This window comes from Rhizobium sp. NPDC090275 (genome assembly GCF_044772225.1).
Taxonomy (GTDB): domain Bacteria; phylum Pseudomonadota; class Alphaproteobacteria; order Rhizobiales; family Rhizobiaceae; genus Rhizobium.
Window position 1 is genome coordinate 171,517 of the sequence record NZ_JBIVYL010000011.1, and the last position, 55,226, is coordinate 226,742.

At 56.2% G+C, this 55,226-nt stretch carries 54 protein-coding genes and 8 pseudogenes (2 of these 62 only partly in view); 38 read left to right on the forward strand and 24 right to left on the reverse strand.

From position 1 onward, the window contains the following. The 3 genes in view from ACIQUB_RS25035 to ACIQUB_RS25045 are tightly spaced (at most 14 nt apart) and all read right to left on the reverse strand, a layout consistent with a single transcriptional unit that may run on beyond the window. A protein-coding gene (locus ACIQUB_RS25035; protein WP_402933323.1) for a hypothetical protein crosses the window boundary here: on the reverse strand, positions 1 to 58 show its beginning. Its footprint begins 515 nt before the window's first position; the window shows 58 of its 573 coding nt (coding positions 1-58); its start codon is at positions 56 to 58; its stop codon lies beyond the left edge, outside the window. Then, positions 48 to 593 (reverse strand): hypothetical protein, encoded by a 546-nt coding sequence (locus ACIQUB_RS25040; RefSeq protein WP_402933326.1) that lies wholly within the window; start codon positions 591 to 593, stop codon positions 48 to 50. The genes ACIQUB_RS25035 and ACIQUB_RS25040 overlap by 11 nt, the downstream gene beginning before the upstream one ends. Positions 594 to 607: 14 nt before the next feature. Beyond that, positions 608 to 1,210, reverse strand: coding sequence for a hypothetical protein (locus ACIQUB_RS25045; protein WP_402933329.1), 603 nt, complete (start codon positions 1,208 to 1,210; stop codon positions 608 to 610). A gap of 903 nt (positions 1,211 to 2,113) precedes the next feature. Here ACIQUB_RS25045 and ACIQUB_RS25050 point away from each other — a divergent pair. Beyond that, positions 2,114 to 2,341, forward strand: a complete 228-nt coding sequence (locus tag ACIQUB_RS25050) for a hypothetical protein (protein WP_113238821.1) — start codon at positions 2,114 to 2,116, stop codon at positions 2,339 to 2,341. A 571-nt stretch (positions 2,342 to 2,912) separates the two neighbouring features. On the opposite strand, the gene ACIQUB_RS25055 is transcribed toward ACIQUB_RS25050, so the two are convergent. Beyond that, positions 2,913 to 3,359: an alcohol dehydrogenase catalytic domain-containing protein gene (locus ACIQUB_RS25055; RefSeq protein WP_402933332.1), complete on the reverse strand. Its 447-nt coding sequence runs from the start codon at positions 3,357 to 3,359 to the stop codon at positions 2,913 to 2,915. A gap of 438 nt (positions 3,360 to 3,797) precedes the next feature. Here ACIQUB_RS25055 and ACIQUB_RS25060 point away from each other — a divergent pair. The 4 genes and pseudogenes from ACIQUB_RS25060 to ACIQUB_RS25075 form a co-directional block, all read left to right on the forward strand. Further along, positions 3,798 to 4,054 (forward strand): annotated as a pseudogene (locus tag ACIQUB_RS25060) (GlsB/YeaQ/YmgE family stress response membrane protein); the annotation flags it as partial. 422 nt (positions 4,055 to 4,476) lie between these two features. Next, positions 4,477 to 4,923: a pyridoxamine 5'-phosphate oxidase family protein gene (locus ACIQUB_RS25065; RefSeq protein ID WP_402933476.1), complete on the forward strand. Its 447-nt coding sequence runs from the start codon at positions 4,477 to 4,479 to the stop codon at positions 4,921 to 4,923. 370 nt (positions 4,924 to 5,293) lie between these two features. Beyond that, a complete protein-coding gene (locus tag ACIQUB_RS25070) occupies positions 5,294 to 5,605 on the forward strand; it encodes a PepSY domain-containing protein (protein WP_402933335.1) in 312 nt (103 codons plus the stop codon). A gap of 22 nt (positions 5,606 to 5,627) precedes the next feature. After that, on the forward strand, positions 5,628 to 6,230 hold the full coding sequence (locus ACIQUB_RS25075; protein ID WP_113238819.1) for a general stress protein: 603 nt from the start codon (positions 5,628 to 5,630) through the stop codon (positions 6,228 to 6,230). Positions 6,231 to 6,659: 429 nt separating this feature from the next. On the opposite strand, the gene ACIQUB_RS25080 is transcribed toward ACIQUB_RS25075, so the two are convergent. Beyond that, a complete protein-coding gene (locus ACIQUB_RS25080) occupies positions 6,660 to 7,037 on the reverse strand; it encodes a response regulator (protein ID WP_402933339.1) in 378 nt (125 codons plus the stop codon). 756 nt (positions 7,038 to 7,793) lie between these two features. On the opposite strand from ACIQUB_RS25080, the gene istA reads away from it, so the two are divergent. From istA to ACIQUB_RS25125, 9 genes and pseudogenes are all read left to right on the forward strand, one after another. After that, positions 7,794 to 9,269: an IS21 family transposase gene (gene istA / locus ACIQUB_RS25085; protein WP_402933342.1), complete on the forward strand. Its 1,476-nt coding sequence runs from the start codon at positions 7,794 to 7,796 to the stop codon at positions 9,267 to 9,269. Further along, a complete protein-coding gene (gene istB, locus ACIQUB_RS25090) occupies positions 9,266 to 10,159 on the forward strand; it encodes an IS21-like element ISRel5 family helper ATPase IstB (RefSeq protein WP_402933344.1) in 894 nt (297 codons plus the stop codon). The genes istA and istB overlap by 4 nt, the downstream gene beginning before the upstream one ends. A 229-nt stretch (positions 10,160 to 10,388) precedes the next feature. Continuing rightward, positions 10,389 to 11,186 (forward strand): exodeoxyribonuclease III, encoded by a 798-nt coding sequence (gene xth, locus ACIQUB_RS25095; protein ID WP_402933347.1) that lies wholly within the window; start codon positions 10,389 to 10,391, stop codon positions 11,184 to 11,186. Between the two features lie 479 nt (positions 11,187 to 11,665). Continuing rightward, positions 11,666 to 11,896, forward strand: coding sequence for a hypothetical protein (locus tag ACIQUB_RS25100; protein ID WP_402933349.1), 231 nt, complete (start codon positions 11,666 to 11,668; stop codon positions 11,894 to 11,896). Between the two features lie 545 nt (positions 11,897 to 12,441). Continuing rightward, positions 12,442 to 12,975, forward strand: coding sequence for a DUF4142 domain-containing protein (locus tag ACIQUB_RS25105; RefSeq protein ID WP_402933352.1), 534 nt, complete (start codon positions 12,442 to 12,444; stop codon positions 12,973 to 12,975). Positions 12,976 to 13,247: 272 nt separating this feature from the next. Further along, the gene (locus ACIQUB_RS25110) at positions 13,248 to 13,796 is read left to right on the forward strand and encodes a response regulator (protein WP_402933355.1); all 549 of its coding nucleotides are present in this window, start codon (positions 13,248 to 13,250) and stop codon (positions 13,794 to 13,796) included. Positions 13,797 to 14,070: 274 nt separating this feature from the next. Next, entirely contained in the window at positions 14,071 to 16,215 is a 2,145-nt protein-coding gene (gene catE, locus ACIQUB_RS25115) for a catalase C (RefSeq protein WP_402933358.1), read from the forward strand. A 157-nt stretch (positions 16,216 to 16,372) separates the two neighbouring features. Continuing rightward, positions 16,373 to 16,744 (forward strand): annotated as a pseudogene (locus tag ACIQUB_RS25120) (transposase); the annotation flags it as partial. A 181-nt stretch (positions 16,745 to 16,925) separates the two neighbouring features. After that, complete coding sequence (locus ACIQUB_RS25125) at positions 16,926 to 17,834, forward strand: hypothetical protein (protein ID WP_402933360.1); 909 nt, start codon at positions 16,926 to 16,928, stop codon at positions 17,832 to 17,834. A gap of 190 nt (positions 17,835 to 18,024) precedes the next feature. Here the strand turns inward: ACIQUB_RS25125 and ACIQUB_RS25130 are convergent, their stop codons facing one another. Continuing rightward, positions 18,025 to 19,098 carry an alpha/beta hydrolase gene (locus ACIQUB_RS25130; protein WP_402933363.1) on the reverse strand — a complete coding sequence of 358 codons (1,074 nt, stop codon included), beginning with the start codon at positions 19,096 to 19,098 and terminating at the stop codon, positions 18,025 to 18,027. An 87-nt stretch (positions 19,099 to 19,185) separates the two neighbouring features. Here ACIQUB_RS25130 and ACIQUB_RS25135 point away from each other — a divergent pair, with 87 nt between their 5' ends. From ACIQUB_RS25135 to ACIQUB_RS25145, 3 genes and pseudogenes are all read left to right on the forward strand, one after another. Beyond that, positions 19,186 to 19,332, forward strand: a complete 147-nt coding sequence (locus ACIQUB_RS25135) for a DJ-1/PfpI family protein (RefSeq protein ID WP_402933479.1) — start codon at positions 19,186 to 19,188, stop codon at positions 19,330 to 19,332. 167 nt (positions 19,333 to 19,499) lie between these two features. After that, on the forward strand, positions 19,500 to 19,979 hold the full coding sequence (locus ACIQUB_RS25140; protein ID WP_402933366.1) for a pyridoxamine 5'-phosphate oxidase family protein: 480 nt from the start codon (positions 19,500 to 19,502) through the stop codon (positions 19,977 to 19,979). 267 nt (positions 19,980 to 20,246) lie between these two features. After that, a pseudogene (locus tag ACIQUB_RS25145) lies at positions 20,247 to 20,402 on the forward strand (transposase); the annotation flags it as partial. A 122-nt stretch (positions 20,403 to 20,524) separates the two neighbouring features. Here ACIQUB_RS25145 and ACIQUB_RS25150 read toward each other — a convergent pair. The 3 genes from ACIQUB_RS25150 to ACIQUB_RS25160 are packed head-to-tail and all read right to left on the reverse strand — an operon-like array spanning position 20,525 to position 21,939. Beyond that, positions 20,525 to 20,935, reverse strand: coding sequence for a hypothetical protein (locus ACIQUB_RS25150; RefSeq protein ID WP_402933368.1), 411 nt, complete (start codon positions 20,933 to 20,935; stop codon positions 20,525 to 20,527). A gap of 12 nt (positions 20,936 to 20,947) precedes the next feature. Next, the gene (locus ACIQUB_RS25155; RefSeq protein WP_402933371.1) at positions 20,948 to 21,817 is read right to left on the reverse strand and encodes a TIGR02587 family membrane protein; all 870 of its coding nucleotides are present in this window, start codon (positions 21,815 to 21,817) and stop codon (positions 20,948 to 20,950) included. After that, complete coding sequence (locus tag ACIQUB_RS25160; RefSeq protein WP_402933374.1) at positions 21,814 to 21,939, reverse strand: hypothetical protein; 126 nt, start codon at positions 21,937 to 21,939, stop codon at positions 21,814 to 21,816. Before ACIQUB_RS25160 ends, ACIQUB_RS25155 begins: the two co-directional genes overlap by 4 nt. Before the next feature lie 863 nt (positions 21,940 to 22,802). On the opposite strand from ACIQUB_RS25160, the gene ACIQUB_RS25165 reads away from it, so the two are divergent. Beyond that, on the forward strand, positions 22,803 to 22,982 hold the full coding sequence (locus tag ACIQUB_RS25165; protein WP_018902708.1) for a DUF3309 family protein: 180 nt from the start codon (positions 22,803 to 22,805) through the stop codon (positions 22,980 to 22,982). A gap of 620 nt (positions 22,983 to 23,602) precedes the next feature. Further along, positions 23,603 to 24,340 carry a Crp/Fnr family transcriptional regulator gene (locus tag ACIQUB_RS25170; RefSeq protein WP_402933377.1) on the forward strand — a complete coding sequence of 246 codons (738 nt, stop codon included), beginning with the start codon at positions 23,603 to 23,605 and terminating at the stop codon, positions 24,338 to 24,340. On the opposite strand, the gene ACIQUB_RS25175 is transcribed toward ACIQUB_RS25170, so the two are convergent. The 3 genes from ACIQUB_RS25175 to ACIQUB_RS25185 form a co-directional block, all read right to left on the reverse strand. Continuing rightward, positions 24,324 to 24,581: a DUF6894 family protein gene (locus tag ACIQUB_RS25175; protein ID WP_402933380.1), complete on the reverse strand. Its 258-nt coding sequence runs from the start codon at positions 24,579 to 24,581 to the stop codon at positions 24,324 to 24,326. The genes ACIQUB_RS25170 and ACIQUB_RS25175 overlap by 17 nt on opposite strands. A 21-nt stretch (positions 24,582 to 24,602) precedes the next feature. Further along, complete coding sequence (locus ACIQUB_RS25180) at positions 24,603 to 25,334, reverse strand: Crp/Fnr family transcriptional regulator (RefSeq protein WP_402933382.1); 732 nt, start codon at positions 25,332 to 25,334, stop codon at positions 24,603 to 24,605. Between the two features lie 436 nt (positions 25,335 to 25,770). After that, on the reverse strand, positions 25,771 to 26,130 hold the full coding sequence (locus ACIQUB_RS25185; protein ID WP_402933385.1) for a hypothetical protein: 360 nt from the start codon (positions 26,128 to 26,130) through the stop codon (positions 25,771 to 25,773). Positions 26,131 to 26,631: 501 nt separating this feature from the next. Here ACIQUB_RS25185 and ACIQUB_RS25190 point away from each other — a divergent pair. Next, positions 26,632 to 27,351, forward strand: coding sequence for a Crp/Fnr family transcriptional regulator (locus tag ACIQUB_RS25190; RefSeq protein ID WP_402933388.1), 720 nt, complete (start codon positions 26,632 to 26,634; stop codon positions 27,349 to 27,351). A 79-nt stretch (positions 27,352 to 27,430) separates the two neighbouring features. Then, positions 27,431 to 27,664, forward strand: a complete 234-nt coding sequence (locus tag ACIQUB_RS25195; protein WP_113238804.1) for a DUF6894 family protein — start codon at positions 27,431 to 27,433, stop codon at positions 27,662 to 27,664. Positions 27,665 to 27,928: 264 nt separating this feature from the next. Here ACIQUB_RS25195 and ACIQUB_RS25200 read toward each other — a convergent pair whose 3' ends face one another. Further along, positions 27,929 to 28,642, reverse strand: a complete 714-nt coding sequence (locus tag ACIQUB_RS25200) for a Crp/Fnr family transcriptional regulator (protein WP_402933392.1) — start codon at positions 28,640 to 28,642, stop codon at positions 27,929 to 27,931. A 352-nt stretch (positions 28,643 to 28,994) separates the two neighbouring features. Here ACIQUB_RS25200 and ACIQUB_RS25205 point away from each other — a divergent pair, with 352 nt between their 5' ends. The 3 genes and pseudogenes from ACIQUB_RS25205 to ACIQUB_RS25215 all read left to right on the forward strand — a co-directional run. Continuing rightward, positions 28,995 to 29,474: a hypothetical protein gene (locus tag ACIQUB_RS25205; protein WP_402933395.1), complete on the forward strand. Its 480-nt coding sequence runs from the start codon at positions 28,995 to 28,997 to the stop codon at positions 29,472 to 29,474. Between the two features lie 111 nt (positions 29,475 to 29,585). After that, on the forward strand, positions 29,586 to 29,759 hold the full coding sequence (locus ACIQUB_RS25210; RefSeq protein WP_402933398.1) for a hypothetical protein: 174 nt from the start codon (positions 29,586 to 29,588) through the stop codon (positions 29,757 to 29,759). Positions 29,760 to 29,974: 215 nt separating this feature from the next. Continuing rightward, positions 29,975 to 30,161 (forward strand): annotated as a pseudogene (locus tag ACIQUB_RS25215) (SDR family oxidoreductase); the annotation flags it as partial. A 56-nt stretch (positions 30,162 to 30,217) separates the two neighbouring features. Here ACIQUB_RS25215 and ACIQUB_RS25220 read toward each other — a convergent pair. Then, the gene (locus ACIQUB_RS25220; RefSeq protein ID WP_402933401.1) at positions 30,218 to 31,453 is read right to left on the reverse strand and encodes a DUF763 domain-containing protein; all 1,236 of its coding nucleotides are present in this window, start codon (positions 31,451 to 31,453) and stop codon (positions 30,218 to 30,220) included. Positions 31,454 to 31,581: 128 nt separating this feature from the next. Between ACIQUB_RS25220 and ACIQUB_RS25225 the strand changes: the two genes are divergently transcribed. Next, the gene (locus tag ACIQUB_RS25225) at positions 31,582 to 31,812 is read left to right on the forward strand and encodes a hypothetical protein (protein ID WP_402933403.1); all 231 of its coding nucleotides are present in this window, start codon (positions 31,582 to 31,584) and stop codon (positions 31,810 to 31,812) included. Here ACIQUB_RS25225 and ACIQUB_RS25230 read toward each other — a convergent pair. From ACIQUB_RS25230 to ACIQUB_RS25240, 3 genes and pseudogenes are all read right to left on the reverse strand, one after another. Beyond that, positions 31,805 to 32,038 carry a DUF2171 domain-containing protein gene (locus ACIQUB_RS25230; protein WP_026283766.1) on the reverse strand — a complete coding sequence of 78 codons (234 nt, stop codon included), beginning with the start codon at positions 32,036 to 32,038 and terminating at the stop codon, positions 31,805 to 31,807. The genes ACIQUB_RS25225 and ACIQUB_RS25230 overlap by 8 nt on opposite strands. Before the next feature lie 17 nt (positions 32,039 to 32,055). Beyond that, a pseudogene (locus tag ACIQUB_RS25235) lies at positions 32,056 to 33,264 on the reverse strand (type IV secretory system conjugative DNA transfer family protein); the annotation flags it as partial. Positions 33,265 to 33,272: 8 nt separating this feature from the next. Next, positions 33,273 to 33,491 (reverse strand): annotated as a pseudogene (locus tag ACIQUB_RS25240) (TraC family protein); the annotation flags it as partial. A 252-nt stretch (positions 33,492 to 33,743) separates the two neighbouring features. Here ACIQUB_RS25240 and traA point away from each other — a divergent pair. Next, complete coding sequence (gene traA, locus ACIQUB_RS25245) at positions 33,744 to 37,325, forward strand: Ti-type conjugative transfer relaxase TraA (protein WP_402933406.1); 3,582 nt, start codon at positions 33,744 to 33,746, stop codon at positions 37,323 to 37,325. Positions 37,326 to 37,504: 179 nt separating this feature from the next. On the opposite strand, the gene ACIQUB_RS25250 is transcribed toward traA, so the two are convergent. Together ACIQUB_RS25250 and ACIQUB_RS25255 are read right to left on the reverse strand one after the other, a co-directional pair. Further along, positions 37,505 to 37,897, reverse strand: coding sequence for a hypothetical protein (locus ACIQUB_RS25250; RefSeq protein ID WP_402933409.1), 393 nt, complete (start codon positions 37,895 to 37,897; stop codon positions 37,505 to 37,507). A 680-nt stretch (positions 37,898 to 38,577) separates the two neighbouring features. Further along, the gene (locus tag ACIQUB_RS25255) at positions 38,578 to 38,886 is read right to left on the reverse strand and encodes a DUF736 domain-containing protein (RefSeq protein ID WP_402933412.1); all 309 of its coding nucleotides are present in this window, start codon (positions 38,884 to 38,886) and stop codon (positions 38,578 to 38,580) included. 441 nt (positions 38,887 to 39,327) lie between these two features. Here ACIQUB_RS25255 and ACIQUB_RS25260 point away from each other — a divergent pair, with 441 nt between their 5' ends. The 9 genes from ACIQUB_RS25260 to ACIQUB_RS25300 all read left to right on the forward strand — a co-directional run bounded on the left by ACIQUB_RS25260 (position 39,328) and on the right by ACIQUB_RS25300 (position 48,255). Beyond that, positions 39,328 to 40,371 (forward strand): ABC transporter substrate-binding protein, encoded by a 1,044-nt coding sequence (locus ACIQUB_RS25260; protein WP_402933482.1) that lies wholly within the window; start codon positions 39,328 to 39,330, stop codon positions 40,369 to 40,371. A gap of 9 nt (positions 40,372 to 40,380) precedes the next feature. Then, complete coding sequence (locus tag ACIQUB_RS25265; protein WP_402933415.1) at positions 40,381 to 41,274, forward strand: ABC transporter permease; 894 nt, start codon at positions 40,381 to 40,383, stop codon at positions 41,272 to 41,274. Between the two features lies 1 nt (position 41,275). Next, complete coding sequence (locus ACIQUB_RS25270; protein WP_402933418.1) at positions 41,276 to 42,079, forward strand: ABC transporter permease; 804 nt, start codon at positions 41,276 to 41,278, stop codon at positions 42,077 to 42,079. Beyond that, entirely contained in the window at positions 42,076 to 43,164 is a 1,089-nt protein-coding gene (locus ACIQUB_RS25275; RefSeq protein ID WP_402933421.1) for an ABC transporter ATP-binding protein, read from the forward strand. The genes ACIQUB_RS25270 and ACIQUB_RS25275 overlap by 4 nt, the downstream gene beginning before the upstream one ends. A gap of 118 nt (positions 43,165 to 43,282) precedes the next feature. After that, positions 43,283 to 44,149, forward strand: coding sequence for a TauD/TfdA family dioxygenase (locus ACIQUB_RS25280; RefSeq protein ID WP_113239622.1), 867 nt, complete (start codon positions 43,283 to 43,285; stop codon positions 44,147 to 44,149). Between the two features lie 28 nt (positions 44,150 to 44,177). Beyond that, a complete protein-coding gene (locus ACIQUB_RS25285; RefSeq protein WP_402933425.1) occupies positions 44,178 to 44,861 on the forward strand; it encodes an RraA family protein in 684 nt (227 codons plus the stop codon). Beyond that, positions 44,824 to 45,678, forward strand: a complete 855-nt coding sequence (locus tag ACIQUB_RS25290; RefSeq protein WP_402933428.1) for a carbon-nitrogen hydrolase family protein — start codon at positions 44,824 to 44,826, stop codon at positions 45,676 to 45,678. The genes ACIQUB_RS25285 and ACIQUB_RS25290 overlap by 38 nt, the downstream gene beginning before the upstream one ends. 84 nt (positions 45,679 to 45,762) lie before the next feature. Further along, positions 45,763 to 46,836, forward strand: a complete 1,074-nt coding sequence (locus ACIQUB_RS25295) for an ornithine cyclodeaminase (RefSeq protein WP_402933431.1) — start codon at positions 45,763 to 45,765, stop codon at positions 46,834 to 46,836. Between the two features lie 6 nt (positions 46,837 to 46,842). Next, positions 46,843 to 48,255 carry an MmgE/PrpD family protein gene (locus ACIQUB_RS25300; protein ID WP_113239618.1) on the forward strand — a complete coding sequence of 471 codons (1,413 nt, stop codon included), beginning with the start codon at positions 46,843 to 46,845 and terminating at the stop codon, positions 48,253 to 48,255. A 113-nt stretch (positions 48,256 to 48,368) separates the two neighbouring features. Here ACIQUB_RS25300 and ACIQUB_RS25305 read toward each other — a convergent pair whose 3' ends face one another. Beyond that, complete coding sequence (locus tag ACIQUB_RS25305) at positions 48,369 to 48,788, reverse strand: BA14K family protein (protein WP_402933434.1); 420 nt, start codon at positions 48,786 to 48,788, stop codon at positions 48,369 to 48,371. 293 nt (positions 48,789 to 49,081) lie between these two features. Here ACIQUB_RS25305 and ACIQUB_RS25310 point away from each other — a divergent pair, with 293 nt between their 5' ends. Next, positions 49,082 to 49,729: a hypothetical protein gene (locus ACIQUB_RS25310; RefSeq protein ID WP_402933437.1), complete on the forward strand. Its 648-nt coding sequence runs from the start codon at positions 49,082 to 49,084 to the stop codon at positions 49,727 to 49,729. A gap of 467 nt (positions 49,730 to 50,196) precedes the next feature. On the opposite strand, the pseudogene ACIQUB_RS25315 reads toward ACIQUB_RS25310, so the two are convergent. The 3 genes and pseudogenes from ACIQUB_RS25315 to ACIQUB_RS25325 form a co-directional block, all read right to left on the reverse strand. Beyond that, positions 50,197 to 50,622 (reverse strand): annotated as a pseudogene (locus ACIQUB_RS25315) (ABC transporter permease subunit); the annotation flags it as partial. 18 nt (positions 50,623 to 50,640) lie between these two features. Continuing rightward, positions 50,641 to 51,588: pseudogene (gene tnpC, locus ACIQUB_RS25320) on the reverse strand (IS66 family transposase); the annotation flags it as partial. 81 nt (positions 51,589 to 51,669) lie between these two features. Further along, on the reverse strand, positions 51,670 to 52,488 hold the full coding sequence (locus ACIQUB_RS25325) for a nitroreductase (protein WP_402933440.1): 819 nt from the start codon (positions 52,486 to 52,488) through the stop codon (positions 51,670 to 51,672). Between the two features lie 14 nt (positions 52,489 to 52,502). On the opposite strand from ACIQUB_RS25325, the gene ACIQUB_RS25330 reads away from it, so the two are divergent. Together ACIQUB_RS25330 and ACIQUB_RS25335 are read left to right on the forward strand one after the other, a co-directional pair. After that, positions 52,503 to 53,417, forward strand: a complete 915-nt coding sequence (locus ACIQUB_RS25330; RefSeq protein WP_402933443.1) for a LysR family transcriptional regulator — start codon at positions 52,503 to 52,505, stop codon at positions 53,415 to 53,417. Between the two features lie 357 nt (positions 53,418 to 53,774). After that, complete coding sequence (locus ACIQUB_RS25335) at positions 53,775 to 54,809, forward strand: Ldh family oxidoreductase (RefSeq protein ID WP_402933446.1); 1,035 nt, start codon at positions 53,775 to 53,777, stop codon at positions 54,807 to 54,809. A 130-nt stretch (positions 54,810 to 54,939) separates the two neighbouring features. On the opposite strand, the gene mnhG is transcribed toward ACIQUB_RS25335, so the two are convergent. After that, positions 54,940 to 55,226: the 3' portion of a monovalent cation/H(+) antiporter subunit G gene (mnhG, locus tag ACIQUB_RS25340; RefSeq protein WP_402933449.1), read on the reverse strand. It continues 85 nt past the right edge of the window; 287 of the gene's 372 nt are visible here — the last part of the coding sequence; its start codon lies beyond the right edge, outside the window; it ends in the stop codon at positions 54,940 to 54,942.

A 55,226-nucleotide genomic window follows, 5' to 3' on the forward strand; every position in this document is an offset into this window, starting at 1 on the left:
GAAACGGCAGGCTTGCCAGCGACAGCCACCATGTCCATCTGGTGCGATCAGACACCATCTTTGCGGATCTCCAATCTTGCTTGCGGGGCCGTGTCATCAGGTTGGAGCAACACGCTGATCTCGTCCTTAAGCTGCGGATCGTATTGTTCGGACAGGACCAGTTTCATGTTAGATATCTCATCTTCGGGAAGCTCGAAAACGAACAAGCCGTTCGTCGGCAGACCAGGTTGAGCGATTTTTGCCGAAAGAATGTTCGGTGCATCCCCCGCACGTCGAGACTGACGGTACATTCGACCGGATGCGCCAACCAGGGTTGCAGCGCGCACCGGCATGGTTTTCTGGAACGCCTGCAACTCGGCGGAGATAACGACCCAAACGCCGGAACTCCCTAGAGAGGCGGCCCGTCCGAACTGTTCGTAGCCAATGTTCTTCGCCTTCAGAACGCGATTGACCTTCACGCTGAACGTATTGCTCGAGACCGTCTCGCTCTGGCGACCCACGGTGCCAATTGGCCCGGTCAATGTGGCATAGGGTGGCGTCGTTGCCTGCAGTGAAGCAAGCAGAATCGCTGCCGCTAGAACAACCGGGATCATGAGTACCGCACGCCTCAAGGTTCTGTCTCCGGCATTTTACCATCCAGCGGCAATGCTATTTCTGCAATGGTCCCCGACGAGAACCAGCCAGGTGCGCTGTAGAGATTGTCCCTTGGCTTGAAGAACTCGCCCTCAATCTGCAGCCTTAGAACAGCGGGCAACGCGGCATTCTCCGGAACCTCCCATACCGCAGTCACCGCCTCGGGCATCCGCGGTTGGAGGTCCCACAGTATCGCCCGGTCACGCGTCAGATAATATTGCGGCTTTGGTATATTGGGTAGATTGGTAAGCTTAATCAAGCTTCCATAAAGATTGGAGCTCTGCGCTGACAGGTTTTCCAGCATCATGCTGACAATGATGGCTTTTCTGCCCGAAGACACTTTGGCTCCATTGGGCATCTGCGGCCCTAAAGCGCTTGCATTGACAATCACCTTCCAACGTCCCGCATCCACCGGCGTTTGCACTTCCACCTTAGGGACGATATCGGCCTGCCTGCGCTCATACAGCGAGTATCCAAGTGAAACCGTAGCGGCCAATAGCCCGCCAGCGCCGGCGAGCAGCTTGGTCAGCCACCCCTTACTCCTTTTCGAAGCCCTTGATCCCTTTGATTCAACCATTTTCGACATCTACTGCAGATAGTGCTTTTCAGCTAGTTCTAGAAGCGAGGGATATTTTATGTTTCTAGCCTTTGTTGCAAATTGGCGAGGGCCCTCCCCAGATTAGGGAGCGCGGCGCGGACGGCCCGATCAGATGAGCTCATGGGGCTTTGACAGTGCCCCTCTTGACGAACACGAGCCGTCACATGGCAAGTCTTCGTAATATCCACCGTAATCACACATCAGCGGCCTCGGCGGGCGGCGATTTGTCGGCCGCGCCAAACTGTTGTCGTCTGAACGGTTCTCGATCCTCACTCCTAAGCACGCTATGCAGCTGCGCTGAAAAGCCTGCGAACGATCAGGGTGAAGCTTCCAACGATAGCCCTCGAGGTCTCGCCTCATAGGTCGGCATTTTCGCTTCCGTCTCCTCGCATTTTGCACATTTGATGCCATTGTTATTCGCGCTCCAATCGAGATTTTGTCACTCGTGCGGCCAGCGTGTCCATCGGCAACCGATAAAGACCGCCTATCGCGGGCCACGCGTGGACGCGGGAATTTTGCGGCTGGCCGGCCTTGACACACTATTCATGGATGCTCCTCGCATTTCCGATCCTTGATTGTCTTTCGAGGAAGAACCGTTCTGCCTGGAAAAGGCGTTCTATGGCTTGTTGACCCGACTTCACGTGCTGCTCGTTGGATCTATCAGCCGTTTGCCGATGATGTACCTAACCAAGGCTAGGAAGGAGTTTTCATCGACGAAACATGGGTTTACCTTAAAGAATAATCTTGATCAACGTGCCGCTGCCTGACTGGATGTTATAACCCCACGTCTTGGTGGCCGATGGTACGGTATTCGACAAAATCCAACCGTGGCGTTTCATAATAATTCTGGTATCTTCATCGCTTCTGTGAGGAGTGAGCGTGATGACGAGATTGATCCCGGATGCGTTCTATTGGGCGCGATCGCAAAAGCACACGAAGGGAAGCGCGACCGTTGTGCAAGTGTCCACAATCTTTGGCGCGGATCCCGATTACTGGACGCTGGCGGTACCCGGGTCCGACCAGCACCACATGATCGACGAATTCGATATCATCGCCCCGATCGAATTCTTTGACGCGATTGCGGCGGAACTCAGGGTCGCTGCGGAATAACCCTTCGGCACTCGGTAGAGCCATTCCCTCCAACGGAGGGCCCCAAGGAGACTATCCGTTTGGTCGAATAGCAACTTTTACGCAGCCATCCTTCTATCGCGGAAAGTTTTGTAGAGCTCTGGCCCCTCATCCAACCCGATCCTATGGGTGATGAGGAAAGGTGGATTGATCTTCCCCTCGACAATCAGGTCCATTAGCGGTCGCACGCACCGCTGCACATGGTCTGCCCCTTCTTTGGCCTGAGGGCTTTTCCGACGAAAGCATCGAGCGGAGCCGCGACGGTCGACCCAACGAAAACGCCAGGAAGTAAGACGATACCGCCTGGGCGGTATGCAAGGATGGCTTGCTGCAAAGGATAAGGACGCTCGGCGCTGGTAAACGTCGATTCCATTGCTTCTACCGGTCCCCCGGCCCCATTCTTTCTATGCTTATAGCCTTAATCACGGCGTCGGACCCCTTCCTACAGTCATGTCGATAATACGCTTCTGTGGATCCTGGTCAGTGTAATCGAGCGTATCGGCGCCCTACTGCTGCGCCAACGCCAGCTGCTCGGGAAAGGTGTCGATCGCGATCACGCGCTCGGCACCGAGAAGGAACGCGGATTGATAGCGAACGGGCCCATCGGGCCACAGCCAAGGAACGGCGCTGGTCTACCCTTATTGTATGTCGCAGTTTCCCGCAGCCATGTATCTTGTTGGGAAGATATCAGAGAGGAACAGAACTTGCTCGGCGCCCAATCGTCAAGAACCTTGATCGGACCAACATCAGCATAAGGCATGCGCAGATACTGCGCCTGCCCTCCGGGAAATCGCCCGTTGAGTTCCCAATAGCCGAAAAGACCCGCGGCGAGATACCCGATCTGCTCGGCTTCCTTCGCACAGTTTGGGTTGGACAGCTCGCGGAGTGAATGATGACCCCGTTCACACTGCCGCCATCCGCCGCAGGAAATGGTAAATGGAACGACAACGCAATCGCCGACCTTGAGCTTCGAATTGCGGCGGCCGACCTCGTTAGACAAAGCCGCCGTTCTTTCGCATGCAAAGAGGCCCCGACGCTGAGAGTATAAGGCCAAGGACGGCTTTGCGTTGGACTGGACTTAAAGATCAACAGACACCAATCCGCTGTGATAGCCTTGTCGAACGCGGTTCCCACCGGGTTCCGCATCAAGCTCGTTTTGTGTCTTCGCATCCAGCCGGTGCTAACCGCGATCAGCTCCTCGTGCGATGAAGCCCCCGCGAATTTTCGCGAGGGCCTTTCCCGATCATAAGATCGAGCGAACATCCGGGTAGCACAGGATGCCGAGTACCGAACAAGGGGCAATTAGATTGGTTCCCCTCACTCGTTTCACTTTTGCCGGTCAGTTGGGAGGAAAACAGTCTCTCGGCCGCCTGGAATTGGTGGAGCGCCAGTGAAATCTTGTTGGATTGAAGACGGCGCGAAAGACATTAACTCACAAATGGAACAGGCAGGCATTGGCGGGATAGCGGCAATAATAATCGGTTGGATCGCTGGTTGGCTCGCCGAGAAGTTCATGAGATCCGACATGGGCGCATGGGCGTGATCATGAACATCGTTATAGGTATCGTCGGCGCACTTGTCGCGAATGCCATCCTTTCCGTCTTCGGTGTGGCGCTTAGAGGTTGGCTGGGTTACCTCATTGCAGGCTTCATTGGCGCTTGTATACTTATCGCGATCGCGCGAGTGTTTCGACGTGAAGTAAATAAAGGCAGCAGGGACAGGACAGTCTCCGTGAAACCATGGGCGTCAGCTTGCCAGCCTCTCTAGTGTTGGCACCCTATCGACCCTTGGTCTGTCGATGGTCCCAACGAGGGTCAACTCGGGGATGTGCCTAAAGCAGATTGAAGGATGCCCCCGAATGCGAGTTCAGGCAACTTAGCGGTGGTTTGCCCTCACTCCAGAAGGCCGCAGACCACAATCTGTCATCCGCAGTCCATCCATTGCGTTCGGGTACCGAATGGCGACCTCTACTCCTGGCCGTGGCAACGCGGCATTAAACCCGCACAATCCCTTAGGGCTACTCTGCAGGCAAAATACCGCGCGCTTGTCACGCAACGGTGCCGATATCAGAACAATTGAGTAACTCAAGCGATATCTCCTGGAACCCAAAATCAGGGATATCGACGATGACTTTCGAGGAACTCGCATCCAAAATAAAGAAGATCGATTTCTGCATGCTGTCATCAAATGACGGCGCGGGAAAGATCTCCAGCCGGCCCATGAGCAACAACCGTGACGTCGATTATGATGGAGACTTCTGGTTCTTTTCCCACGCTGGTACACGAAAAGTTGCCGAAATTAGCAACGTAGAAGATGTGTTGCTGACGTTCACGGAGGCGCCAAGCCTTTTTGGAACTCCAGGAATGTTCATTACGGTTCAAGGAAAGGCGACGATCATTCAAGACAGGGCCGCCTTCGAGGAGCATTGGATTTCGGGGCTTGAGCGCTGGTTTCCTCAAGGCGTCTTGACGTCAGATCTCGTAGTAATCCGGATCGTAAGCTCATCGCTACACTACTGGGATGGCGAGGAAAATGGCGAAGTCGCCGTTTCCAGACACATGTAATCCGAGCATACACGCGAATTAGGAAGGACTTTATGTCCGTCGACGTAGTGCGCTCAGCACGAGGCGGTGGCACGTGCGTGACGTCCGCTCACCGTAGATATGGCCGCCCATGCATGGAACTTCGCGTCCAGTTTCCTGATAAACTCGCCTTATCGTTTCCCATAATCTTCAACGACGTCTGGTCTCATATTCCAAGGTTACAGCCGGACAAACAGGACCGCTCAATCCGAGCGAAGCTCTTGCTAGAAGATGCAGAAAAAGAGGAGGAAACGGGCGCTTGCTATCCATGAACCCAATCAGACAATTCCGGTAAATCATGGAACAAACAGTCTTTTTCTAGGTTTCGCCATCGCAAATCGAGGAGACACCAATGAAAAAGATCACAACGCTTTCAGCCGCAATTATGCTTTCGGCAACATGTGCGTTTGCGCAGAGCGAGGCGCCTTCAACCTCGCAGACTACCCCGGCCATAAACACGCAACACAACCCGGCCGCGCCGGTCGCCGGCAAGAACAGCTTCACCGAAGATCAGGCTAAATCGCGCATCGAAGGCGCTGGCTACAGCGACGTCACAGGCTTGAAGCTCGATGACCAAGGCGTTTGGCGCGCGAACGCAAAGAAGGATGGAGCAGACGCTAAGGTTTCCCTGGACTTCCAGGGCAACGTGACGCTGGCCAAGTAACAACGAAACGAGGAGAAATGAGATGCGAACAGTCACTCAACTATATGATAGCTACGACGATGCCCGTTCCGCTGTGAAAGCGCTTGAAAACGCTGGTGTCCCGTCTGACGACATCAGTATTGTCACGAGCAACGCAAATGACATCGATGTCGAAGGACAGGGGTCACGCGCGGCAGAAGGGGCCGGAACCGGGGCCGGCGTCGGGGCCGTCGCTGGCGGCGCAGGAGGTCTTTTGACCGGCCTCGGGATGTTAGCGATTCCAGGCGTCGGCCCGGTCGTCGCGGCTGGATGGTTGGCTGCCACGGCCGCTGGCGCTGTCGCCGGTGCGGTCGCGGGAGGCGCGGTTGGCGGGATTGTCGGCGCTATGGTAAGCGAAGGGGTCCCCGAGGATGAAGCCAACTTCTACGCCGAGGGCATTCGCCGCGGCGGTTCGGTGGTTACCGCGAGGGTCGAGGAGAGCAAGATTGCATCCGCTCAGTCCATTCTGTCTCAGTCTCATCCGGTCGATTATGCATCGCGACGCGCCAACTATGAGGAACAGGGCTGGAACAGCTTCGACGAGAATGCTGAGCCTTATTCCGCGGACCAAATTGAGGCAGAACGTTCGCGTTACCGTCGCGGTTGATCCACCGTGTGCAATGCCTTGTCGAGCGGTCCTTAAGGGGCCGCTCGAAGCGCATCCTGCGGGACCGAGAAGACATCATTCCGCAAGACGAACGTCCCGCGGCAGGATGTAGGTGATTAAAGTCGCGGCCGCATTTCATCGGAGTGACCCACATTGGACAGCGCCGAGCGAGCAGGTAACTCACGTCATGTTCCATTGACCAGTGTGACAAGACTGCTAGCGCTGATGGGGGGCCGGGCTCCACACAGAAGGCTCTGCGTCATGCAGCGGGCGCGCAGGCTCCGTGCAGTTTACACCGCTCAGAGATACGATCGAAAAAGGCAAGCGCAACGGTATTACCTTGCTACAATCTGATATAGACCGCGTTCGCATTGATTAGTTTCGAGACGATAAACTCGGCGCAACTCGACCCATGATTCTTTTTTCTGTTCACGCATGACGGCGCTTGTCGGCGCAGATCATTTCGCCGACCATCGACACAATACCTCTCACACTGTAAGGCTTTGGGACGAATACCGCGCCTACCGGCATATCATCCTGACGCAGTTGATGACCACCAGAGGCAACAATAACTGGAACGTTCGCGTGATTTGTCGACATCATTCGCAGGAGATCCAGGCCGCTAAAGCCCCCCGGCATATCAACGTCAGTGATCACGGCATCGACCCGCTTTTGCCCGATGATCGCGACAGCCTCAATCACGTTCCCTGCTTCCAGCACATCATAACCCTGGTCAAACAATGCGTCGGCGAGCACCATCCGGATTAAAAGCTCGTCTTCTACGATAAGTACGGTACGCTCGCACATGGCCGTCTCCCTTCCGTGGATACGAGATGAACTCGCTTACCCAGATTTCGATCGCCCTCGGACGAGAGTATTCGCAGACATATTTAATAAAATGCGAACGATCCGCCAAAGCCTGGTCTCCGCCGGAGTGGAAACTCGCGTCTTAACCAGTCATTTTCACTTAACAACACCACCTTTGCCGTGAGCGTCGAAGGCACGGGCAGCGGGTGAACATTTCAGGAGAGCGGAACCTAGACCAGCTTTCCTCGTTGGCGCTTTTGAAGAAATTACGAGCTTCAGGTAGAGCGATAGATGAACCGACAGCGAGGGCCTGACCAAATGCGCCTTGATGGCAATTCTCGGCACAGGACATGCCGGGAAAGCAATGGAAAGCCGACCTGCGACGGCAAAAAACTCGCAACGCTGATGTTTTATCCAGGGGGATTGCAAAGCCTCGCAAAAGAACCATGTCAGCTCCATAGCAAAATGAACTATCGATCTTGACCCACCCGCCAACCTCTTCCAATGAACGGCAATACTTTTGCGAGCAAAAGGCTAGCTACTTCTCTGCATAGCGGCAATCAAGGTGAGATTCAGCGTCAATCAGGATGAGACTCGCGCCGGGGTGTGACGAAGTGAGGGCGTAGCCCGATCGTAGTCATACCCCGGCGTGGCGCAGATTTTCGGCGCCTCAAGATCGCGGTCGGTCCGGTACATTTGCGGTTTTCTGGATCGGAGAACCAGTTTGTGCCGGGTCGCCATTTAACCGATCCTCAGATGAGACTCTTCATGAAGTACCGACAAACGCATTCCGTAGAGATCGCCGCGTCAAAGGCGTCGATCAGCCGGGCCACGGCATATCGCCTCGACAAAGAGGTACAACTGCCATCTCAAAGCAAAGCACCGCGTGGCCGCCGCCGCCCTGATCCCCTCGAGCCTATATTCGAGACTGAAGTCGTCCCGCTGCTGAAGGCCGCACCCGGCATCCGTGCCGTCGCCGTCTACAACGAGATGCTGCGCCGGCATCCAGAAGTCTCTGAAGGTATCCGCCGCACGCTTGAGCGACGCATCCGGTCGTGGCGTGCTGTCCATGGCGAAGCACAGGAGGTCATCTTCCGCCAGACGCACGAGCCAGGGCGGCTGGGCCTTTCTGATTTTACCGACGCCAGCGGTCTTGGTGTAACTATCGCCGGCCAAGCGCTTGATCACCTGTTCTATCACTTCCGGCTTGTCTGGTCGGGCTTTGAACACGCCCATGTCATTCTCGGCGGGGAAAGCTTTGTCGCGCTGGCTGAAGGGCTTCAAAATGCCCTGTGGTGCGTGGGCGGTACGCCGCTTTATCATCGGACCGACAGCCTGTCGGCGGCGTTCCGCAACCTCGACGCCGATGCCAAGGTCGATCTCACACACCGTTACTCCCAGCTTTGCTCCCATTATCGGATGACCCCGACGCGCAATAACAAAGGCGTCGCACACGAGAACGGCTCGATCGAGAGTTCCCATGGCCATCTCAAGAACGTCGTTCATGACGCCCTACTGATGCGGGGAACCAAGGAATTCGATGATCTCGGGTCTTACCGCGCCTTTGTCGATGAGATCGTCAGTCGTCGCAATGCTGCCCATGGCAAGCGCATTGATGCAGAGCGCTCCCATCTGCAGGCGCTACCCGAGCGCCGGACCACGGACTTTGAAGAGATTGTCGTCACGGTGTCCCGAACCGGCGGCTTCACCTTGCGCAAGGTCTTCTACACGGTGCCATCCCGCCTGATCGGCCACAGGTTACGGGTTCGCCTGTACGACGATCGGCTGGATGTCTTCGTCGGCGGTACGCATTTGATGACATTGCGCCGCGGACGCGGTCATGCTGACGGGCGACACGACCAGGTCGTCAACTACCACCACGTCATCCATTCGCTGCGCAAAAAGCCGATGGCGCTCCGCGGCCTCGTTTATCGCGACAAGCTCTTCCCGCGCCAAGAATATCGCAAGGCCTTCGAAGCCCTGATTGAACATCTTCCCGATAAGCAGGCTTGTAAGATCACCGTCGAACTCCTGGCGCTGGCGCATGACCGCGGCTGCGAACGTGAGCTTGCCGAGGAATTGGCCAGGACGCTCGATGCCGGTCAGCTACCCGATCTGGCTTCCATGCGAGCGCTCTTCGGCCCGGACCCAGCCAAGCTGCCGACCGTTCATGTGCAACTCGCATCGCTCAACGGCTATGAGATTCTGATTGGGACAGGAGAAGCGGCATGAAGAACGCCCAAGTCATTGATGAAGCACGTCTCGGCATCATGCTCAACGAGCTCCGGCTGCCGACGATCAAATCCCTGTGGCCACGATTTGCCGAACAGGCGGACCGGGAAGGATGGCCGGCCGCTCGCTTCCTGTCGGCGATTGCCGAGCACGAATTGGCGGAACGGGCGCATCGCAGGATTGAGCGGCATCTCGCCGAGGCGCACTTGCCGCCCGGCAAGACATTGGACAGCTTCGCTTTCGATGCTGTGCCTATGGTCTCAAAGGCACAGGTCATGGCAATCACCGCCGGCGACAGTTGGCTTGCCAAAGGAGCCAATATCCTCATGTTCGGTCCGCCCGGCGGAGGAAAGAGCCATCTCGCTGCCGCTATCGGCTTGGCCCTGATCGAGAACGGCTGGAGGGTGTTGTTCACCCGGACAACCGATCTCGTGCAGAAGCTCCAGGTCGCCCGAAGGGAGTTGCAGCTTGAATCCGCCATCGACAAGCTCAACAAATACGACCTGCTCATCCTTGATGATCTTGCCTACGTCACTAAGGACCAGGCGGAAACAAGCGTGCTCTTCGAGCTGATCTCGGCACGATACGAACACCGGTCGATGCTGATCACCGCCAACCAGCCGTTCGGAGAGTGGAACCGGGTCTTTCCCGATCCGGCCATGACACTCGCAGCAGTCGACCGGCTCGTCCACCATGCCACTATCTTCGAGATGAACGTCGAAAGCTATCGCCGTAGAACTGCCCTTGAGGAAAAGCGCCAACGGGGCCGACCGGCCTCCTCCGCGACAATCAGGACCTCAGCCGTGCCTGTCGCGGAGCGGCAATCAGAAAACGACGAAGGACTTGTCAGCGGCAATCAGGGTGATAACTTCATCCCGACCGCGACCTAAGAATCTCATCCAGATTGTCGCCAGCGTCTCATCCTGATCGCCGCGCTATATACTTCTCACCGAACCTTGCTGTGCAGCCGGCCGATGCAATTACGAAGACCATCTTTATCAAGCAGTTAATCCTCTTCAGGCTCGCTTTACGCATGCAAAGCCACAAGACGGCCTTTGGAGACGTCGTTCGCAAAGTCTGTGCTTATCTACCGCCACAAGCGACAAAGGGTTTTGGCTGATGAGAATCGCAACCTACAACGTGAACGGAATTAACGCGCGGCTGGACATATTGCTTCGATGGCTCAAAGAGGACAAACCCGATGCTGTTTGCGTTCAAGAGCTAAAGTGTACAGACAGCGCGTTCCCCAGCCGGGAATTGGAAAAGGCCGGATACGGCGCGGTGTGGCACGGCCAAAAAAGTTGGAACGGGGTCGCTATCCTTGCGCGAGGCCAACAACCCCCTGTGACCCGACGGGGACTACCTGGCGATCCCAAAGACAGCCAAAGCCGCTATGTCGAAGCGGCTGTCAGCGGGGTGCTTATTGGCTGTCTATATGTCCCGAACGGCAATCCGGCACCTGGCCCAAAATTCAACTACAAGATTCGATGGTTTAATCGTCTGAAAAACTATGCCTCAGAATTGCTGGAGCTGGACGTACCAACCGTTCTTGTAGGGGACTTCAATGTCATTCCCACGGTACTCGACGTGTACAAGCCGGAACGATGGATGGACGACGCACTGTTCCGGCCGGAAGTTCGAAAGGCCTATGCCGATCTTATCACGCAGGGCTGGACGGACGCGGTCAGACATCTACATCCCGACGAACGGATCTACACATTTTGGAAGTATTGGAGGAATTCGTTTGCCCGGGACGCCGGACTTCGAATCGACCACCTATTGCTCAGCCCAGCCATGGCGCGCGGGCTAAAAACGGCGTCCGTGCGACGAGGACCGCGATCATGGGAACACACGAGCGACCACGCGCCTGTCATGATCGAAATCGATAACCCGATGGAGGGCAACTCAGATGACTGATGACTGTGCTCAGACGCCGAGGATACAAGCAAGCCCGGTGCGTTCACCCAAGTTGTCGCAATCGCATCCATTCACGAAAATAAGCCGAGCGCTCGTTCCACTGGATATTTTCCAGAGTTGGATACCACTTGTCTACGCCCAGCACCAGCGACGTCCCATTGTCGGTGCTGGGTCTAGGGCGCAAGATGCCCTCTTAGATCGTCGCGCTGAAGCAATTTTAATGCGCTCGCTGTTCCAGGGTGAGAACGCAGCACAACACTATCTTCAACGAAACCCATTGTCCTTCGCGTCGATGTTCATGGGTTCACGAATGCGTCACTCACGCAGCGTCAGCGGACCACCTCGAGCAATTGAAGTGCCGAAAAGCTGCCTACTTTGGACCATCGGCTGAGCCTGTGCAATCCGAAGAAGCAGCACGCGAGTGGGAACACCCTGGCGTTCTGACAGTTTAGTTATCGGTAACTGAGGAGATATCGGAAATGGAAAATAGCTCAAAGCAGTTGGCAGACGAGTACATTCGTTTGGGGGGGCGTCGGGTCGCGGTGATCGATGACAACCTTGGCTCGTCTCGCGATTGGGAAGGTGATCCACCGGAGGCGGCAGAGTTCTGGAAAGAAAGGGTCGCATCACTTTCCGATCGCGAACGACGCGATGTGGAAACTTTCCTACCATCGCTCAATGATGAACACCAAGAACCTCATGGCAGATAGAGCCGCTCGCGGACCCTAAATCGGCCACAACATCTTAATCGTTGCAGACGAGGACCCAGCTAAGAGCCAGGGGTTTGTGATCGTATCACCGGTATGCGCTTCAGCAGCATGTCCCGTTGCTATGTATCGTCGATGAGGTCGAACACGGGCAGCGGGAATTCAATTGATTCATCGCAAATAATAGGTCGGTCTTCTGAGTGAGCGGCCCTGCTCGATTGTGTGCAATGAATTGGTCGAGATTTTACCTCCGGGCATACTTTGGCAGACAAGCTCAGCGGATCCAACCATACGCGATGTCGACGTGCATCTCGCGATTATAGTTAAACATTAGAGCGTTGAGACGATGGGCGCAGCGGTTTGTGAGCTTCCGATGTGCTCGAACTCGAGCTTGGCGTTGGTGCCTCAATTGGGCTTGAGCGGTCGCATTTCTATTTTTCCAGTTCTCCCGCTCCTCTCGCAACGGTGAACGGACACTGCATCATGGAACGATCAGTCGAGCTCTAGGTTAACCGGGCGCTTTATTCACCTGATTGGAGTATCACACGATGAAAACCATCTTCACCGCTGTCGGGGTAGCGATTGCCCTATCGTCTCCCGTACTTGCTCAGTCGGCCGCCGAGAAAACTGGCGTCAATTCCGTGATGGGCGTTTCGCCGAAGACCGAGGACTTTGTCACCGAAGCGGCTAGTTCAGACATGTTCGAGATCGAGGCCAGCAAGCTTGCTCTCGAGCGCTCGCAAGATACGGCTACTCGGAGTTTTGCTCAGCAGATGATCACCGATCATACCAAGACCTCGGAAGAGTTGAAGGCCATGATTACGAGTGGAAAGATCAAGGCCACTGTCCCCGCCTCAATGACCTCGGGGCAGCAAAACATGCTCGATGATCTCAAGAAAGTTAAGGGTGACGACTTTGCCAAGCTATATCATTCAGAGCAGGAAGATACGCATGAAGACGCGGTCGATCTGTTCAAAAGATATAGTGATAGGGGTGAGAACGCCGATCTCAAGGCGTGGGCAGCGAAGACACGGCCCGGATTGGAGCACCATCTTATGATGGCGAAAGACCTGAACAAATAAGGTGTGACGTAGAAATCGCGTCCCCTGCGAATACGCGCAAGATGTTCGTAGGGGTCGACACCGTAAGGTCGAACTTGGCGTGGCCGATTGCGATCCGGATGACTGTGTGTTCAAGCACGTCAATGTGCCAATGGTGATAACCCATGGCAAAACTCCCCCGGAACCAAATACAAGCTTGGACATTTCTCGGCCGTAAACAGCCAGGTTGAGAACAGTGTCGATCACTGCTCCCAATCACGCACCTTAACTTGCTATCACCGCGAGCGACGATCATGGATGAGAACAGAGACGATTGGACAGCAGCTCGAGCTTATTCTCTTTGGGAACAGGCAGGACGACCATTCGGCCAAGACGAAAGGCATTGGGCGCAGGCGGTACTTGAACGGAATCTTCTCGAGCGCACCCGCGCTTCGAGCGATGGCGCCGAGGTGATAACGCGCGCGCAGCAAATCGCCCGTTCTGGCCTCGGCGCCAAACGCAGCATTCTAATTGTGGAGGATGAGCCACAGCTCCGCTATAACTTCGTCGATTTCTTTGACGAAGCCGGACACAAAACGTTTGAAGCGGGCAATGCGGACGAAGCGCTGGTACACCTCAAGAATAACGTGATCGACATCCTGTTCACCGATGTCGACATGCCTGGCAGCCTGGACGGCCTCGGGTTGGCGGCGCAGAGCCGAGTTAAGTGGCCAGAAATCAAGATCATTGTGACGTCCGGTCTAATTGCACTTCCGCACTTTGATGAGGCGCTGGGTATTTCGTTTATCGCTAAACCTGCCTCGGCTTTTGAGTTGCTCGACTTGTTTATCACTGACAAATAGAAAGTCCGGACCGCGCCTTAGCGTCGGGGGGTTCCCACAGGCGCTGTCGCGCGTCTAAGCCGAGTACGTCGACCAAAGCAAGCTCTCTACATACCCGTCATTCGTCCGCTATCAGACAGGAACAAACCTGTCATAGCCAAGTTTGCTCTCGTCTCCCTATCAAATAGCGCCAGTGCACGAGGAGTATTTGCCGCCGTCAGGGGGACAGCAAACCAACTGCCGCAGTGGGCAGGCTCTTTTCTCAATTGTACGATTTTCACCAGGGGACATTATCATGGCCAAGCGTCCATCGAAATCCGCATCTATGACCGATGATACCATTGCTATTCACGACCAGCAGCTTCAGCGTGGTCCTGGAGGTGAACTTCATCAGTTTGCCGAAAAAGGTCAGGATGTGCTCACAACTTCACAGGGCGCGCCAGTCGCTGACGATCAAAACTCACTTCGTATTGGTCCTCGCGGGCCCCTTTTGATGGACGATTTCCATTTTCGGGAGAAGATTTTCCACTTTGATCATGAGCGTATTCCCGAGCGTGTGGTCCATGCTCGTGGCTACGGCGCACATGGCTTCTTCGAAACCTACGAATCTTTGTCAGACATAACGCGTGCAGACGTGTTTCAGCGTGCGGGCGAAAAAACGCCGGTATTCGTGCGATTTTCAACGGTAGCCGGCAACAAAGGCTCGGCCGATCTTGCACGTGACGTCCGCGGCTTTGCCGTCAAGATGTATACAAAAGAAGGCAACTGGGACCTCGTTGGCAATAACATTCCAGTTTTCTTTATTCAAGACGCGATCAAGTTTCCCGACCTAGTTCACGCCGCCAAGCAGGAGCCGGACCGAGCTTTCCCGCAAGCCCAAACCGCTCACGATAACTTTTGGGATTTTATCAGTTTAACGCCAGAAAGCATGCACATGGTAATGTGGATCATGTCGGATCGAACGATCCCCCGATCCCTCCGCTTCATGGAGGGTTTTGGAGTCCACACCTTCCGCTTTGTTAATGCGCAAGGCAGATCTACATTTGTTAAATTCCACTGGAAACCAAAGCTGGGCCTGCAGTCGGTTGTATGGAACGAGGCCGTCAAAATCAACGGTGCAGATCCGGACTTTCATCGCCGCGACCTCTGGAACTCAATTCAGTCTGGCAGCTTTCCAGAATGGGAGCTCGCGGTTCAGCTTTTTAATCAGGACTTCGCCGACAAGTTCGACTTCGACGTGCTCGATCCGACAAAAATCATTCCGGAGGAAGTTTTGCCAGTGCGTCGGATCGGCCGCTTGGTTCTCGACCGCATGCCCGATAACTTTTTTGCCGAGACCGAGCAGGTCGCGTTCATGACGCAGAACGTGCCACCTGGCATCGATTTCAGCAACGATCCACTTCTTCAAGGCCGCAACTTCTCTTATCTTGACACTCAGCTCAAACGCCTCGGAGGCCCTAATTTCACCCACCTTCCGATCAACGCGCCGAAGTGTCCGATGCACAATTTCCAGCAGGACGGGCATATGGCTATGCGCAACCCCATGGGCCGCGCCAATTACCAGCCGAACTCACATGGCGACGGCCCGCGCGAAGCTCCGTCGCGGGGTTATCGGCACTTCACGGCGGAAGAACAGGGGCAGAAGGTGCGGGCGAGGCCAGAAAGCTTCGCGGATCACTATAGCCAGGCCCGGCAGTTCTTTATCAGCCAGACCCCAGCGGAACAGCGTCACATTGCTGCCGCGCTGACGTTTGAGTTGAGCAAGGTCGAAATATTAGCGATTCGAGAAAGGATGGTAGCGCACCTGCTTAATATCGACGAGACGCTTGCAACCACGGTCGCGCAAAAGCTGGGTTTTCAGTCGATGCCCAATCCTGCTGACGCGGCAATTCCGACCCGCCAAGATTTAGATGTCTCCCCCGCACTTAGCATCGTCGAGGGGGGACCGAAACGTTTCGAAGGACGCAAGCTTGGCATCCTTGTTTCTGACGGCGTCGATCTAAAGCTGCTCAATACGCTCATCAAGGCGGTCGTGGCCGAAAAAGCCAGCGTCGAGCTGATCGCGCCCAAGGTTGGCGGTGTCATAGCCGACGACGGAACTTTTATCGACGCCAATCATATGATTGATGGCGGGCCGTCGATTTTGTTCGACGCAATTGTCCTTTTGACGTCCCATCAAGCAATTGATGATCTTGTTAAGGAAGCGACTGCGCGCGACTTCGTCGCGGACGCCTTTCAGCACTGCAAGTTCATAGGTTTTGACCAGTCCGCCATGCCGCTCCTGGAAAAAGCGGGCGTTGCCGGTCAGCTCGATGAGGGTACGATTGAATTGGCAGCCGGCAAAACTGTTGCAGCCTTCGTCAAGGAACTCGGTAAACTTCGTGTCTGGGGCCGCGAACCTTCGGTTAAACTTGGGAAAGCTTCATCGCCAATCTCATGAGGGAGCGCGGGTGCGGAGCGATCCGCGCCCTCCTCTGGGTTGAATGGAGCTCGATGCAATTTCGAATTGTTAGATCTGGACGCACGACTGCTGGCCTTGCTAACGAGCGACCTAAAGCGTGTCGACCAGATTCGGGATTTCAAACAGTCGATCCGTGAATGCTCCCTTCGGGAAATGGAAGACGCAGACCTTCATTGCCGGTCTACGCTGCCATGGCCTGACCGCACCATGGATCGTCGATGCTCCAATGAACAGTCGCATCTTCGAAACCTGGATCGAGACACAACTTGTGCCGACAATGTCGGCCTGGCGATGTCGTCATCCTCGACAATGTCGGCGTCCACAAAAGCAAAAGGGCAAAACAGTCGCTCAAGACAAAAGGCGCAAGACTTCTCTTCCTGCCACCCTGTCGCCGGAGCTGAACCCCATCGAAATGGCACTCTCGAAACTCAAGTTACTCCTGCGAAAGCGGGCCCCTCGAAGCTTCGATACAATTGATCCCGTCTCGGCTGATCTGATTTCCTCTTAATTCAACCGATAGAAGAGCGCGGCTGATTTTCGGAACCATTGCGCGACCTCGACGTTACGAAGTCGCAATCATAAATCTAATGGGAGATTTGATTATGGGTCGCGGAATTCTACTTTGGCTTCTTGGTGTGCCATTGCCAATCATTATTCTTCTCGCGTTATTCATGCGATAGGAGACAATGATGTCCCTTTCGCAAGCAAATGAAACCGTCCCACTCGAGTCCTCCAAGTCCGCGATGTCGTGGGGATCTATTTTGGGTGGTGCCTTCGCGGCAGTCGGCACGATGCTAATCCTATTGCTTCTCGGTTCAGGCGTTGGCCTTACTATGGTTTCGCCTTGGTCAGGCGAAAGCAGTTCCGCCGCAGCGGTTGGCGTGACGGCTGCGATCTGGCTGGTCGTAGTCCAGTGGCTTTCCTCAGCTCTCGGCGGCTATCTGACAGGCCGACTTCGCACCAAATGGGTGTCAGCCCATACTGACGAGGTCTTTTTCCGCGATACGGCTCACGGATTCATTAGCTGGGCCGTGGCGACCGTCTTTGTTGTAGGCTTTCTAACGTCATCCTTAACTTCGCTGGCCGGGGCGGGGGCAAATGCCGCCGGTGCAGCGGCAACGGCAGCGGGCGCCGCGGGGACGGCCGTCGGTTCATCTTCGCTATCCAAGACGGATCTTTCGACCTCCTACTTCACTGATGCCCTTTTGCGTCCAGAACGCGTCGCAGCGAATGCGTCGAGGGACGATGGAGCCGCATCCGCGGAAGTCTCACGTATACTCTTGAACGATGCGGCCAAAGGTGAGGTGCCAGATGGCGACAAGGCGTACATAGCTAGCATTGTCGCAGCGCGTACCGGTTTATCGGAGACCGATGCCCGTGCCCGCGTCGACACGGTCTTGAAACAAATCGACGACGCCAAGGTTGCAGCCCAGGCCGCCGCCGATAAGGCCCGGAAAGCCACCGCAACAACGGCGTTGATAGGCTCTATCTCTCTCCTCATTGGCGCCTTTGTTTCGAGCGCCGCTGCAGCCTTCGGTGGTAGGCAGCGCGATGAAGAAGAAGATATTTTCCCGATGGATCGAGGGCCGCTTGTATAATGGTTAGCAAAACGCCCCACCACATGGCTGGCCGTGTGGGGGCGTTCTCCTCTTCCGCGTTGCAAGCGTTGTGTGTTTCCGGTGCCCGTCACCCGATCACCAACCGGCGGGCTTTTCGCGGAAATTTGGATGGAGCCATATTTAGCCGATCTCATCTGCACCTAGGCTATCTCGGTCACTCTCTGATCATCTACTTTGCGAGAATGGTTCCACCAATTCGAAGTGGGGCCGACACGATCGCACCCGCTCCATTGAGTACGAGAGCACCCGTACCAGCCACGGGGTTAGGCTCACCCGTATTTTGAAGCTGGGGATAAACAGCCGCCAAGGCTGCGAAACGATCATGGTTCGTACCTTCTAGGGATGGCAGTGAGGAAATGTCAATGATCTCCAGATTGTTCTCCTTAGCAAGCATTTTGGTCCTAGGTTCAGCAATGTCAAGCGAGCCGGCGGTGGCCGCCGAACCTGCTAGTCGTTTTGACAGGGATAGGGCCATATCGTCCTTTGAGGCCAGGATGACAATGGGTTGGGACAGCGGTTGCGTCGCGGCGAGTTGCTTGCGCAGCAGGTCGACGTCGATGTCGGGCGCCGCCAGAATGAGCTGGGTTACCTTCCTGAGGACATCTCTTCTTCCCATGAGACTGAGTTGGCGGATTGATTCCACCGCTAACCATGCTCCCATGCTGTGTGCCAACATCGTCGTTTTAACGTTAGATTGCCCGAGAACGGTAAGAACGGAAACCAGATCGTCGCGAGCAAACGCGGCAGAATCTCGATCGGCGACGTAACCCGTAATACTAGCTTGAGACGGCCAGTCAAAAAGAATTGGCGAACCAGTCATCCCGGAGTCGGCCGTAATCTGAGCGAGGCGATAAAGCGCCTCCTGATAGTTGTAGTTGTAGCCGTGGACAAAGATGCCCGCAGCGCCCTCTGATCTAGTTTCGGCCACAAACTGGGCCTGACTGAGTTCCTCCCTGCCGACAACCGCGAAGGCTTTCGTCGGATCGGGCGTTCCTTTCGGCCACTCTATGTTGGGAGGCTTGTGCCCCGGGGGGATAGCAACCGTGACCTTTAGATAACGCAATCTGTCCGCGCGCCCAGCGGTAAACGCGTACGGAACGGTGTGAGAGGGAACCCGGACGGAGGCCACGAGGATAGTAACCGTTTTTTGCCCCGTGTGTCGGCTGACCAACGTCAACGTTTCCGGACCTGGACGTGTGCAAGACGATAACGCAAGCAATACAAACAAAAAAATGATACGCATTCAGGACCTCGGTTCGAAACCGATTGGTACCTATATAGACCGCGGCTGATTGGAATAGCGCACAAGGCTATACACACCTCATTTCTCATACTGTTGCCATTCAGACACGCCACGGGCGGCATATGCATCGATCAGGAGGTGGTGAGTGACAAAGGTTTGGTGACAAGCCGAAAGCCGGGCGACCTTCCAGCTTTTTGCGCGAGGATCATCGAGGAGATCGCGGATGTAAAGTGATGCAGATAGCCGCTAATTCGGCGGACATGTGGCCGTAGTCTATTTTGCTTACCGCCTGGTCATCAACGTGACGGTGAGCGCTAGTCAGCGCCTGCAAGAGGTATCGCTAACGTGTGTACGGAACCTCGACTGCCATGGGCCGTTAACGAATAAATTTGGAGGTAACTATGACAGATATCAACCACCTCGACACCGTCTGGAATCTTGCTGAGAAGATTGGCTTTTGCATGTTAACAACCGAAACTTCGGGCGATCTTCGGGCGCGGCCGATGGCCGCGCATCCCGAGCGCTTGGAGAACGCTTTCTATTTCCTGACCGATGTGAACGCGCACAAAGATGAAGAGATTGCGCACAACCCACATGTCTGCCTGGCATTCGCCGACAGCAAGGGACACAAGTATGTGTCGATATCGGGATTGGCGGAGATTAGCAATGACCGCGAGCGCATCACCGAGCTTTGGTCAACGCCTGCCAAGGCTTGGTGGGATAGCCCAGATGATCCGGCTATTCGGGTGCTCAAAGTTACCCCATCATTTGCCGAGTATTGGAGCAGTCCTGGTACGATCGTGAGTTATATCAAGATGGCAGCAGCCGCGTTAGAAAATGCGAGGCCTGACATGGGTGACAATGAAAAAGTCGATATGTAATGAGGTGCCTGGTACTGTAGCATGCAGTAAGTACATCTCCGCTCGAGGCAAATGCGAAGATCGGGCGCTTACGGCGACAGGTAGGTGCAGATATGCGCGAGGGTTTTTTTGATATCCGGGCGCCCTTGCACTTGCCGTTGCCCTGTCATCCTCAAACACAGGTCGCCTATGCCGGCGATAAGTGCCCGATTAGGCCCTACAGTCGTAAACGGGGTTCACACGCCGACAGGGCTTTGATTCAATGAGGGTTTGATTTGGAGGCCTCAGATGACCCATCGCCGGATCGACCTGACTGATTTCGGATGGAGCGTCATCCAACCGCTTCTTCCAAACAAGCCTCGCGGCGTCCCGCGAGTTGGCGCCCGGCGCGTAATAAACGGCATCTTGTGGCAATTTTGGACCGGTTCGCCCGGGGCGGATGTTCGCAGAGCGCGTTAACGCACAACCATCAGCGGTTGTCACACTGCGCCTAAGCTGCGGCTCAAAAACTCAGCCACCGCTTCGCCGCTCAACCAGTTGTCGTCTACGCGTCCATAGTCATTCGCTTATGGCATATTGAACGAGGTGGCTCTGATGGAAATCGTCTTCCCATGCGGGTTGTTTTGGAGCAGCAGGCCGCCCACGACCTTCGAGTGGCCGGGAACATAGTCAAGGATCGTCTCAGCCGTTTCCAACAGTTTTGACCCCTCCAACACTTCTCCCCTTACGGCTACTTGTGACGCGGTCTGGCTCGAACCGTTTCGGACTTCAAAGAGTACCTGAAATGCATGACTGCGTTCTTCAACTCGAAGAACGCCACCTTCAAGGTCAGGGGACGTGTCGCGATCCGTCAACGCGTCCTTGCCGATCCAGATGATAACCGTAAGGACGACAACGGCAGACACAGCCCCCGTTGCCCACTCTATCCAATGAGGTTTGTTCGTTTCGATGTTTGCGGCAACAGTCGTTTTCGTCATTTTTTTGGGCTCCTACAGGATCAAGCGGGCGGCCGCAGCGCCGATCGCACCAGGAAAACTCAAGATGACGATCATCATCAATATTTCTGTAGCTCCGACGCCGTCAGTGCGGTGAAATGTCCACAGGCAAAATGCGCTGATTAATCCAGCGATGACGTAACCCGGGATGGTGAAGCGCACGAAGGCATGCCAGCTGCGCGTTCCCTCGGCAAGGTCGTGGCTCCCTCGAAATGAGAGCGTGTAAACAAATCCGTGCATGAGCGCGAGGGAAGCCACAATTATGAGGACGGCATGCCAAGGCGTCATTTTGAAGGATAGAAGGATCATCTCCTCCGTTGGCGCAACATTCAGGTTCAAGAAAAGCGCTCCAACGGCCATGAGGAACAATTCCCCTCCATAGCCGGTTCCGCGTTCGCGCACCGGATCGTCACTGTCGTTATCGTCCTGTTGGGACTGCCCACCCAATTGGCTCCGTCCAAGCATCGCGCCAATGCTAGCGGGTACGGATTGCACGGCGATCATGCCAGCGATCTCGTGAGGTGTATTATCGGGCGTTATAACGCCGATCACAACGAGTATCAGTCCGCTTGCGACTATACCGAGGCAGTAGGCAATGCTCGCATCCCTGATAGCTTCGCGCCAGTTTGTGGTGTATTCGAAACCGACGCGGTCCGAGAGGACGATGAGTAGTGGCACGTTGAGGACCATGAGGATTAGCAGCCTCATGCGGTCCATGTAAAATCCTAGCTCCCACATCTCCATCGTCATCAGCATGGGTAAGGCAAAGAGAAGTGCGCCGGCAATTCCTCTTGCGATACCTGCTAGAAACTTGTCCGTGTCGAGACCTCTCGCAATTGGCGGTCGAGCCATATCTTGTTTCATGATATCAGGTTCCACCACCCAAATGCCGATGCCGCACCGTTCAGGATAAGGGCGGCCACGGTCGACAACCGCGTCGGCCACAAAAGCGCAAGCGCCGCGGAAACCAGCGCTGTCATGGACATTAAGGTTTCCATCGTCAGTTTTCCTATCGTGTCTCGATCGTGCCGATACTCTGGCGACGGAGACGGTGAAGCCCAGCTCGAAGATCGGCGACGAATGGCAACTTTACTCGACGGTGCTGGGCGCCGACAAGGTTGCAGATGCCGAATGGCGCCGAAAACGTTGTAATAAAGAATTAAAGTACGCGGGCAAAGAGTGGTTGACGGATGCAATCTAGCGCGTTTGCCCACGCTGGCCACTCGACTGGGATCAAGGGTCAAACCAGCGTAGCAGTATAGTATCACTACAAGGGCGAAGCCCAGCCGCGAAAGACTAGCCCATTGACGCGAATGATGATCAAGAGCTGTTTCCCCGAAGATTGGGATACCATTCAAAGCGTGCGTGAAGCCCTTGACTGCCGTCGCGATGTGTCCAACGATGAACCCGCGCCAATCGACCTCGTCCGACTCCTCCCAATGGCCGAGATATCGTCCGTACCGCAAAGCTATCAATATCCATAACGAGCCAACAACCAAATCTTACGTGCCCGTCGCCCGTTCGTACGCGCCTGGGAAACGTACGGAACAGCGCATCAGTTCGTCTTGGACGGTCTAAGGCTGCACCTCACTCATTTAATCTCAGATGAGACGAGCTCTTCGCTACCCGTGTCCTGACCGGCACGTGTGCCCGACCTCGATGTGTCTGCGCAACGCGTTGCATTAGGGACCTGGCCGCACGGCGGACTAGGAAATCAACTCGCCATTACAGTGGTTGCTCGGCTGACGATCGCGATTTGGCGTGACCTTAGTTTCAACCACAGGCGGAACTTCATGACATCGGCCGCGTTGGGTAATCATAGGTCATTGGAATAGAGGTTGAAAAGCACATGAGCACTGTTCTTATTATCGTGATTATCTTGGTACTGCTGGGCGGAGGCGGAGGATATTACGCACATGGGCGCTACGGCGGCAGAGGGTTAGGTGGCGTACTGGGACTGATCGTGGTGATCCTGATCGTTCTATGGTTGCTCGGCGCGCTCCACGGCGGCGCCGCTCCACCTGTCTAAGCTTCCTAACACGATTAACAGGCCCGTGCATTTCGCACGGGTCTTTTCGGCGATGAGGGACCTATCGATTGGGCTGGCCTAAACATCGACGCCACTCGCAAGTAAGCCAATCGTCGGCCTGTCGCTGTAAGGCTAAATCTAATTCATAGTCGGACGCCCGGCGGGGAACACTGAATTCAAAGCCGAGGCTCGCCCGCAGGTCCCTTCGTGGCAAGCGACCGATTGACGCTCCCTGTCGATAGCTAGGTCGCGCTCACCACGATAGGGCGACGTCGCCGCCCATGTGGGGCGGCGTCATCGGCGGCCGGTCGACCTTGAAGAGCATTGAGTTCTGATTTTGATAAACCGAGGCATATAATCGCGTTAGTCCGCGCCTTCGTGACAGTGTGAAGTCGCGTTTATCATCCCGAGATGGTCACCCGCTTGACACGCACGTACGACCGGGCAACCGCCGCTCTCCAAAGCAAAGATGACAGTGCAAGTCCCGTAGAAGCAATGGCTTAGCGCATTCGGTATGAAATTGTCGAAACCGCACAGATGCGTGGCCCCTATGGAATTGACATGCCATTCCCGACTATTGTCGCCGCTGGAGCCGGTTAATCGGTGACTCGGGGATGGCAATGGCAGGCATTGAATTGGCGCATATTAGGAACAGAATCTTAAGCGCCCTTCCTAACAACAGTCTGTCGGCTCTGATCCCGCATCTGACACCTGTCGAACTTCCATCGCGAAAGGTCCTGGTCGAGAACAATGAACGGCCGTTACATGCATACTTCATCGAGAGCGGACTCGCATCTATGATCGCCATGAGCGCGGATGGCGAAAGCGTGGAGGTCGGGCACATTGGCTTTGAAGGTATGTCCGCGGCTCATACCGTGCTGGGGGCTGACACGACTCCGAATAGGACCTTCATGCAAGTGGCCGGATATGGATATGCGTTGCCGACAGATTGTTTGCGCAAGATCGCCGACAGAGATGCGCTGTTCCTCGAACTGCTCCTGCGATATAATCACTACGCCGCGCTTCAACTTGCGAACTCCGCGCTAGCGAATGCCCGTTACAGCATCAACGAACGGCTATCCCGTTGGCTGCTGATGGTGCATGACAGGCTACTTAGCCACGACCTTCCGCTGACCCACGAATTTCTCGCGCTGATGCTTGGCGTGCGCCGCTCCGGCATTACTAACGAACTGCATGTGCTTGAGGGGATCCATGCCATTAGGGCGACCCGAGGAAATGTTCGCATCCTAGACCGGCAAAAACTTGAGGCAATCGCGGCAGGCAGCTACGGAACACCGGAACAGATCTACGAAGAGCTGTTCCGTAAGCCGTTGAACGCAACTATTCGGCCTCGTTGATAGCTTCGCGGAAGGGCAGCGTCAGAACCACACTTCCGTCAGCATCGTAGACCTCGATCGATCTTGAGGAGATGTCCCATCCCTGGAGGATAGCATGCGCCATAAGATCACGTGCACTAGCAATCGCCTCCACTCTCGCGGCGCACGGATCGGCGCATTCCGTACCCTCTAAGTCCTCGATTTTTCTTGCGTGTCCAGCCCTGCTCTTACGGCTGACGACATGAAAATAGTAGACTGGCATGGCCGTCTTCCAATCAGAATTCTAAGGCGCAGGCTTGCCCGCTGCGATGAGCCGCGCATACTCACGCTCCGGCAATCCATAACAGTCGCCTGCAATTTGCATCAGCTTTTCCCGGTTCAGAATGCGGATGTTACCTCTCGTGGCCTTGATCGCATGAACCCCTTCGGCGATGTGCAGCTGGTCGGTTACTCCCGAGCGTCGGACGCCCAGCATTAGCGCCAGGAATTCGTGCGTGAGCGGTAGATCATCGGAATCAACCCTGTCGTGAGACATCAGAAGCCAGCGCGCCAAACGCGCCGGAACGTCGTAGCGCGCGTTCGCCAGGGCCGATTGAGCCACTTGGATAGAAAGATACTGCATGTATCGAAGAAAGAGAGCGCGCGCGTCTTCACTGGTGGCAAGCGCATTATCGAAAGTCGTGACGGGAATACGAATACCTTCGCCCCCAACCTGCATGTAGGTGCTGGTTGGAGTGCGGTCCGCCTTGAGGATCACATGCCCACCGGCCATCGCTTCACGGCCGAGATGACCGACCTCCACGCTTTGCCCGCTTTCGCTATTAGCCACCACTGATGCAATTCCCGATTCAATGAAATACACGAATTCCGTGCTGCGATTCGGAGTTATGAGCGAAAACCGCACAGGCAAAGACATCCGCTCCATCTGAGGCTGTAGTAATCCGTACGTTGCTTCAGGAAGGCGCTTGAGAAGGTGATTCGTTATTTTCAAACGATCGATCGTCATGAATGACATAACCGGTTCCTCCGCGAGCACTTCAATATCTCAACACTTAGGAACTATCAAAGTTCCCTTGAGGCGGCAAAGGTGATCGATCGTGACAGTGCAGGCAACTGGCTACACGCGGCAGTGACACGAGTTGATCTGGCGGCTCAATCAATGAATGGCGGGGTATTTGAACTCCGCTTTCGCGGTGGCAGCCATTGTTGCCTTCTGACGCTGGTTTACCGAGCCCTTCGTTCAAGTGATGGTCGATGGTCGCGATGTCAGCTCCATGCGACGAGGCAAGGAAATCGTAGCGCGTCGTCTTTGAGAGGGTGTCAACCTGACCATAACCAAGCCCGGCAAGCACTAATCAAGTGATGACCAACGCACTCGCCGCGCGAAACTAACGAGCGATGAAAGCATGCGTCAACGGCTCGCACCCACTGCAGGATCTCTTAGCGAGCTGCTAATTGACTTTTTCCGTGCCGTTTGGCGTTGTGACCTGAGTGGGACCGCCGCCATTCCCAGATGGGGTCGGGCTACGATCCGTTGCTTGAGGCGGACGTCCTGTGCCATCGGGCGCGTTGTCATCGAAGGCGGCCGGTCCCGATGGCTGCGTATTGATCGGATCCTGTTTGGAGGATGTCGGTGCACTACGGTCAGTGTCCGTACTTTCGCCCCAAATTTCAACACCTCCCCATGCCAACAAAGCCAAGATCAGGCTGCAAACCAGCACTACCAAGACTGGGCGTCCAAAACTACCTTGCCTCGCCTCGGTCGCTGTTTCGATAACCTCTTCTTTTCGTCCGCTTTCGAACTGTGTCATAACCGATCTCCTTTGTGGTTCAACCAACTAACGTCGGTCGCCACAAAAGGTTTGACGCATTATGAAAGATGATTATTTGACTTCTGTATAAAATTGAGCAGTTTGGGTCTACTGATGCTTCACAGCTTGGCGACTTAAACCGGCGCCAGACAAATGTTTGTGTCAGCTGTGCGTTGTGGGCAAGGGTGTGGGAGCTCGACAGGCGACAGCCTGGCTGCGAAAGTCTCTGTTTGCAAGCATGAGCGGCGTTTCAAGACTGGCCAAGTGGCCTGACGATAAGGCGGGAGCCAATGCCAAGCAATAAGTCGAGCGTCGTTCGGAAAAGTGGGTGCGTGTCCCTTGAGCGAAAAACACTCCACTCACTAGACCGGATCATTGCGCCCTTTTCGAAGACTTGCCAGCATTTTTGTTATTATACCTTGTCATGTCGGCACTAGGGACAATTTGATAATGCGGCTTATAGCGGCGATCTGCATCAACAGTTGGGGTTGATCGAACGAAATGAAAAAGTCACAGATGTCGAACCGAATTCTGCGATCCCTAAGTTACCAAGATTTCGCGCTTCTTGCTCCATATCTGGAAGAAGTCGAATTGCCTTCCCGTTATCCGATAGCACGACCTGACACCTTACTGGAATACGTTTATTTTCCCGAAAGCGGAATCGGCGCCGTGCTGAGCGTGCTCCCTGATGGAAAGAAGGCAGAAGCTGGTATGTTCGGCAGCGAGGGATTTGTGCCGACATCAACGATTATTGGCGACACATTGGTGCCATACCTGATAGAAATGCAGGTCGCCGGCCGCGGACATCGTATACCGGTTGAAAGAATGCGGGCGGTAAATAATTCAAGCGCGACAATGCAAGTCCCTTTCATCAAATTCATGCACGTTTTCGCCGTGCAAGTAGCTTACACCGCGCTCGCCAATGCTAAGTTTCAGGTCGAAAAGCGCCTGGCCCGCTGGATACTTATGTGCCAAGATCGGTTGACGGCGGACCAACTTGAGATCACGCATGAATACATCGCCTTCCTTCTCGGTGTCCGTAGGCCGAGCGTGACAACTGCGCTCCACATCCTTGAAGGCCTCAAACTCATTCGTTCAAACCGCGGAACGATCATCGTGATCAACCGCAAAGGGCTCGAGCGATTTGCAGCTGGTTGCTATGGCCTGCCTGAGCGCGAGTTCGAGCGCTTACTGGGGGCGGGGGCGAACGACAAGCCGTAAAACATCTTGATGTGATACATTCAGTGTCCATGGAACCGCCAACACTTAGCCTTCGTTTAACCCGCTTACGGAGGAAAAAATGCTCTTCTATTTCAACGTTCGTTCACATGAGAACCTAGATATCGACGAAGAGGGGATTGACCTACCCTCGCTCGAAGAAGCGCGATGGGAAGCGACGAAATCCGCGAGAGAAATGGTTGCGGAGCTTATTTTGTATGATCAGCGTATCGACGGAATGCGATTTGAGATCACAGATGAAAAGGGAAACGTCCTTGCCACAGTTCCATTTCGCGACGTGATCAAGTTTAGCTAATCCCGCAAGCCAGCGGCGGCGACTTGATCGTGGTCCGCGGCAACCAGCCGTGCTGCTGCACCAAGGTGCGGTTCGACCGGCGTGATTTTTCCAGGCCATGATCGCAGTTATACGTTCTCACTAGCCTATTAAGTGTTCTCCGCCGCAGCTCAGCCCAGCACCGGATTTACGACGGCAAGCGGCTAATATTTTCAGAAACAAGTCGGATTTCCCCAGGAACGCTGCGTGAACTAAATCTATCGGTCGGCCAGGTGTCGCACAACGCTAGAATGCTCCAATAAGGCGCCGGTATTCTTCCTCGGGCCGGCCATATGAATCACCGGCAAACTCCTCCAAACCACGTCTGTTGCGGATTGTAATCAGGCCTCTCTCCGCTCGGATGAATTTCTCTCCCTCGAGAACATGCAAAGCGGTGGTAACGCTCGGGCGCCGCACACCAAGCATCAAAGAGATAAAGTCGTGGGTGAGCGAAATCTGGTCGCCGTCGACACGATCATGCGACATGAGAAGCCATCGGGCAAGCCGTACGTCTATCTGATAGTTGACGTTCGACAAAACCGTATAGGAAATCTGCGTGGCGAAAGTCTGGATGAACCTAGCAAGGAGGTTCGCGAAGGTCGGATAGGTCGAGATTGCCTCTAGTGTTGCATCCACCGTCATCCTATAGCCCCAGCCGGCGACCTGCATAAGCACCTCGTGGACGCTCACGGCGCCTCCTACGCCCGCTGAAGTCGGCGAAAATCCCTCCCGCCCGAACATCCCGGCCTCCACTTGATTCCCATCCGCCGAGACAGTGATAACCGAGCCGATACCGCTACACAGGAAATAGACATAATCGATTGGCCCATTTGCGTCGACAACGACAAAACCTTGCCGAAGATCGATCGCCTCGAGGTTACCAGCGATAGCGTTATATTCTGCCGTCGGCAGACTAGCGAGCAGCCGGTTGTGAGTTGTTGACGGATCAAAGGCTGACATGAGACTTCAATGATATTGGATGAAGCTGCGAGTATGGCTCGCATGCCTAAATTCGTCGGCTGTATAACATCCTCCCGTTGTTCATGTTCTTGGGTACGCTGGCGGACATTGCAAACGCTGGGTCTGCCAACAGCGGACTGTTGAGACCCTGCGCTGATAGTGACTTGCCACTCCTTTCAGGAAGCACCGTGCCTTCTCCAAGTTGGCTCCTCCGCTTGGCGACATCCACCATTGGGGGGAAATGAGCCACCGGCTCTGGAGGCTCAGGCGCTAACGGCGCGCACACGACCGGCGGGATGAACGGTGGTTCGAACAGAACAGCGGCGGCTGCGGACAGGACGACTGTGATTGAGTGGACAACGGACCTACCGACGGCGACTTCAACGACTTTGTAAAACGCGCGCCTCCCCTCCACGCCCAATCTTCCGGTCACGAGCTATTCAAGCGCGCTGTCGACAGGCAAGACGTGAATTGTCGTTGCTGCGTTAATGGTCTGGCTGAAAAACGCGCACCAATCCCCGCACAATCGCCCAGCCTCCAACCCAAGGTCAAAGATGAGCCAGACTTACTCAACAGCACTGGCAGTGTTGACCATCTCATTGAACTCGACGCAGGGTCTTCTATTTCGAATACCTTGCTGATAATCGCCATATTGCTTCCAAAAAAGCTTGCTTCGGTGGCTGCGTTCTCCACACACCCTGCAGCGAAAAGGACCGGCATATTGGGCCTAAATTGGCCGGCAAACCTCTGCGAACAGCGCATGTATCTTGGACATGCGAAGCAGTTGTCGAAAAATAAGAATAACCACGGACACGATTGGCATGTCTTTTAACATCCGGACTACAACGAGAGGCGTCGGCCGTGAGACTTTGTACGGTATCGAACAAAGGAACTTTTGCCCTTTTTAAAACGTCACTGGAGTGACGAACACCAGGAGGTTCATATGAACGAGCACGACGAACCATCCCTTGCGCCCTCCACCGACACCCCATCAACTAACCGAGACAAGGTTCGGTTCGGCCGAGGCGCGGTTTGGGTCGGCCTAGCTATCGCTTTGGCCGCTTTCGCGCTTTATATCGGTATTGGCCTTTATGGTGGGTATCACGCGGTGCGTTGACCGCGGAGATACATTGCCCCTCTATCTGGATTTCAGTGTATTTTGACAGTGATACGTGAATCCCGCGGATCGTTTCCCCGGTCCCAGGTACACTGGAAACCCTGTGATTTAAGCGCCTGAGGGATGGAGAGACTGTGATATCGGGAATCAGGGACGGCCCGGAGATACCCATTGCGAGGCAGAGCTTACCGGCCCGAGCCCACATCGTGAGAAAACGCATTCGGGTCAACTCCGTCTCTCGCGGGCCGATCTGGACGCTACTGATCCTATCCATAATGGTGCGAGAAAAAGATCAGCAAGTTCGGCGAGCACACCATGATCGGCCGCGCCGGTCAGCCGGCGGAAGTGGCAAGAGCCTATCTGATCCTGCCATCTGAGCTATGGAGCTACATGACCGGCGCCGCATCATGGTTAAGCACCAAGGGCACTTTGACAACGACTAACAAAGGCGTGACTGGTCATTCCTGCCAGCCGAAGACGCTGCGGCCCCCGAAGCTCGCGCTGTCTCGAAATTCGCCAGCGATGAACTCCTTGAGATCGGGGCCGGTGACATAGCGCTCAAGCTGGCGCGCCTGAATATCGAGGCGCTGCAGGGCGGCAAGTTCTTCTTCGCGCCCCAATCGACCCTTCGCAACGGCTGATCTCATGACGTTGATGGTTTCGTCGTAGACCTTCAGCGGCACGGGAAACGGATGACGGTCCTTGCCGCCATGAGCAATGGAAAATCGCGCGGGATCAGAAAACCGACAGGGAGCGCCGTGGACCACTTCCGCTACCATCGCGAGCGCGCGAACAGTTCGCGCTCCCACGCCTGGGGTCATCAGCAACCCCTGGAAATCGACGGGACCGCGATCCGCCGCTGCCGCCAGGCTGCCATGCAAGCGCTTCATGTTCACATCCGTCTCGCGTACGTCGTGATGGGCGGGCATTACCAGGTATGGGAGGCACATTTGGGCGGTATCTGGCGCAGGAACTTGCTCGATTTTACGGGCGAGCGAGGACGCTTCCCGAACAATTCTATCAGGTCCGAGCGAAGCAAGGATGTCTAGTTGTGCGCCGCGAGAACGCTCAGCGCGTTTGTCGGCGAGATTGATGATATCGCCCTGCGTTCGCCCCTCGATGGCGCTGTGGGGAGAATCGATGAAGCTTTCCAGCCCCTCGGAAAGCCAATGATATCGTCTCGCCTGGCGGTTCGCGTCGTTCATCCCCTGCTGCACGACAACCCACTTTCCGTCGTCCGCAACGATAAAGCCATGCAAGTAAAGGTCAAATCCGTCCTGGATCGCAGCACTGTCGACCTTCGCAACCAGCCGACTGACGCTGGCAAGCTTCGCGCCATCAATACCCACGCGATTCCCGATATCAACCAATTCGTCCGGCGTTTTACGTGACTGGGAGCCGCGCCCGCCGCAGACATGCAGCCCGAGCTCTTTCGATCGCGGCTTCAGACCACGCTTTAGCGAACCCAGAACGCTGGTTGTGATGCCGGAGGAATGCCAGTCCATCCCCATGCCCGATCCAAACGACTGGAACCAGAATGGATGAGACAGTCGGCGGAGAAACTCATCGCGGCCGTAGTGGTGGATAATTGCTTCCGCGATAAGAACGCCAAGCTTGGTCATGCGCTCCCCCAACCAAGGGGGAACCCGTCCGCTGTGAAGCGGCAAATCGGCGCTACCTGATCTCTTTGACATCTCGTCACCTTTAGGCGCCCCAGACCAGAAACACAAGCAGAGCAGCCCACAGTTCTCACGCGGCGGTAAGGGTCCGGTCAGCATCGGTAGAACTCAAATTCCAAGCGTGGCGCAGGCGGGGTGGCCAGATGCAGTACCTGACTGCCTTTCCAGCAGATTGGAAGCGGGTGTTTTCAACAAAGCACGCGCGAACTAGCGACCACGACGTTCTTGGAGAAAGTCTTGCAGATATCTTTTTTGCCGGTCCAGATCGAGTGATTGCGACTCTTGTCAGAATGGCTGATTATTCTCGCATGAGGCGGCGCCGCGGAGGCGATAAAACAGGAGCCGCTGAAGCGGCTCCTGAAACCTTTAGTTGACGGAGGACCACTGGCTACGAACGTCTTCAGCACTCTTGGTCAGGTGGATGTGCTCATCGACGTGGTCGACCCAATCCAGAGGAATAAAGTGGTGTTGACCATCGTCAGAGTCCGATTTTGTCAGCTTGATGCGAGACGTGCCATCCATGTGGTCCACCGTACCAACATGCGCACCATCCGCGCCGATGACTTCCATGTGTTCCTGAACCTGTTCTGCAGCGATCATGGCGTTTTCTCCTACGTTTAGATTGCGTAGTGGCAACGTTTACCGAATGGCTTGGTTCCCATGTCCAGCCGACGAAACCAGATCGCGCGACCGCATCGTAATGGAGCATTGCCCGCGGTGAAGATGATCTGCTCGTCCGCGCGCATGCGCAGGACTTCGTGCGGCTGGATCAGCTGCCTGGAGGCAAGTTGCTTCGAGCGTGTTCGTGAGGACCCGCGCGATTGGAAACTGCGACTGACCTGGTCAATCTCAACCGTGGTCGTACCACACCTGCGCGATATGTAGTCGGCGGTATCCGGATCGTTGATCGCGGCGAAGGATATCCAGCTGGCGCTCTCGAACCACTTGCTGGACGCGTCCCTACCGCCATAGGTCTCCCGCAGTTGCCCGATCGACTGATAGATCATCGTCAGCGTGATCCCGTATTTCCGACCAGCATCGCGCGCCGTCTCCAGAACGCGCATGTAGCCCAGCCTTGCGACCTCATCGAGCAGAAACAATGCTCGCCCTTTGATCGCTCCATCCCGATTGTAGATTGCGTTGAGGAAGGAGCCGATGATGACACGCGCGAGGCCAGAATGGGTCTCCAGCGTCTTGAGGTCGATGTTGATGAAGACGTCGGTCTCGCCATCGGCCAGCGCCTCGGTGGAGAAGTTCGAGCCCGACACCAACGCGCCGTAGTTCGCATAGCTCAGCCAGTGCGTTTCCTTGATCGCATTGGCGTAGACGCCGGAGAATGTCTCAGGCGTCATGTTGACGAAGGCAGCGACATTCTCCTTAACGAAAGCCGACGCTGAATTGTCGTAGATCTCCTGCAGGCGCGCGCGAAGCTTTGGCTCGGGCTCCGACAGATTGGCACGAACCTGCCTTAAAGTCTGGTGCTTTGCGTCCGTGTGGCCGGATAGACAAACGTCTGATATCATCGCGGTCAATAGCTGTAGTCCGGATGAGCGGAAGAAGTCGTCGCGGACGCCAGTCGCGCGAGCGCTGTCGCTCATGATCCACGATGCGACGGCCGCGATATCCTCTTCCTTGGTGGCGCCGTGACGACCGATCCAGTCGAGCGCGTTGAAGCCAGAACCAGCGTTCTTCGGGTCGAGAACGATGACGCGCCGACCCGCCTTGCGCCGGTGCTCCATAACCATCGGTGCCACCTCGTTGGACGGGTCGAGCACGACAAGCGAGCCGCCCCATTTGAGCGCGGTCGGGATCGTGACGGACGTGGAGGCGTGGTCGTAGGCTTGCATCCCTGGGCGCGTTTCGTCTCTCCAGGAAACCTGCTGGCGACCTCTTCAAACGCCGACAGAAGATCAGCCTCTTCCACCTCGATCTCCCCAATCCCCGCACGCAGCGCGATGCGCCCGATGCGCTCGGCGTCACGTGTTTCGGCCTGCTTCAGTTGCTCCTGCAGGCGAGCAATCTCTCCACGGAGTTTGGCGGTTGGCTTCTTCATGGGCGTCGCTTCCTCGTGGCTTTCAGTCCGATGAAGCCGAAGCTTGCCCTCAAATTTCTCCCGCGGGAAAGGTGCAATGTTGCACCTCGCCAAGGCGCCAGCTTTTGGCGAATGATCCCGCCGTTCCGAAGGAGCGGATCCAAGGGCGCAATTATACGTCACTGACGCGACGCCTTGCTTTTGGGCCTTGGCGGGCCCTCCGCTCCCGACGAACGGTTTGATCTTGTTCGATGCTAGGAGCTCGTTGTCGTCATGGCCGTCCCGCATTTCTCAGTCAGCATCGTTGCCCGCGGCTCCGGCCGCAGCGCTGTGCTGTCGGCGGCCTACCGGAATTGCGCCAAGATGGAATTCGAGCGGGAAGCCAGGACGATCGACTATTCCCGCAAGCAAGGGCTGCTGCATGAGGAATTCGCCGTTCCCGAGGACGCGCCGCAATGGCTGCGGGAAATGATTGCCGATCGTTCGGTCTCCAGCGCCTCGGAAGCATTCTGGAACACGGTCGAGGCGTTTGAGAAGCGCAGTGATGCGCAACTTGCCAAGGATGTCACCATTGCCTTGCCGATCGAGCTTTCCGCCGATCAGAACATCGCGCTGGTTCGCGACTTCGTCGAGCGGCACATCATCGCCAAGGCAATGGTCGCCGACTGGGTGTTTCACGATGCTCCTGGCAATCCGCACATCCATCTGATGACCACCTTGCGGCCGCTGACCGAGGACGGGTTCGGCGCCAAGAAGGTCGCGGTGTTGGGAGCTGAGGGCGATCCTCTCCGTAACGATGCCGGCAAGATCGTCTATGAGCTTTGGGCCGGTGGCGCCGACGACTTCAACGCCTTTCGCGACGGATGGTTCGCGCTCCAGAACCAGCATCTGGCGCTCGCCGGTCTCGATATTCGTATCGATGGACGCTCCTTCGAAAGGCAAGGGATCGAGCTGACACCGACCATCCATCTCGGCGTCGGGACCAAGGCGATCGAGAGGAAAGCTGAGGGAGCCGAGGAGACGGTCGCGCTCGAGCGGCTGGAACTGCAGGAAGAACGCCGAAAGGAGAACGCCCGGCGGATCCAGCGCAATCCGGAGATCGTGCTCGACCTCATCACCCGCGAGAAGAGTGTCTTTGAAGAGCGCGATGTCGCCAAGGTCCTCTATCGCTACATCGACGACGCCGCGCTCTTCCAGAACCTGATGGCGAGGATCCTGCAAAGCCCACAAACGCTGCGGCTCGACCGCGAGCGGGTGGATCTCGTCACCGGTGTCAGGGCGCCCGCGAAGTACACGACGCGGGAGCTGATCCGCGTTGAAGCTCAGATGGCCAACCAGGCAATCTGGCTGTCGCAGCGATCCACTCATGCGGTTAAGCCAGCGGCCTTGAACGGGGTATTCTCTCGTCATGATCGTCTGTCGGACGAGCAGAAGACGGCGATCGAACATGTCACTGGTCCGGCGCGGATTGCTGGCGTCATCGGCCGCGCCGGCGCCGGCAAGACGACGATGATGAAAGCGGCGCGCGAGGCCTGGGAAGCGGCGGGATATCGCGTCGTCGGCGGTGCGTTGGCGGGCAAGGCGGCCGAAGGTCTTGAGAAGGAAGCGGGGATGACCTCCCGCACCCTATCGGCCTGGGCGCTGCGATGGGATCAAGGTCGTGACCGGCTTGATGACAAGACCGTCTTCGTGCTCGACGAAGCCGGCATGGTCTCGTCCCGGCAGATGGCACGCTTCGTCGAAGCAGCGACGCTGTCCGGTGCGAAGCTCGTCCTGGTTGGAGATCCCGAGCAGCTTCAGCCGATCGAAGCCGGTGCTGCGTTCCGCGCTATTGACGAGCGGATCGGCTATGCGGAACTCGAGACAATCTACCGTCAGCGCGAACAATGGATGCGCGATGCCTCGCTCGATCTGGCGCGCGGAAACGTCTCGGCGGCGCTCGACGCTTATGCGGATCGCGATATGGTTCGGACCGCCTGGACCAGGGGCGAGGCTATCGCTTCCCTGATCACTGACTGGGACCGCGAATACGATCCGGCCAAGGCGACCCTGATCCTCGCCCATCGCCGGGTCGACGTGCGTTTGCTGAACGAGATGGCGCGCGGCACACTGGTCGAGCGCGGCGTGATCGAAGCTGGCCATGCGTTCAAGACCGAAGACGGGACGAGACACTTTGCGGCGGGCGATCAGATGGTCTTCCTAAAGAATGAGGGATCGCTTGGCGTCAAGAACGGCATGTTGGCGCGTGTCGTCGAGGCGCAGCCAGGACGCATCGTGACCGAGATAGGTAGTGGGGAAGACCGGCGCCAGGTCGTGGTCGAGCAACGCGTCTACACCAATGTCGATCACGGTTACGCCACCACCGTCCACAAGAGCCAGGGTGCCACCGTCGATCGCGTCAAGGTGCTAGCGTCGAGCACGCTCGACCGGCATCTCTCCTATGTCGCCATGACCCGCCATCGCGAGACGGCAGAGCTTTATGTCGGGTTGGAAGAGTTCGCGCAGCGGCGCGGTGGCGTGCTGCTTGCCCATGGCAAAGCGCCTTACGAACACAAGCCGGGCAAGCGGGACAGCTACTTCGTGATGCTCGGTTATTCTGATGGCCAGGAGCGCACCGTCTGGGGCGTCGATCTCGCGCGGGCGATCGATGAAGCGAAGGCCGAGATCGGTGATCGCATCGGCCTCAAGCACGTCGGATCGCAACGCGTCACGCTTCCAAATGGCAAGGAGGTCGACCGCAATTCCTGGAAGGTCGTGGCGGTCGAGGAGCTGGCGATGGCCCGCCTTCATGAGCGGCTCTCGCGGGCTAGATCGAAGGAGACGACGCTCGATTACCAGGACGCCTCGCACTATCGCGCCGCGCTGCGATTTGCCGAGGCACGTGGCCTCCATCTCATGAATGTTGCCCGCACCATCGCGTACGACCAGCTTCAATGGACCGTCCGGCAAGCGTCGAAGCTCGCCGAGCTCGGCACGCGCCTTGCCCAAGTTGCGGCAAAGCTTGGCCTTGGCGGAGCGAAGTCGAGCGCATCGACACTGTCTGCAATCAAGGAGGTAAAACCCATGGTCTCTGGTACGACGACCTTCCCCAGATCGATCGCTCAGGCGGTCGAAGACAGGCTCTCGGCCGACCCCGGCCTGAAGGACAACTGGTCGGCGGTATCTGCTCGCTTCCATTACGTCTTTGCGGATCCTCAGGCCGCTTTCAAGGCGGTCAACGTAGACGCCATGCTGACGAATGGGACGGTTGCCGCAACGACGCTTATGCGGATTGCCGAGCGGCCGGAAAGCTTCGGCGCGCTGAAGGGCAAGACTGGCCTGTTTGCAGGCAGCACCGAGAAGCAGGCACGCGATACGGCAATCCTCAACGCGCCAGCTCTCGCCCGTGATCTGCAGGGCTTCATCGCGAAACGGGCGGAGGCGGCCAGCCGCTATGAAGAGGAGGAACGCGCGGTCCGCACGAAGCTCTCGCTCGACATCCCTGCCCTCTCGGCATCGGCAAAGCAGGTGCTCGGCCGCGTGCGCGATGCCATCGATCGAAACGATATCCCCACCGGTCTCGAGTTCGCGCTCGCGGACAGACAAGTGAAGGCCGAGCTCGAGGGATTTGCCAAAGCCGTGTCGGAGCGCTTCGGCGAAAGAACCTTCCTGCCACTTGCGGCAAAGACCGCAGATGGCAAGGCGTTCGAGGCAGCGTCCGCGGGCATGCAGCCGGCGCAGAGACAAGAGCTGCGTTCCGCCTGGGACACGATCAGAACCGTCCAGCAACTGGCTGCGCATGAGCGAACGGCTGTGGCACTCAAACAGGCCGAAACCATGCGCCAAACCCAGACGAAAGGGTTGTCGCTGAAATGATGTCTTATGCCTCTTTCACCCCGGCCGTTGTCCGCCAACGGCGCCCGGCCATCGCTCTCCTCGCGGTTTCCTGCGAGCCTTACGCTCGCAGCAAACGTCGGCGCCGGTATTGGTGGCCTTCGAATCAACACCACGCCCAGCGATCGGAGACCGAGCCGCCTCGAAACTAAAACTTTGTACTAATCCAGGCCGAGCTTCTTACGAAGGTCTGCATTTTCCGAACGGAGCTTTTCCGCCAGCGACTTTCGAAGTTTCTTATTTTCTGCTTCGAGCGCAATCAGATCAGCGAGATCGGACGCGCCGAAAGGAGTGGTAGAATCGAGGTTATTGGCCCCTTGTCTGACTTTGAGCGGAGCTGCCTTGGTCGCAACCTTTTGTGTCGGCTCCTTAATGGCGCTCACCGATGATCCCAAGGATGTGGACTTGGTTTCCGACGCACGTTTGGAATTTTTTTCGGCTAGTGCAGCGGCCATCTCTGCCTTGCTTCGACGGCGAGCACGCGTTTTCTTAGTTGTTTCCTGCGATACCGCCGGCTCAACGTTTTTCGAATTCTGGGAAATTTCGTCGGCCATGAATGTCTCCTAGATGATACCAGCATTGTCTTGTACCGTACAAAGCACAGTGTCAACATGTTGTCCCCTTCGCGCAGGTGACTGTTGAATGAAAGGCACGAGGGTGGATGGGACAGCTCGCCAATACGGCTTTGGTGCCAGTTAGGGTTACTTGTATCACTCCGCTGATGTGTTCGGCGTATTTCGAGTGAAGAGTGGTCACCAACGGACTGATACAGATGATTTTGCGACTGGCGTACTACCATGCGCAAGCACTTTGAGGCCTGGGCCTAAAGCCTTACGTGGCCGCTCGACGGCCAAGAATTGCTTCGCTGGATTGGATCAATAAGGCTCGTTCGACGACGAGTGGGTGCTTCGCGATGCTCTCACCCCGATCGCCCTTTCGCAGTACCTCTCAAATTAAGTGCAGGAGTGCCGACCGGAACTACGCAGATGTCCACGCACTAGCAACTCAACCGACACTCGTCGGCGCTACACGTTGCCGACCCATTGGGATCAGGCGTCGAACAATGTCTCGTCAGTTTGAGCACGAAGAGGATGCAATGCGCCTTACTCTCGAACGCCATAGGAACGAGCCTCTGCGCAGCTATCGCGCGATCCCCAATACGGTTTCTCCTTGAAAGTACGTATGCCCCGAAGCGTAGAACGGAACGCTCCGGGGCAGCTGACCGCTTTGTCTCTCAATCTCGATTCGGCCGGGACCAGATGAGTTTGAGGTCGTCCTCTCCCTCTACATCTGCGAGCGTCGCGTAAATTGGAGCCGCGAAACTGGGATCGTCAAGCTTGATCGACAGGTAGTCGCGGCCCTGGTCTGAGGTTTTTTTCCATGCTGCTCCAAACTCGACGCCGCCTGAGTAAATCCTATATTGAGGTCCTTTTTCGGAGGGGCTTTCAACGCGGTCAATGCGCGCCTTGATGTTCATTGCCAGCGTACGAATAGAGCCGGTGTAGCCGCTTTCGGTGACGGCAAAAGTCCCAATCGTTGCCATTCTTCGTTCCTTCCAGTTTTGGTGCCGCGGACTGTGCGCCGGCAGCTGTTGTAAAAGGACCAGCGAAAGCCAGCCCCACCAATATAAAGGCGCAAGGGAGCGAAGGGCGGCAAGTCGCAGATCTGCGAGTGGTAGAGGATTGCAAAGGATGGCGCGCATGGGTGAAAACGGCTCTGTGCGGATTTGGCGCGAGGTCTTAGTGGCACGGACAGCTATCCACGCGTTCTCAACGCCAGTGTTCCCAAACGTTCATCGAGAGCAACAGGCATATAATTGCGCTCTGCTTCGTTTGTGGAGACCTGCCGCCACCGCAAAGCGGTCCTTGTTGACTTGGCCTTCACTCATAGGGCCAACGAATGAATCGTCGCAATACGCTATTGGACCGGCGCCAGTCAGATGGCGACCATTACCCCGGGAACAACGTCAACAGCGAGAAAAACAATGGGAAAAATTCAGGCCGCCCTAACGGGCGCGGTATCGAGCATCTGCCTGGCTCCGGCACTTCACGCGGAGACCCTTGTCGTCAACAGCTACGGGGGTCCATACGAAGACATCATCCGGCGCGAGATCATTGAACCATTCGAGCGACAGACGGGCATCGATGTCGTCTACGATGCCGTTGGCGCGGCGGCGCAGGACTATGCAAAGATCAAAGCGACCAAGGGGCGGCCGGGTTTTGACGTCGCGGTGATGACAGCCTCTCAATCAATGCAAGGCTGTCAGGATGGCGTGTTGGAACGGCTTGATCCCGCAAGCATTCCGAACCTTCGCTACGTGGCACCGAAGCTTGCCGACTCGGCAGGCCCGTGCGGCGCTGTCCATGAGCTCCAATACTTGTCGCTCCTGTACCGGACCGACAAGTTGGCCTCACCGCCCCGGTCCTGGTCCGCGCTTGCGTCGCCAGAACTAAAAGGCAGGATTGTACTGCCGACATTCCAGAACATCATGGCGCTTTATCTAGTCGAGATCTTTGCGACCATGAACGGTGGCGATCTGACGGGGAATCTGGACCCAGGCTTCAGGGCGATGTCTGACGTCGCGAGGCAGTCAATCGGATTCGAGCAGAGCTCGGCAATCCTAGAAAGCTATATCAAAGACGGAACGGTGTGGGCCATGCCGTTCTGGAACGGTCGCGCCCAACTGCTGGTCGATAGTGGCTTACCGGTCGACTACGTCCGACCCGTTGAAGGAACCATTCCACTGATCGCGACGCTCAACATTCCCATAGCGGCCGAACACAAGGCATCTGCGAGACGGTTTATCGATTTTTTTCTGAGCAAGACCAGTCAGGAAGCATGGGTGCGCGCCTATAAGGTGGGCAGCGCACGAAGAGATATCGACGTTCCAGACGAGGTGCGAGCCCGACAGATCACGACGGAAGCGGATCTCGAAAGTCTGCTGCTGCCGGATCTCTCAGTTGTTGCAACACGCCTGCGAGAGTGGGGAGAGAAATGGGAACGCGAAGTTGTCGCGCATCAGGATTGAGGACGCAAAATGACCATACTCGCACTTGATCTCCCCAGTCGGCGACGCAACTCGCGTCGCAACCTTGCACCGGCGTTTGGGCTATCGCCAGCCGGCCTGATGCTCGTCCTTTTCTTTGCCATGCCGATGGGAATGATGATCGGGACAAGCTTCCACGATTCATCCTCAGGAGCCTTGAGCTTCCAAGCTTATGAACGATTATTGAGTGACGGCTTGACGCTGACAGGCTTTTGGCGAACCACAGTAATGTCATGTCTCGTGGCGGTGGCCGCGACTGCGCTCGCCTTTCCACCAGCCTACTTTCTTGCACGTTCGAAAAGCAGATTTCGCATCATTGTCCTGGCGCTCGCCCTGGCTCCGGAGCTCGCGGGGGTCGTGCTGCGAACCTATGGATGGCTCATTATTCTGGAAGATCGCGGCTTCATCAATGACATCCTTCTCCACTGGGGTGTTATCGCTGAGCCGTTGAGCCTATCGAAGAACCTCTTTGCGGTAGTGGTGGGTCTCACGCATGTGGTCCTTCCCTTTGCCGTTCTGTCGCTAACAACGAGCATTCAAGGTATAGATCAAAATCTCGAACGCGCTGCCCAGATGCTTGGCGCAAACCGGCTGTCGGTCATTAGAATGATCCTCGTGCCATTGTCAGTGCCCGGAATTGTCAGCGCGCTCTTGTTGTCGTTCACGATGGCGGCGAGCGCTTATGCGACCCCCGCGCTTCTCGGAGGAGCTGGGTTCAAGGTTCTGGCAACAATGATATCCGAACAAGTGCTCTTCTATGTTGATTGGCCATTTGCTGCGGTGATGGCGAACGCGCTGCTCATCCTCATGCTCATTGTCTCCTACGCCGGCTTGAACGTCGAGAAACGTCTGCGCGACAAGCGCGATGCAAAACAGAGAGGTTGAAATGAACCGACTGATCTCCCTTCTCTTTTGGACTACCCTTGTGATCGTTCTGGCATTTATCACGCTACCGCTGCTGGTGGTCGTCGCTGCATCGCTAAGCCCAACAGCCGACGTCACCTTCAGCCCATCGGCGTGGACGCTTCAGTGGTATCAGAACCTCGTTTCGCAGAAATGGCTGGAGCCGTTCGCGCTTAGTGTGAAGATCGCGTTAGCGGTTTCGCTGATAAGCGGCATCATTGGTACGCTTGCCGCTTACATCGTGGCTTTCGAACGTATCCCAGGCGGCAGCGCGGTCATGGCCGCGCTATTGTCCCCGCTTTCGGTTCCACAGATTGTTAAAGGGGTCGCGATCGTTCTGTTTCTCTCGGTCCTTGGCCTGCAGCCGCTGCTTGGCACGACATCCTTGATCGCCGCGCACTGCGTGCTCGCACTACCTTTCGTAATTAGGATGGCCGCCACATCGATCGCGAATTTCGACGGTAACCTCGATCGGGCGGGTCAGATCCTTGGTGCTAGTCGCTGGCAGCGTGCATGGCACATTCTACTTCCAGCGATTAAGCCGGGCGTTCTGTCAGGTATGACGTTTGCCTTCGTTATCTCCTTCAACAACATTCCATTGTCCGTGTTTCTCGTCCGCCCCGGAGACACGACGCTCCCTATAACCGTTATCAATTATCTCGAATATAGCCTCGATCCGGTCCTGGCGGCGGTCAATGTGGCATCGATGATTTTTATCCTCGTTGTCATCCTCGCATTCGAAAAATTTAGCGGTTTTTCCGCCCAGCTTCATGGAGGTAGCAAATGAGCGAACTTGATATCGAACTTGTTTGTGTAAGCAAGGCATATGGCGCGATTTCGGTCGTCAGGGACGTTGACCTGCAGGTCCCGAAAGGTGAGTTTGTGAGCGTTCTCGGGCCGTCGGGATGTGGCAAGACCACGACGCTCAACATGATTGCTGGCTTCAATCAGCCAAGCCGCGGAGACATCAAAATACGAGGGCGAAGCCAGGTAAATGTTCCACCAGAGCGACGAAATATTGGGTTGGTTTTCCAGAACTACGCGCTTTTTCCTCATATGACTGTGGCTGAGAATGTCGCATTCGGTCTCAAGATGAAGTGTACGCCCAAGGTTGAAATCGCTTCAATCGTGGAAAGGAGCCTGCGTGGCGTACACCTTGAAAAACTGGCTGATCGCTACCCGAAGGCACTTTCCGGTGGACAACAGCAGCGTGTCGCTCTTGCCCGCGCTCTGGCACCCAGACCATCCGTTCTTCTTCTGGATGAACCACTGTCGAACCTCGACTTGAAACTGCGTGAATCCATGCGTGGCGAGCTGAAGGACATACAACGTGAACTCGAGATGACGTTCGTATATGTTACCCATGATCAGGAAGAAGCGATGGCGATGTCAGATCGCATTGTGGTCATGTCGAACGGGGTCATCGCGCAGCAGGGGACGCCGGAGGCACTTTATCGGCATCCAGTTTCAACGTTCGTAGCGGACTTTATCGGCCGATCGAATATCATCGGTGTTCAACGAATGGTAAAGGGGCCGGGAGGTTGTGTGGTGTCGCTCACGGGCAGCGACGTTACGCTTCGGGTGGCAGTTGCACCCTCTCATGCAACACCGCGCTATGCCGTCATCCGCCCTGAGGATGTGCTCTTGTTGGCCGGCACGCCACTCGTCGCCGAGGAAAACCTCAACGTTCTGGAAGGTCAACTTGATCGCGTGACAAATCTTGGGGCATCCCTGGAGTTATCAATCCAGATCGCGTCCGGCCTTTCTCTTTGCGCAGCAGTGCGATCGTCGGAAGCAGGCATTCTGCCAGCGACCGGCATGCCAATAAGGCTTGGCGTCGATCCTTCGGCTGTCACGCTCCTGAACGAGTAAGGGTTGGTCGATAACTCTCGCTTATCAATGCAACTGCTTACTTATTGGAGCTGGCATCACCCTACAAAATAAGATCGGGACAGCCTCACAAAGAGGCTTATCCTTAGGAGATATGAGAATGCTGACAAGAGAAAAGATAACCGCAATTCAGCATGACAGCAATGTCTGCGCAGATATCGTGGGTTTCGACTTCGACCGCTATGATGAGCGCGATATCAAGGAAGTCCGCAAGTACTGGCTCCAGTATGGGGTCATTCGTTTCAAGCATACCCGCATCACAGACGACCAGCAGGTGAAATTCTCGCGTCATTTCGGTGAATTTGTTATCCATCCAAAGCAGCTGCAGGAGGGTGGTCATCCATCCCACCCGGAAATCCTTGTGATCAGCAACTCAATGAAGGATGGAAAGCCAAGTGGCGCGATGGGTAATAGCGAAGCGACTTGGCACACGGATACTTGGTTCTATGAAAGGCCGCCAGCCGGCGCTATTTTGCGCGCCATAAAAGTCCCGCCTTCGGGCGGAGATACTTACTTCCTTTCAACCTACATTGCCTATGAGACCCTGCCGGTGGCGCTAAAGGCAGCCATCGATGGCCGGCAGATCTTCTTCCAGAACGTTTATGACAAGACCGGGAAGATCAGACTTGGGAAGGCGGAGCCAATCAGTCGGGACTTCCGAGAATGGAGCGGTGTTGTCCACCCTCTCGTACGCACACACGGCGAGACGGGACGAAAGGCTCTTTACTTGGGCGGCACATCAGAGGGGGCGTGGATTGTCGGTATGAGCATCGAAGAGAGCAATGCCATACTCGCGGAGCTGTGGGATCACACGACGAACGGAAGCGATGTCTTCGTTCAGAGCTGGGACGAAGGAGACATTATGATGTGGGACAACCGCTGCACCATGCATCGGCGCGATTCATTCGATCCGTCGTTTGTTCGCGTCATGCATCGCACAACAACATCCGGCGAACGCCCGATCTAAGCCAGACAAGAAAAAAAGGTTATCGGCTATGACAGGACTTTACCGGCTTGTTGAGCGTCATCCACCCTTGTCATCAGAGCTAGTTGAGCTCTTGTCTCTGGTCGAGACGGCTACGATCGGCCACACTGAACATCTGGGGTTCGTTGGAGCCGGTATCGTTCCGCTATGCTCGGCTCGTATTGCCGGCGTTGCGGTGACCGTCGCGGCACCCGGCCGCGACGGAGCGATCATCTACCGCGCCGTCGACCAACTTTTGCCTGGAGATGTCTTGGTGATTTCTCGGGTGGACGGAGACGATATTGCCTGCGTTGGTGGAGGTGTCGCCACGGCAGTCAAAGCCAAGGGAGCAGCCGGAATCATAATCGATGGGCCTTGTACCGACACCGAGGAGATCATTGCTACGGGACTGCCGGTATGGTGCAGAGGCCGGTCTTCAAAGACGACCAATCGTCAGTTCAACATCGGTGGGTCGCTCAACGTTCCAGTAGCTTGTGGCCGGACCGCAATCCTACCGGGCTATGCAATCCTTGCCGACTGCTGCGGTGTCTTCGCGACTGACCGTCAGGCCATGCAATTGATTGCTGAGCACGCACTCACTCGGCAAAAACGATCCACGCTGATTCGCAGTCATCTGGCCGCCGGTCATTCAATATTTGATTTCGAGGAACCTGCACGTGAAAATCGCTTTGATTCAGATGAGCTCTCAGCCTGACCTTGGCCACAATTTGGCGGAGGTCGAACGCATGATGACTGAAGCACTTGCCGGTAATCCCAATCTCATCGTTCTTCCTGAGCATTTTGATTGGATGGGCGGATCTTCCGACGATAAACGCGCCGCGGCCGATTTCGTGCCCGGCGGTCAGGCATATAATTGTGTACAAGATTTCGCGCGACGCCACCGCGTCGCTGTTCATGCTGGCAGCCTGATGGAACGATGCACTCGAAGCGGCAAGGTATTCAACACGACCGTCATTTTTGATTGTGATGGCGGTCATGTCGGCGCGTATCGAAAGATCCACCTATTCGACATCACCACGCCAAATGGAGTGCGGTATGCTGAATCGTCGGTCGTCGCGGCAGGAGATGGTCTTCTTGTCTATGATCTGAATGGGTGGAAGGTCGGGTGCGCCATCTGCTACGACTTGCGCTTCTCACGTTTGTTCGACCGGTTAGCTCAGGAGGTCGTCGATATCTTCATTCTCCCTGCCGCGTTCACACGACAGACAGGCGAAGCTCATTGGGAAGTCCTATGCCGCGCAAGAGCAATCGAGTATCAGGCGTTCTTCGTGGCATGCGGTCAATGTGGCAGCTACCCCGCTTTGAGTGGTAACCCGCGAGAAACATTCGGCTCGTCGTTGGTTGCTGATCCTTGGGGCGAAATCATTGCAAATGCAGGTCAAAAGCCATGCGTCCTTCATGTCACACTCGACCGAAAGCGACTTGATGAAGTGAAGGGGTTAATTCCCATGAGGAGCCATCGTGTCGACATGAACAGGGTTCAGATGCAGGTCCATCCCTCCGGCCGATGAGATATTTAATGGCCTAAAACTTCATGCAGATTTACTCCTCGCTTATCCCGACCCATCCTAGTCTCCTTCTCCGAACGAGGAGAAATGGAGATGAAGGAAACTCATTTTCAAAGCACGCACGCACAATTCCTATCTGCAGCCGCACTGCGTGATGCTGGCGCCGAGCTGGACACGGGTGAGATGCTCGCAGCAATGGACAATGCTTGGTTGGATATTCGCTCTGGCAAAGCGTTCGGAACCAAGGCGGTGTTGTCCCTTCCAGAGGAAGACTTCTGGCGCGATAGCACCGTTGCACACCGCCGAAGAGAGTTTTTGGACGAAAGACTGGGTTGGAAGCTTTCGTGCCTCTACAGCGTCAACGAGCGCTACGGCGGTGTAAAAATTATAGGCGCCAATTCATTCAACCGGCAGCTGGGACTACCTCGCTCGACCTCAACGATCGTTCTCATGGAGAAGAAAACGCTACGGGTGCTTACGATTATGGATGGGACCAGTATCTCTGCCCGCCGCACGGGCAGCTATGCCACGATGGTGCTGGATGCCTTTTGCGGCCAAGACAAACCAGTATCGGTTCTGCTTTTCGGAACAGGTCCGACAGCCCGCGCTGTTGTGGAATGTCTTAATTACCGCTGTGCCGAACGAATCGGCAAATTCGCAATCCAGGGCCGATCGATTGGGCGCGCGCAACAGTTTATCGACGCAATCGATTTTCCAAACAGCCTGAACCTGGAACCAGCCGAAGAAACATCACTTAGTAAAAGTGATTTCATTATCACGGCGACAAATGCTCGGGCCCCGATATTCAGTCAAGATGAGTTGGCGCGCGACGCCGTCAGCCTGCATCTTGGCGGGGACGAGATACCCGAGAGCTATTTGCAGCGGGTTTTGCGGACCGGCATGGTCGTTTGCGACGATCTCCGTACTGTATCTCATCGCAACTCGCAAAGTATTGCGCTGCATTTTTCCCGCCGTGGTCTTTCATTGGAGGAGGTAGGGCCGCTACTCGGCCTTCATGACCTGACAATGATAGGAGCGCCCCCTGTCCGGCGCGAGGGACCTGTATGTGTCACCTGTGTCGGACTACCAATGCTGGACCTCTACGCGGCGCAAGCCACCTACGAGAAATACTGCCGGCGCAGCGCATTGGATAGAAGGTGACTGGCGATGTTCATAGCCCATTTGCTTGGCAAGCATATAGCGGACGTCGCCCGGCAAGGTCCACCGCCTGAAACGAGCGATACCGTCCTTCGTCTCGTGCTCGACGTCGTGGCAGCAGGTGCAGCCGGCTGGATCTGCGACGGGCCACGTGCTGTGCGTCGTTCCGTTTCATCGGTCTTTGGATCGGGCGACGCGCCAATCTGGTTTTGCGGCACGGGTTCGAGCGCAACCGGAGCCGTACACTGCAATGTCGCCGCATGTTGCGCGCTTGATGTCGATGATGGTCATCGGGCTGCACGCGGGCATCCAGGCGCTGCGGTCGTAGCGACAGCTCTCGCGCTAGCGCAGTTGCATGATCGCCCGACCGATCGGTTCTTGGCCGCGATCGTCGCAGGCTATGACGTCGGCGTAAGAATTGCCGCGGCTCAAAATCCCGTCGGGATCGCCACGCGACAATCCGGTCGATGGGCGAGCCTCGCGTCCGCTGCAACGGCGGCGGCATTCCTGGGACACCAACCAGGAGTGATTGCGCATGCTCTATCGATCGCGGGCGTGCTTGCACCAAACCAGCAGGCGAATGGCAGCTCCGGCTACTCATCGCTTACCGGAAACGATGTGAAGGAAGGGATAGCTTGGAGCAGCGCCACCGGATTAATGGCGCTGGAACTGGCATCTCATGGGCATACAGGCCCTGAGGATTTCCTCGATCATCCCAACTTCTACGACGGCGAGAGAATTCTATCTGATCTGGGGAGCCGGTGGGAAGTCAACGGTCTTTATTTGAAACCATATGCCTGCTGCCGCTACATTCATCCAGCACTCGATCGGCTTTGCGACCTTATCGACCAGCACGATATCGTCGCTGAAGAGGTCCGCTTGGTTGAAGTTGAAACCTTCGCCTGGGCAACAAAACTCGGCAATCGAACCAATCCTGACAACCTGATCGAGGTTCAGTACAGCCTTCCTTATTGCCTGGCCGTCGCGCTGGTCGATGGCCCTCAGGCGCTGCTTCCTCCGCGTTGGGACTGTCTAGGCCGCCCCGACATTGAATCAGTCGCCAAGAAAGTTAAAATAGTCGTGCGCGACGACATTGACGCCCTTTTCCCGTCTGAAACATTGGCGGTCGTCAGGGTCGAGACCAGCACAACTCGCGTTACATCAGAGATTGGAACTCCGTTCGGAGATCCGCGCTATCCCATGCTTTGGTCAGATGTCGAAAAGAAGCTTCGTGTCTTAACACGCGACGTCCTTGCCGCCCAGCAACAAGGAGAAATTATCGACGCCGTGCTATCCCTAGCCTCCGGAGAAATCTCGCCGCTGCTCAGTGCGCTAAAGTCAACGTCCCCGCCCCGCACGCTCGACAAAATTTGTCACCAACCGTCGGCCCCAGTTGACGGCGAGGGCGTAAGATTTTGGTAAGCTGTGAACCGATCGGAGCTGATCAAATACAAACTGGTCGCTGTCGCCGAGGATATCTCGTCGTGTTTCGACGCTAGCTGTCCCGGCGTAGCGCCGCCGGGACAGCTGCAAAATCACGAATATGGGGATTGGCAAATCGCGCGGACGCCCGCGCGAGGGACATAGGTATTGTCCGTAGCTCGATAGGTCTTATAACGCGATGCGCACCATTCGTAGTGACTGGGACTGACGCTCGTAGGGCGGTTAGCATTATTGATAGCGCCACTGATTACAGCCCCAGCGCCAAAGGCGGCGAGTGGATACCACCAGCCATCGGAATGACGGCGGTAGCCTCGGCGATAGTCGCGATAGCCGCGGTGGCCATGATACCAGCCAGCGCGATGATCCCAGCGGCGATACTGAATTTGTTCGACGCTATCAGTGAACTGCCCTACCGTCGCCGGTGCCTGGGCGGGCATAGCGGAGGCAGGAGCAACGGAGCTAATAACTGTTACAATCGACAAGGCCGCTACGAGGGATTTCTTCAATTGCATTCGATTCTCCAATGATTGACGGAGGTTGGAACAATCCTTGTGACTAAAAGTTCCAGAAAATCATCGGTCCGAGACTGTGTCTCCTCCTACCCTCACTTTCGTATCAAATGCACAACCGACAATCCATTGATCGTCGATCCATGCGACCTTCACAAAGGGTACTTGATCATCGTGAAACATTTATCGTGGTTAAGTCGCGCGATCCTACTTCCATGCAGAGAGGCATCACTTGGGATTGAAGCGCCGGACTTGATGCTGTAGAGCAGTCTTCCCAGATGTCGTGAAAAAACTCCATGGTCGCCCGACCGTTGATATCAACGATCCATCACCCAGTGACGGACTTTGACGTTCACCCGAGCTTCAGGGAATGCGGCATACCGGACCGATCGATTGCTGAAACGGAGCATCTTGCTTTGAGAAGACCAACACGCCAGTTCACCGTTGAGGTCAGGTCGTCAAATCGTCGATCGTCCCTCAAACCAACCTCAATATGGGGTGACATTGACCTGAAGGCGCTCGCCCGTGAAGCCGAAGCTGAAATCGCACGTGATCGGGGCCCGGTCCCGGCGCCCACTTATCCCGTGGAAGAACTGGTTCTGAACCATGTGGAGCCTGTGCCCTGCGCCGATGACGATCGGGCAACAGTCGAAGATAAGGCCGGACCTGAAGTTCTCGGTGCAAAGATTGACAACGACATCGACGTTGCTTTGCCCGTCCGGGTCGCTGCTGTCGGTGAAGAGGCGACCAGGCAGTCTGCGCCGCCACGCAAAACCAATCGGCGACGACCGGGTCGAACCTTAGAGGTTAAGCGCGCTGTTGACGCGGTCGATCGGACAGATATCGACTGGCTGCTGGCCGAAAATCATAAGCTCAAACTGCTGTTCCAAGAGAAGCTTTTGCGAGAAAACGCATTACTGCGAGACATGTTAAATCGAAATTGAGCCCGACGAGATCGCGCTCGTGCTTTGGCCATACTATGGTCTTTCGACGTAGCCGGGGTGACTGGGCCCTGTCGAAATGGTCACTCGACCTGGCTGGTGCAGTTGAGTGTAGGGATGCGAGGAACCTCTGTTGATCTCCTTTGACAACAAAGATTGGTTCTTAACCGGCTTGCGGCAATTAGCTGGTCGCGGCCGGCGTCTCTAGTCGAAGCATTGCACAGATTATGGAATTGGAGACGCTCTTACATGTTTTCGGACACCCCAAAGTCCAGACTTTGATCGCATCGCCATCTGTCGACCCGTTGCACAAAGACGATTCGGTAACCTGGTGGCCGGGACAAGATCCATTAAACCTAAAGGTATATCGGCGCCAAGGTTGCCTGCTCAGTCGACGACCTTTTATCTGATAACGCACATCTTGTAGCACGTTGCCCACCATCAACCGGGCGCCCGAAATGCCCTTACCACTAGGTACGAACCCTCAATGCCCGCTCAGTTCTGTCGGCGATCTGTGTAACGGCATAGGCAATTACCATGTAGATCACGACGGCGACCAGGAAGGCTTCCAGATAGTAGAAGTTCAGCGCCGCGGTCAGCTGCGACTGCGCAAAAATATCAACTACCTCGATGGCGAAACCGAGCGACAGGGCCTTCATGATCACCATGAAGGAATTAGCGAGATCCGGGATTGCCGCGACGATGACCTGCGGAAGCATCACACGGCGAAAAAGCTGGCTCTTTTTGTAGCCTAGCGAATAGGCAGCGTCCGCTTGGCCGGTATCGAAAGAGTTCAAGGCGCCCTTGACGACTTCCGCCTGGAAAGCTGCGACACAGGCCGTCAGCGCCACGATCAGCGTGACCCAGTTCGGCGTCGAGTGGCCGTTGTAGTGTAAGCGGCAAGCTGAGACCGTTCAGCGCGTGTAATTCCACGGCATGAGTGCATCGAGATCGCTGCTGGGCCAACCATTGGCTATGCGCTCGAGCGTCTGGGTGAGCCAGGCCTGCGGATCGATATTGTTCATTTTCGCTGTTTGAAGGAGCGTGGCGATTGTTGCCCAAGTCCTTCCACCGCCATCGCTGCCGGCGAAGAGGCTATTCTTCCTGGTAATTGTCTGTGGCCGGATTGCACGCTCGACTATGTTGTTGTCGAGTTCGATGCGGCCGTCGGTGAGAAAGCGCTCGAAGATGGAGCGACGCGAGGTGGCATAGCGGATCGCCTCGGCCAGCTTCGACTTGCCAGAGATCCGCGGTAGGGTCGTCTCCCAGAGGGCGAAGAGCTCCGTGACAACCCCAGCAGATGTCGCCTGGCGCGCGGCGACACGGGCGTCAGGGCTTTGCCCGCGAGCTGTTTCTTCCACCTGCCAGAGCTTCGCCATCAGTTCCACCGTCTCGGTGGCGATCTTGGAGCTGTCTGAGGCGTGGAGCTCGTAGAACCTGCGCCTGCTATGGGACCAGCAGTAGGCCAGCATCACGCCGTCATTGCCTCCGTCAGATCTGGCAAGCTTGTTATAGGCACCATGTCCGTCAACCTGCAGAATACCGCGATAGCCACTCAGATGCCGGGCGACCCGATCGCCAGCACGGCTATCTTCGAAGCGATAGGCAACCATCGGCGGGCTACTGCCACCGAAGGGTCTGTCATCGCGGGCATAAGCCCAAAGCCAGGCCGTCTTGGCCGATCCGGATCCGGGCGCGAGTGTGGGCAACGTCGTCTCGTCAGCGAAGATACGCTCAGCCTTCTTGACCTCGGCGAGGATGTAGTCGGCCAGGATATCAAGTTCAAAGCCGAGCTTACCCATCCATTGAGCCATCAGCGTCCGGTCAAGCTCGACCTTGTCGCGGGCATAGATTGCGTACTGCTAGGAAACCGGGGTCGGCACCCCCGAGACGGGGATGCCGATGACGAGCATGGAGATAATGTGGGGATGCTCGCCGAAGCTCTACTGATGAAACTTCGTGAAACTGTCGACCTCATCGCGACCCGTACGGACCTGGGTCAGATGAGTATCTTCCGCGGGATGGCCGAAGGAGATGCCAAACAGCAACTTCATCGTGTCGGGCACACCAAGACATTCGCGGACCGTGTCGGCGAAATAACCGAGAACAGTCTGAGGCACGCCTCCGAGGCCACGAGCAGCCAGAGCAAGAAGGAATGTCTGCCCAAACATAACGATGTCGCCAGCGACGCGAACGTTGTCGCCAAACGACGGCATGAGCAGAAACGCCACGTGCGGCGCACCGAAAAAGGTGAAGTTGCGACCAGACGCGATACGCCGGCCTTCGGTGTCGTCTCGCGCTACGCCGAGGCTGCTATAGTAAAGCGCACCATGTTCACGCCGACGCTCGCCGTAGCGACCGTCGAACAGCTTGTCGTCAAAACTGAAATCGAGAGATAGCTTGCCGGTCGATGCGGCGCCGAGCAGAGCTTGTGCCATCTCATCGCGCTTTGCACCGCTGACAATGTGCACCTGCCAAGGCTGTGTGTTGCAATTCGAAGGTGTCCAGCGCGCATCATCGAGAACCTCGCGGATCTGCGCGGGATCGACCGGTGTTGGCGAAAAAGATCTGCACGATTGTCTTGCGCGAACGGTATCGTGAAACGATAGGGTCCTCGTTCTGCATTCGCCAACATGTTCTTTTGTGAGCGTCGCAATTCTTCCATCAGCTCGAATTTTTCGTTCTGACGGCGGTTTTGCCATTCGCCTTTGCAGTTGAAAAGCCGCGATCTTTGCACGATATAACAGCATGAGATGCAGCAATTGGAAACGACTCGATGGACATTTTCGACGGCAATCAGTTCGATGAACTCACAGCCCTGGTGGCGATTGCCAAACACGGTTCATTCAATGCGGCGGGCCGATCGCTACAAAGGCACCCTACGATCGTTTCGAAGCGTATAGCGTCGCTTGAAGCGAGGCTCGGCGTGAGGCTGGTCGAGCGAACCACCAGGCGCGTGGTCATGACTGATGCCGGCTCGCGGCTGGCGGACCAGATCGATCGAGCGACAGCCATTATAGGCGATGCGGAGCAAAAAGCGACGGACGGCGCAGCCGAACTTCAAGGATTGCTTCGTGTCGCTCTGCCAGCCGCGATGGGTAGGTTGTGGATTGCTCCGAAGTTGCCCGAGTTTTCACGCCGGTACCCCGGCCTGACGGTCGAGATCGATTTTGCGGAACGATATGTCGATCTGGTTGGGGAGAATTTTGATGTTGCAATCAGGATGGGGACACTCACCGATAGTCGCTTGGTGGCACGCAAGCTCGGGAACCATCGCATCGTTTTGGCAGCATCTCCTGAGTACATCACACAACATGGCATGCCGAGGCGGCCGAGTGAGTTGCAGCACCACAATGCACTCGTCTACTCTGGACCAGTCGTCAATCCGAATTGGCGCTTCACGCGGCAGGGTCAGCGAGAGAGCATTTCGCCGCAAGGAACCTTCAGATGCAATGACATATGGACATTGCTGGAGATGGCACGCGCAGGCGTAGGTATCGTTTGCGTTGGTGAATGGGCGGTAACCCGCGAGCTGTCAAGCGGGGAACTCGCCCACGTCTTGCCGGATTGGCGGTTCGACGGCGATGGCGGTATCTATATAGTGAGGCCATCCAGCCAATACGCTCCCGCGCGCACTGAAGCCTTCTTGAGCTGGATCCAGAACGACGTTTGGCCAACACTGCCCTGGTAGCGTGTTAGGTTCGCCAATCGGCATGGGAAAGCGGCACTTTGCCCGAGTTTCTACGAATTCATCTCGCTGTTGAACGCCGCTCCAAGCAGCACGATCGACTAGTTCTACTGTTCCAACAGCAAATGTGTGTGCCGCTCCGTGGGCCGGTGTTGACGAGAAGGTCGCTACGCCATCCACCCAATGGCCGCCAATGTAGTGCTTTCCAATCATCTCGTGTCCATCGCCGTGTCTCCGATCGCTATTGCAAGAGCGCGCGTACATGACGCGTTGCGCACATTGTCGACTTCTTGTATTCTTTATATATTTTAATTTCAAGGTTATGAATGTCATTTCGATATGACGATAGGGAACTAGGCCATGCAACATGTTCGTATAAGCAAAGGTGAACTGAATAGTCGGGTGATGGCTATTTTGCGAAAGGCCGGACTTACCGAGTTCCAGGCGAATTCAGTTGCCGACGTCATTGTCGCCGGCGAGGCGGATGGTAGCAAGTCCCACGGTATCTATCGGCTCGATGGCGTCCTACGCACGATCAAGGCGGGCAAGGTGAACCCGGTGGCCACGGCACATGTTGAAAGCAACGAGGCGTCGGCGATTGTAAAGGTCAACGCAGGCGGCGGCTTTGCAAACCCGGCATTTGAGCTTGGATTACCTCATCTTGCTGAACGCGCGGCCAAGTTTGGCATTGCTGCTCTCGTCATCAACGACTGCACACATTTCTCGGCGCTATGGTGGGAAGTGGAAGCTGCTACACGCCAAGGCCTCGCCTGCCTTGCCATGTGCCCGAGTTACGCGACCGTCGCGCCGACAGGTGGCAGCAAGCCGCTGCTTGGCACCAATCCCTTTGCCTTCGGCTGGCCGCGCAGCCAAACCTTCCCCTATGTGTTCGACTTCGCCACCTCGGTCGCCGCGCGAGGAGAGATCGAACTTCATCGTCGTGCCGGTAAGCCCTTGCCTGAAGGGTGGGCGATCGATGCCAATGGTAATCCGACCACGGAGCCGGAAGCGGCGCTGGCCGGCGCCATGCTGCCTTTCGGCGGGCACAAGGGCTCTTCGATTGGCACCATGATCGAACTTCTCGCCGGCATCATGATCGGCGACCTCACAAGCTCCGAAGCACTCGACTATCTGGGTACCACCACGCTTGCGCCACTCCACGGTGAACTCGTCATCGCCATGTCCCCTCAGGCGTTTGCGGCCGGTCGGACTGGAGACCCCTTTGCGCGCGCAGAAGCTCTGTTCGATGCCATTGCCGGCAGCGGTGCGCGACTTCCGTCGCAACGCCGGTTTGCGGCACGCCAAAAGTCTTATGCCGAGGGGATCATGCTGACGGAGGCAGAGATAGAGCAGCTTGAGCACCTGTTAAACAGGGGCCTTGACGCGGTCGCCTGACCCATATGGAGCACGCCGCGCTCGCGCCAGCACACGTTTCGTGACCGCAGGCAAAATCCTTGTGAAGCACGCTGCGGCGTTCCGACTTGGCACGAAGGCTCAGTAGCGTTGGCAACCACCAGTTTGGGATTTACGTGTTCCTGTCTGACTCAGGCGTGTGCTTTGGCGGCGCCTCACCATTTCCTTCTGCCCTGTCTCTATGCAAGGCGGCGCGCGCCAACATCATCAGCGTTACCGGTGTCGTTACCGTGACGAAGACACCGATCAGGATCTCGTGGATAGCCAAGCGCGAGGACGCCACGGAAAAGAAGATCATCGACCCGAGCATGACCCCGCCGATCCCCCAGCTGGTTCCGAGGGTCGGGGCGTGAATACGCTGGTAGAAGCTTGGCAACCGAAGAAATCCGATGGCGCCGA

What these genes read in the sequence shown, in the direction of transcription:
- ACIQUB_RS25160 (WP_402933374.1), bottom strand. Translation starts at nt 21,939, where the DNA reads ATGTCCATGACAGCGCTGGTTTCCGCGGCGCTTGCGCTTTTGTGGCCG.
- ACIQUB_RS25155 (WP_402933371.1), bottom strand. Translation starts at nt 21,817, where the DNA reads ATGAAACAAGATATGGCTCGACCGCCAATTGCGAGAGGTCTCGACACG.
- ACIQUB_RS25130 (WP_402933363.1), bottom strand. Translation starts at nt 19,098, where the DNA reads ATGCGTATCATTTTTTTGTTTGTATTGCTTGCGTTATCGTCTTGCACA.
- traA (WP_402933406.1), top strand. Translation starts at nt 33,744, where the DNA reads ATGGCCGTCCCGCATTTCTCAGTCAGCATCGTTGCCCGCGGCTCCGGC.
- ACIQUB_RS25285 (WP_402933425.1), top strand. Translation starts at nt 44,178, where the DNA reads ATGACAGGACTTTACCGGCTTGTTGAGCGTCATCCACCCTTGTCATCA.
- ACIQUB_RS25200 (WP_402933392.1), bottom strand. Translation starts at nt 28,642, where the DNA reads ATGTCAGCCTTTGATCCGTCAACAACTCACAACCGGCTGCTCGCTAGT.
- ACIQUB_RS25335 (WP_402933446.1), top strand. Translation starts at nt 53,775, where the DNA reads ATGCAACATGTTCGTATAAGCAAAGGTGAACTGAATAGTCGGGTGATG.
- catE (WP_402933358.1), top strand. Translation starts at nt 14,071, where the DNA reads ATGGCCAAGCGTCCATCGAAATCCGCATCTATGACCGATGATACCATT.
- ACIQUB_RS25140 (WP_402933366.1), top strand. Translation starts at nt 19,500, where the DNA reads ATGACAGATATCAACCACCTCGACACCGTCTGGAATCTTGCTGAGAAG.
- ACIQUB_RS25330 (WP_402933443.1), top strand. Translation starts at nt 52,503, where the DNA reads ATGGACATTTTCGACGGCAATCAGTTCGATGAACTCACAGCCCTGGTG.
- ACIQUB_RS25070 (WP_402933335.1), top strand. Translation starts at nt 5,294, where the DNA reads ATGAAAAAGATCACAACGCTTTCAGCCGCAATTATGCTTTCGGCAACA.
- ACIQUB_RS25295 (WP_402933431.1), top strand. Translation starts at nt 45,763, where the DNA reads ATGGAGATGAAGGAAACTCATTTTCAAAGCACGCACGCACAATTCCTA.
- ACIQUB_RS25175 (WP_402933380.1), bottom strand. Translation starts at nt 24,581, where the DNA reads ATGCCAGTCTACTATTTTCATGTCGTCAGCCGTAAGAGCAGGGCTGGA.
- ACIQUB_RS25210 (WP_402933398.1), top strand. Translation starts at nt 29,586, where the DNA reads ATGAACGAGCACGACGAACCATCCCTTGCGCCCTCCACCGACACCCCA.
- ACIQUB_RS25125 (WP_402933360.1), top strand. Translation starts at nt 16,926, where the DNA reads ATGTCCCTTTCGCAAGCAAATGAAACCGTCCCACTCGAGTCCTCCAAG.
- ACIQUB_RS25230 (WP_026283766.1), bottom strand. Translation starts at nt 32,038, where the DNA reads ATGATCGCTGCAGAACAGGTTCAGGAACACATGGAAGTCATCGGCGCG.
- ACIQUB_RS25110 (WP_402933355.1), top strand. Translation starts at nt 13,248, where the DNA reads ATGGATGAGAACAGAGACGATTGGACAGCAGCTCGAGCTTATTCTCTT.
- ACIQUB_RS25300 (WP_113239618.1), top strand. Translation starts at nt 46,843, where the DNA reads ATGTTCATAGCCCATTTGCTTGGCAAGCATATAGCGGACGTCGCCCGG.
- ACIQUB_RS25100 (WP_402933349.1), top strand. Translation starts at nt 11,666, where the DNA reads ATGGAAAATAGCTCAAAGCAGTTGGCAGACGAGTACATTCGTTTGGGG.
- ACIQUB_RS25075 (WP_113238819.1), top strand. Translation starts at nt 5,628, where the DNA reads ATGCGAACAGTCACTCAACTATATGATAGCTACGACGATGCCCGTTCC.
- istA (WP_402933342.1), top strand. Translation starts at nt 7,794, where the DNA reads ATGAGACTCTTCATGAAGTACCGACAAACGCATTCCGTAGAGATCGCC.
- ACIQUB_RS25195 (WP_113238804.1), top strand. Translation starts at nt 27,431, where the DNA reads ATGCTCTTCTATTTCAACGTTCGTTCACATGAGAACCTAGATATCGAC.
- ACIQUB_RS25260 (WP_402933482.1), top strand. Translation starts at nt 39,328, where the DNA reads ATGGGAAAAATTCAGGCCGCCCTAACGGGCGCGGTATCGAGCATCTGC.
- ACIQUB_RS25310 (WP_402933437.1), top strand. Translation starts at nt 49,082, where the DNA reads ATGGTCGCCCGACCGTTGATATCAACGATCCATCACCCAGTGACGGAC.
- ACIQUB_RS25165 (WP_018902708.1), top strand. Translation starts at nt 22,803, where the DNA reads ATGAGCACTGTTCTTATTATCGTGATTATCTTGGTACTGCTGGGCGGA.
- istB (WP_402933344.1), top strand. Translation starts at nt 9,266, where the DNA reads ATGAAGAACGCCCAAGTCATTGATGAAGCACGTCTCGGCATCATGCTC.
- ACIQUB_RS25270 (WP_402933418.1), top strand. Translation starts at nt 41,276, where the DNA reads ATGAACCGACTGATCTCCCTTCTCTTTTGGACTACCCTTGTGATCGTT.
- ACIQUB_RS25190 (WP_402933388.1), top strand. Translation starts at nt 26,632, where the DNA reads ATGAAAAAGTCACAGATGTCGAACCGAATTCTGCGATCCCTAAGTTAC.
- ACIQUB_RS25220 (WP_402933401.1), bottom strand. Translation starts at nt 31,453, where the DNA reads ATGTCAAAGAGATCAGGTAGCGCCGATTTGCCGCTTCACAGCGGACGG.
- ACIQUB_RS25170 (WP_402933377.1), top strand. Translation starts at nt 23,603, where the DNA reads ATGGCAGGCATTGAATTGGCGCATATTAGGAACAGAATCTTAAGCGCC.
- ACIQUB_RS25105 (WP_402933352.1), top strand. Translation starts at nt 12,442, where the DNA reads ATGAAAACCATCTTCACCGCTGTCGGGGTAGCGATTGCCCTATCGTCT.
- ACIQUB_RS25305 (WP_402933434.1), bottom strand. Translation starts at nt 48,788, where the DNA reads ATGCAATTGAAGAAATCCCTCGTAGCGGCCTTGTCGATTGTAACAGTT.
- ACIQUB_RS25280 (WP_113239622.1), top strand. Translation starts at nt 43,283, where the DNA reads ATGCTGACAAGAGAAAAGATAACCGCAATTCAGCATGACAGCAATGTC.
- ACIQUB_RS25040 (WP_402933326.1), bottom strand. Translation starts at nt 593, where the DNA reads ATGATCCCGGTTGTTCTAGCGGCAGCGATTCTGCTTGCTTCACTGCAG.
- xth (WP_402933347.1), top strand. Translation starts at nt 10,389, where the DNA reads ATGAGAATCGCAACCTACAACGTGAACGGAATTAACGCGCGGCTGGAC.
- ACIQUB_RS25185 (WP_402933385.1), bottom strand. Translation starts at nt 26,130, where the DNA reads ATGACACAGTTCGAAAGCGGACGAAAAGAAGAGGTTATCGAAACAGCG.
- ACIQUB_RS25250 (WP_402933409.1), bottom strand. Translation starts at nt 37,897, where the DNA reads ATGGCCGACGAAATTTCCCAGAATTCGAAAAACGTTGAGCCGGCGGTA.
- ACIQUB_RS25255 (WP_402933412.1), bottom strand. Translation starts at nt 38,886, where the DNA reads ATGGCAACGATTGGGACTTTTGCCGTCACCGAAAGCGGCTACACCGGC.
- ACIQUB_RS25225 (WP_402933403.1), top strand. Translation starts at nt 31,582, where the DNA reads ATGCAGTACCTGACTGCCTTTCCAGCAGATTGGAAGCGGGTGTTTTCA.
- ACIQUB_RS25080 (WP_402933339.1), bottom strand. Translation starts at nt 7,037, where the DNA reads ATGTGCGAGCGTACCGTACTTATCGTAGAAGACGAGCTTTTAATCCGG.
- ACIQUB_RS25265 (WP_402933415.1), top strand. Translation starts at nt 40,381, where the DNA reads ATGACCATACTCGCACTTGATCTCCCCAGTCGGCGACGCAACTCGCGT.
- ACIQUB_RS25180 (WP_402933382.1), bottom strand. Translation starts at nt 25,334, where the DNA reads ATGTCATTCATGACGATCGATCGTTTGAAAATAACGAATCACCTTCTC.
- ACIQUB_RS25150 (WP_402933368.1), bottom strand. Translation starts at nt 20,935, where the DNA reads ATGACGAAAACGACTGTTGCCGCAAACATCGAAACGAACAAACCTCAT.
- ACIQUB_RS25045 (WP_402933329.1), bottom strand. Translation starts at nt 1,210, where the DNA reads ATGGTTGAATCAAAGGGATCAAGGGCTTCGAAAAGGAGTAAGGGGTGG.
- ACIQUB_RS25050 (WP_113238821.1), top strand. Translation starts at nt 2,114, where the DNA reads ATGACGAGATTGATCCCGGATGCGTTCTATTGGGCGCGATCGCAAAAG.
- ACIQUB_RS25275 (WP_402933421.1), top strand. Translation starts at nt 42,076, where the DNA reads ATGAGCGAACTTGATATCGAACTTGTTTGTGTAAGCAAGGCATATGGC.